The sequence below is a fragment of the Nodosilinea sp. P-1105 genome (assembly GCF_012911975.1).
Taxonomy (GTDB): Bacteria; Cyanobacteriota; Cyanobacteriia; order Phormidesmidales; family Phormidesmidaceae; genus Nodosilinea.
On record NZ_SMDQ01000018.1, the window covers coordinates 1 to 57,671 of the forward strand.

The window sequence follows — 57,671 nt, forward strand, 5'->3', positions numbered from 1 at the left end:
AGACAACCCTTTCATCCTTCATCCTTCTGCCTTCTGATTTTCCATTGTTTCCGTCCCCTTGCGGGGTAATGAGATTTGAACGGTCAGGTATGCTGTTCTACAGAAAAGGAGACCCCGTTTCCGTCCCCTTGCGGGGTAATGAGATTTAGAGAAAGAACGAAAAAGGAAGAACGAAAAAGGAAGAACGAAGAGCATTCTGTCACCACGATCAAATTAGACAGAGAGTTTTCTTTTTTCGTTTTTCTCTCTTCGTTCTTTCCCGTTGTTTCCGTCCCCTTGCGGGGTAATGAGATTTAGAGAAAGAACGAAAAAGGAAGAACGAAGAACGAAGAGCATTCTGTCACCACGATCAAATTAGGCAGAGAGTTTTCTTTTTTCGTTTTTCCCTCTTCGTTCTTTCCCGTTGTTTCCGTCCCCTTGCGGGGTAATGAGATTTGAACTCTAAGGAGCTTGCCATTTCGTGTAACGGGAAAAAGGTTTCCGTCCCCTTGCGGGGTAATGAGATTTGAACCGTATGGGTACTGATTCCTCAGTTATCAAATTAGACGGGTTTCCGTCCCCTTGCGGGGTAATGAGATTTGAACTCCAGCCCTATTGGGGTGTCAGTTAGTGCAGTTTCATGGTTTCCGTCCCCTTGCGGGGTAATGAGATTTGAACATGAACTTTTTTGTGGCTACTCTTTGGCCGCTATTCAATGTTTCCGTCCCCTTGCGGGGTAATGAGATTTGAACGAACAGCTTAACGCTGAATAGCCTGGATGGGTTCAGCTGTTTCCGTCCCCTTGCGGGGTAATGAGATTTGAACCGTTGCCCTTGGTAGGTTATAAATCGCTGGGTCTTCGTTTCCGTCCCCTTGCGGGGTAATGAGATTTGAACCCCCTCGATCTGGAGCCCTTGCGGGGCAAGGCTTTCAACACCCCAAATCTGAGGGGGTCAGCCAGGGGGGCAAATAATTGAGAATCGCTGTCAACAACCCACTCTCAGAAAGGGCTGAAACCCTTGCACGGAAAGGCATCTGGGGGGGTCAACGAGATAATGCGGTTTTCGAGGTTCGGCAGACCCCCTCAGGAAAGGGAGCTTTTAACCAAGAATAGTCAATTTGCAGAGATTTGCCCACAAAGCTGAAACATTCTGCAATATTTTAGTCAAAAAAGATTTTTTTGTATTTAGGGCTACCCTTTTGCAGGGGATATCGCCGCGAGGCGTTGGGATAAAACCTGGGTAAGTTGTTGATAGGTCAGTGCGCCCGGCATAGAGAGCTATGGTCCCATTCTGTTTCATGCAATAGTCGTCAACCGCCCCTGCGCCGGTCATAGGAGAAGCAGACCTGTTGTTTAGTCACGGCGTGCGGATGAGTGAGGATGACGTATCGCGAAGCGAGGTAAAAACGGTATCAAGTTTACTTGCGTCCGGTCGAGAGGTGGGTTACATTTTTGACTTAGAGCTGTGTGCGTGCAGCTTGGTTCCCAAAATTTGGTCGAGCGCCACTGGAAGGTGTGGGAGCACCAACCAGCGGCTGACCCCTTCGACAGATCATGGCTGTCTCGGAGGCTGAGTAGCATTTTACTCGTGGCCGCTCCGAACTGCATATTGTCTGGGAGCGGCCAAGTTTTGGGTTTCCTACCCATTCGTTTTTTGGAGGAAACCCTCATGTTGTGTTTTACCCGCCAAGATCTCCGAGGTCTTCAAGACCTCGGAGATCTGAATCCCTTGCACCTGACCACCCCCAACCCCCAGCCAGGGCGAGAGCGGTTGCGCCATCTGGTGATTGGCTCGCCGGAGGGGGTGCGATCGACGATTAACCTGCTGCATGTGTTGACCTATGCCGAGCAGGCGACCTGGAGCCAGTTGGTAACGATCCCGCCGTCTGGGATTTTGATTACGCCGGAGCAGGGGGAGGTATTTAGCTTGTTGAGGCGCGACAGACAGGTAGAGTGATGAAGATATAGGCTGAACGTACCCAGCCCTGTCAAGGTGAGGCAGATTTAGGGGTCGATCCCTCGGATTGGCCGCTGAGCCAAGGACTAGAAGTCCAAGGCTCAAAGCCGAAATCCGCTGAAGAGGATTGGGAGCCGAGTTCCCCAGTCTGCTTTAGCAGGCTTTTGCGGTGAGCCAGGGAGTTTACTCCCTGGTGGTTGTGGCCGCAGCCCTTGTCTGACGACCACAAGCCTAGCAGCATAGGCGTAGACCCAATGCCTATGCTGTGTTCCTTTCAGGACGCTTAAAATCCTTGCGTAGCAACAATTTTTCACCTTGAACTTTGCATTTTGAATTCCGCGTAGCGGTACTAGCTCATCACCGCATACTGCCGCCAGATATCGCCATAGACAATGTTGGGGGTGCGCCAGGGCTTGTGGTGGCCGCCGCTCCAGTGGATGACGGCCACCTGCTTCAGGTCTTTTTTCAACAGCCAGGCCAGGGGCCGCATGTTGCCATAGCCGCAGCGGTTCCAGCGGGCATCCAAGTGCAGATAGTGCTTGAACATTAGGTTCAGCAGGGTTTCATCCCCCAGGTTGAGCAGGCGATAGTCGTAGCTGGCGTCCCAGTCCATGTAGTGGCGCATGGTGGCATAGGTGGCCTCGCCCCAGTGGCTGACGTCGGTGACAATCAGGCCGCTGTTAAACGTTTTCTCAAAGGCTCTAATTTCTGACCAGGCTTTCAGCGGTTTGCCAAAGTAAAGGAAGGCCGGGAAAAAGTGGGGCACCGCTGCAAAATAAAGGTCCGAGGTCAACTGGGTGCTTTCAAACAACTGGGCCACATCCCCCAGCACAATCACATCGGCATCTAGGTAAATGACTTTAGTCAGGTCGGGAAACAGGCTACCCAAAAACAAGCGAGCATACTGCATGTAGCGCGAGTTCTGGCGATCGCGGTTTTGGGGCTTAAACCGCTGGTTCAGGTAGTCTGCCAGATACTGGGGCGGTGTAAACCCGGCCAACCGCCACTGAAACGGCGGATCTGGGAAGTACTGCCGCAGGGCTTGTTCAAACTCCCCCTGCTCTGCCGGGGGCACGGCAATGTTAAACCGCAGGGCTGTGGGATGGGCGGTATTGCGGGCCACCGAATTTAAGGCGGCCAGCATGCCGACCATCACCCCTTTATTCAGGGAAAACGCGATGTCAATGGTCATAGCCGGTCGAATCCTCCTGGAGGGGACACCAAAATTTACCCTGAGAGGTTGTTTGAAAAGTCAAAGAGCCTTTTAGGTTATACCTGTGGAGTTAGACCAATGTCCTCAAACTTCAGGGAGTTTATGGCCTCTTGGCGGCAAACTATACCTGGGATCACCTTTTTCAAACAACCTCTGAGCCCGGTACCCTAAGGAATAGGCATTGCAATCACATCGAGGACACAACCACTATGGCCAAAGTTACCTGGAACGGCGTTGTCTTGGCCGAAAGCGACCAGTGCGAAGTCGTAGAAGGCAATCAGTACTTTCCCCCGGAGTCCCTGAACCAGGACTACTTTCAACCGATCGATAAAACCACGGTCTGTGGCTGGAAAGGCACCGCCAACTACTACGACATCGTCGTCGATGGCCAGGTTAACCCCGGGGCCGCCTGGTACTACCCAGAACCCAAGTCAGCCGCCAGCAACATCAAAGGGTATGTGGCTTTTTACCGCAACAAGGTGACGATGGAATCGTAGGTTGGATTGGGGCTGGGCATACCCAGCCCCAGGACGACTAGACCTTCTTCAGCCAGCTAAACATGGCCCGCAGGTCCTTACCCACTTCTTCAATCGGGTGCTCCGCTTCCCGGCGGCGCATGGCCGTAAACCCGGCATTACCGGACTGGTTTTCCAGGACAAACTCGCGGGCAAATTGACCAGTCTGAATTTCGGTCAAAATTTTCTTCATTTCGGCCCGGGTTTCATCGGTGATGATCCGGGGACCCCGGGTGTAGTCGCCGTATTCAGCGGTGTTGGAGATGCTGTCGCGCATTTGGGCCAGGCCGCCTTCCACCACCAGGTCCACAATCAGCTTCACCTCGTGCAGGCATTCAAAATAGGCCAGCTCTGGTTGGTAGCCGGCATCCACCAGGGTTTGAAAGCCGGACTTGATCAGCTCGCTGAGGCCGCCACAGAGAACCACCTGTTCCCCAAACAGATCGGTTTCGGTTTCTTCTCTAAAGGTGGTTTCCAGGATGCCAGCCCGGGTGCCGCCAATGCCCTTGGCATAGGCCATGGCGCGATCGCGGGCCTGACCTGTGGCATTTTGATAGACCGCAAATAGACAGGGCACCCCTTGCCCTTCCTGGTAAGTGCGGCGCACCAGGTGACCGGGGCCTTTGGGGGCTACCATCACCACATCCACATCGCTGGGGGGGACAATTTGGCCAAAGTTAATGTTGAAGCCGTGGGCAAACAGCAACACGTTGCCTGCTTCCAGGTTGGGGGCAATGGCGTCTTTGTAGACCGCCTTTTGCACTTCGTCGGGCAGCAAAATCATCACCCAGTCGGCCAGCTTCACCGCATCAGCCACGGGCTTTACCGTCAGCCCTTCCGCTTCGGCCTTGGCGGCAGAGCGGCTGCCTTCGTATAGACCGACAATGACATTAACGCCGCTATCTTTGAGGTTGAGAGCGTGGGCATGGCCCTGGGAGCCATAGCCAATAATGGCAACGGTTTTGCCGTTGAGTAAATCTAAATTAGCGTCACTGTCGTAATACATGCGGGCCATGGGCGTTCTCCTTACTTAATCCACTGGCTGGGGTTTGCGGTGCAAGCTCTTGATCTTACCAAAACAAAGGGGGCCAAAACAAAGGGGGCCAAAACAAAGGGGGCCAAAACAAAGGGGGCTAAGGAAACGACGGTGTGAGGTAGCACTAATTCGGCTGCGGTTGTGGGCCGTCGCCGCGCCATAATAGGATCACGTACTAACCTTTTGCTAGAGCTAACACACCCATGCGGCCCAAGCGATCTGCCAAACCCAAGCTAGGACGGCTCGAAAAAATTGATCCGGTGGACTACTGGCAGAGCCCAGCCGACTTTCAACATTGGCTGATCGAGCCCGAAAATTTGGAACTCCTGAACGAGGCCCTGGGGTTGGAGCTGGCGATCGCCGATCCCGCCGCTTTAGTCGATGCCATTGACGAGGACCTCAACTATCTGACACTGGTGGATGCTGGCGATATTCCGGTGCTCATCACTGTGCAGATGGGGACCACTGACGCCACTCACCTAGGAGAGTTGATCGCCTGGGCTGCGGCCGAGTCTGCCACCTCGGTGATTTGGATTGCAGCCGATTTTGCGGCTGATCAACAGTTGGCCTTGGGCTGGCTGAACCAATTGGGTGCGGGGGCTGTTACCTTTACTGCTGTTGAGTTGGAGCTGTGGCAGATTGGTAAAAATGCCATGGCGGTTAACTTTACCCCTGTGGAAGAGGATGGGGCCACTGACCTGGCTGAGGGTATCGCCCCAAAGTCCGCTGACTCTGGCGCTGAACCAGACCCAGAGACAGAACCAGAACCCGAGCCCCTGACCGAGTTGCAACAAGAAAATCTGGACTTTTGGAGCGGCCTCTGCGATCGCCTGGATCGCCAGGGCAGTCTGGTGAAGCCCGGCTCCCCCACCCCTGAAGCCACCCTGGGCTTTGCCATTGCCCGAGCCGGGTTCCGCCTCAACGCCATCCTCGATCGCGACCACCACAGCCTTTACACCGAGCTGCTGCTATCTGGGATTGATGCCCATCCCCACTTTTACCTGCTGGCCCACGAAAAAGAACTGATCGCCGACGAAACCGACCTGCCCCTAATCTGGGATGACGCCGGGGAGCACACCTGTGTGGTGGCCACTGTGCTGGAAGGGGTGAATGTGGGCGATCGCGATCGTTGGCCCGACTACCAAGCCTGGTTCTGCCACTGCCTGGAACGGTTCTACGAAGCCTTCTTTGACCGGATTAAACAGCTCGATGCCGCCGCTTACCAACCTCTACCCCGGCGATCGGCCCCCCTCACGGATGCCCTGATTTTACCGGCCAGCCAGCGAGGTTAGGGATCTGCCCGCTTTTTCAATTCCTCAGCTTTCAGACTGTTCCCGCTCCTTGCGGGTAGCTTTGCAGGCCGAAACGATGACAGAGGCCGATCGCCGCAACCGCTCCGCCTGGCCGCCTGTAGTCGCGTCAGCCCCTCCTAAGGGCTGATCCAGGAGGGGCTGATTAGGTGATTGGCCCAAGCATTGATTGATCGAGCGGCGGGTTACATCGGCAGCTTTGCTGACCGTTAGGGCCTGCCCTTTAGCGACAGTTGCCTCGCGACCAACCCCACTCCTCTACCCCAATGGATACCTGAGAGCCTGAGCGGGGATTGCCACCACTGAGGTCAACCAGGGCCAACTCCGTAGCCGCTCGAAAGGATCCCCGGTAAATTGGCTGTCCCTGGGCATTATTTTGGGCAAACCGCAGAGTTGAGACCGTGGGTTCTGCGCCTGCTCGCTCCCATTGAATTTGTGTGAACCGCTGATTTGCAGCCTCAGCCCGATATTGCCAGCCATTTTGCATCTGTCCAGTGCAAATGACAGTTCCGGCAGCAGGGGGAGTAGCGGGGGGCTGGGTAGCGGCTTGTTGGCCACTGAATTGAATAAAGAAGGGCTGACCATCCAGGGTGCCATTCGACGAAATGCTGATGATCGAGTTATTCGGGCCATAGCGAATATTGGCCGGCCCCTGGGCATCTGCATTACCCGAAGAGGTGAGATTAAGGACAATGTCTTCCGCTGTTTTGCGGGTTTGCTGTCCTCCAAAAGTAATATTGTTGCCGTCCGCCAGGCGAATCGATAGCTCGGCCCTGTCATCTGGCTGTACAGTCACCGAGGCAAAGGTAATGTTCTGGTTTGAACGCCCTTGAAGACCGAACACCCCTTGTCCTTGCTGCGTCAGGGTCACCACCTCAGCCGTCGGGGGACGGCTGACACTGTCGTCGGCGATGGTGAAACGAATCGATAAGGGTTGGCCATCCAGGGTGCCACTGCCGCTCAGGGAGATTACAGTGTTGCCTTGGTAGCGGACGGTGAGTGTGCCCGAGGCATCAGCCCCGCCAGCGCTGATTAGCTGGATCTGGGCCTCATCCCCACTGCGACTGACCAGTTGCCCGTCCCAGCGCTGCAAGTTGCCATCGGCCAAACGCAGAGAAATCTCCACTAGCTGATTGGGGCGGCCGGTGACGGTAACGAAGGTCACCGTTTGGCTGGGGCGATTACCGATTGATAGGGTTCCTTCCCCTTCGCCTATCAGGTTCCAGTCGGCCTGTTGGGCGATAACCGGGGCGGCCGACATGGGCACGGCTGCCCTGGCAAGCTGGGGAGTGCTCATAACCGTGACGGCAGCGCCATAGGCCAAAGCTGCATATGTCAAAATCGAGCGGCTTTTCATATTGAAGACCTTTTGCTAATTAGGCTTAGCCCCTGTCCGAACAGACTCCCCAAACCTTGATGTCGCAATGGCTAATCAGGGTTTGGGGCAAGGGCTGAATACGTGAACCAGGCAACTGGCTAGGAATGGTTGTCATTCCATAAAATTCTCTAACAAGGCAGAGACAATGACTTTTTCCCCGAAGAGGACTCTAGCAGAAATGCCTCGGCAACTCAATCAGAGGACTGGGCATACGGGTGGCTGGTTTCAAGGCTTTTGAAACCTCCCTTCAGGGACCATAGCAGTTGGCGTGATGCTGTCGGGTAATGGTGGGTTGAGCACCCAGATCAACGCAGGGTGCATATCCCTAAGGTGAAGCTCTGCCACAATAGAGTTGGAGTGTTCAATATCAACCATGCTTGACCCACTTGCCCGGCTGATGGGGCGTCGCCCCTTACCCGTCAAAGCCAACGTCGAAATTTATACCTGGCAAACCTGCCCCTACTGCATTCGCGCCAAGTTGCTGTTGTGGTGGAAGGGAGTTGGCTTTACAGAATACAAAATTGACGGCGACGGCGGTGCTCGCCTGCGCATGGCCCAACGGGCTGAAGGTCGAAAAACTGTACCTCAGGTTTTTATTAACGATCGCCCCATTGGCGGCTGTGATGACCTCTATGCCCTCGATCGCCAGGGGCAGCTCGATGCGCTGTTGCTGACCCCGGCTGAGGCCGCTTAGGTCCACCAGGCCATGACTCGCCCTCTTAACCCACGCCACAACCGTTGTAGGCGCAGAACTAGGCCACGCCAACCGGTTCGCTGGGGCGATCGCGGTGTTGCAGGCGACTTGACGTTACAGCTTTGCAGCTGACCTAGCATCGCCTCTAGATGACTGTCTCGAGTCGCCAGCTGAGCGGGTAGACAGTGGGATTGGTTTTCGCAGGAACTGCACAACATAGGCATGATGGCTAACCGGCTTTACCTCCGGTAGATTGAACAAGGCCGTCCCTCGGTCGAGGCCCAAAGCGTGTTCCATCTAAACAACGTCTTAAACAACGTCCTCCTCCCAGACCTTAGACTCAGCCCACCATACTGACCTTGTCAAAACTCTAGATCAGGGTTTAGCTGGAACCCGCTACCTCTAGTTTGCGGTGAAAAATAAAAAAAATGGTTTATGGCGAACTAAAGACTTGTTTAAGAAGCACAGCTATGTGAGTACCCTGGGCTGAATACAGCCCCATGTGAGGATTCACGACAAATAATGACGTTCTTGTAATGCCCTCGGCAGCGGGTTGGCCATTCCCCAGACAATGGCGACAGGGGTTGCCCCCAAAAGGCGAACTATGGCGGCTTGCTAGTGGGGTCTTTCCCCTTGGGCACCCTGGCTAGGCCAATGCTGCAATCCCACGCTGAAATCATTGTTTAGGCTGGACCTCCAGCTGTTTTGTTATGGCTCCATCGATTTTGTCCGATGCTAACCGTCGTCTAGAAAAGGCCCTGAAGTACGTCACTATTTCCGAAGACGCTTCGGAACGGTTGCGCTATCCCAAAGCCAGTCTGACGGTATCGATTCCGGTGCGGATGGACAATGGCATTCTGCGGGTGTTTCAGGGGTACCGGGTGCGCTACGACGATACCCGTGGCCCTACCAAGGGCGGGATTCGCTTCCATCCCAGTGTCACCCTCGACGAAGTACAGTCCCTGGCCTTTTGGATGACGTTTAAGTGCGCCGCGTTGAATTTACCCCTGGGGGGGGCGAAGGGGGGGGTGACCGTGAACCCCAAAGAACTGTCGATGTTTGAGCTAGAACGGCTGAGCCGGGGCTATATCGACGCGATCGCCAACTTCATTGGCCCCGACGTAGACGTGCCCGCTCCCGATGTCTACACCAACCCGATGATCATGGGCTGGATGATGGATCAGTACAGCATCATTCGCCGTAAGCTAAGTCCGGCGGTGATTACCGGCAAACCTCTGAGCATGGGGGGCAGCCAGGGCCGCGACACCGCCACGGGCACGGGGGCCTTTTATGTGCTGCAAGCGCTGATGGCCCGATTTGGCAAAGCACCCGAGCTGACGACGGTGGCGGTGCAGGGGTTTGGCAATGCCGGCAGCGTCGTGGCCCGCCACCTGTTTGACGCTGGCTACAAGGTCGTAGCGGTCAGCGATTCCCAGGGGGGAGTGTACGCCCCCCAAGGGCTAGATATTCCGAGCATTCAGCAATTTAAGACATCAACCCGCAGCCTGAAGGCAGTGTACTGCGAAGGGACAGTGTGCAACATTGTGCAAGATCACAGCATCTTAACTAACGAGGAACTGCTGGCTCTAAATGTGGATATTCTGATTCCGGCAGCGCTGGAAAACCAGATCACCGCTGAAAACGCTGACGCTATTCAGGCTAAGTACATTTTTGAAGTAGCCAACGGCCCGATCACCTCCGAAGCCGACGATATTTTGGCGACGAAAGGCATTTATGTGTTTCCCGATATTCTGGTGAATGCGGGAGGGGTGACGGTCAGCTATTTTGAGTGGGTACAAAATCGCAGTGGTCTCTATTGGTCTTTGGAAGACGTCAATCACCGGCTGAAATCGATGATTGTCACCGAGGCAGAAAGCATCTGGGATATTGCCCAAGACCTGTCTATTTCTCCCCGCACCGCCGCCTATGTGCATGCCCTGGAACGCCTGGGGGATGCCCTGAACGCCAAAGGCACCCGCGATTATTACGTCAGTGGGATTTAGCCTTGATCCCCAGAATCAGAGAAGTTCATCATGCCGTCCGAACTTAAATTGGTGATTCTAAGCAAAGAGTCTGCCAGTTCAGCAAAATTTTCGCCTGGTAAATTAGATCTATTTATACAGGTTGAAAGAAGTCTGCTAACCCGATAATAGGTACGTAAGCGCTCAACCTGCTCTGAATTTAGTCCATGAAGAAAAGGCAAGCCAAGCGTCTTCAAAAAATTGGCTAAACTACTTTGCCAACGATACCTTCTTGCCTCCCACCAGTCCTCCATAGTATCAAACCTAGCTTTTTGCTCACCAATAAGATGAAGCCATCCCTCAACTACATCTTGCCGCTGGGAATCATTTCTAAAGAACTTCTGCAACCGTTGAATGCTTAATTCAAAGCTTGCTGCTTTATCTGCTTCACCACAATAGTGATATGCTCTGTAAAGTAACTTATGCCCTTGCAATATATTGTTGTCTACCATGCTTGTGGCTAAGTGAAAATCGGGCAAGTCAATTTTTTTCTGATATGCGTTAAAGTTTATATTTCCTCCTGAATCTTCAAGAGCCATGGCAAAATACCACGCTCGAATCAAGGTCTGAATATGAGGCTTACCACTACTCGTAGTAGCGTAAGACACAAATGTAGCAGCCCGGTCAACCTTTTTCAGAAAACCAACTATCTTTATGTCACCATTAACATAGCTATCGATTTTCATTTTGAAACCCAAGAAAAACTCCCAGGCACACTCTCTCGGCACCAATTCAGAAACGAGCTCAATCACGAAGTTCCATCGTCGATCAGCTAAATAGTGATAAACATTTTTATAGGTGTTTGTGCTGATAAGATGCTCGGCTGTGAAGTACTCTTGATAGGTCAAATGGGAAAAGGAACAGTAAATTTCTCCCCATCTTACTAGTAAGCCGTTGAACTGTTCTATATTTTTTATAATGCTTCTGCCATCAATTATTGCAGGATTGACGTGATAAGTCTCTTGGCAATACCTGGTTATGATTCTTTCAACGTCTCGTATAGCAAATAAAATCTGCTCATTGAGATTCACAAAAAAGTAGTTCGCTATCTGACCCAATATGTTTTTGATGTCTTTCTCTTTAAAATTAGGCACATTTTCAATAGCTAGGCTACTTGACTGCCCCTGCCTGGCCAACACAGAAATACCGCTAGAGAATACACCTGCTCTTTGGGTGGGAAAGTCTCCATTGCTGTCGTAGGTTACGCACAGCAGATTAAGCAAAACGGGGCGACGCGATATTTCGCGAATACTGGCATACCTGGGGGATCTCAGTTTCTCTAGCATCGAGTCTGCTACTTCTTCGTTGCTGCCATGGAAGACAAACCAACGACGTACGAATTGTGGAATCTGCTTATTGGAGTAAAAAGGAGAGATAATTACTTTCTGGACACCTTGAAAGGAAAATAAAGAGGCTAATCGTGAAGTAAATAAAAATTTGCAATTTTCATAATTGTCGAGCATTTCTTGCAACATAAATTGAATACTTGCTCGCTTGCCTTCCAATGCCTCGTCTAGTCCATCAAATAAAAACAGAACTCGACCTTCCCGCAATATAGACTCAAAATCTGCAGGCTTAATTCCCCAAGAGTCAAACATCTGTTCAACAAATGTCATGATTGTTGCGACACTGCTAGAAGCAGAATATCGCCTAATTTCAACAAACACTGGAATGTATTGGCTTAGAACAACACCGTCACGACACTTTAATGCTACAGACTGAAGATAACTACTTTTTCCAGAACCAGGATCTCCATAGACAAATAGCCGTCTATATTGGGTGAGAATTTTAGAACCACTTGTTCTTCGTCCTCGCAAGAGTTTGATACCAACTCGGTCAAATTCATCCTCTACACTTTCTTCAGAGTTAAGCAGCACTTCTCGATTTAGGGCAGGGTACTCTGAAGGTACCTGAGAAACTTCTAGCATATCGAGCTCAACAAAGTTTTCTCGAACCCATAAACTTTTGTCAAGCATTTGTGACTGCTCTGGAGCCTCAAACGAAAATCGAGCTTGCCTTCTAGCCTCATGGACGAGAAAATCAATATCTACTTTCGAAGGGATTCTTTGGTCTACTGTGCTTGAATAAGATCCAACTTCATAGGATTCACAAGCATCCAACCAGTCTTCAGACTCAACCAAGTATTCATAGTGCTCGCAAATGACTCTAACATTATCAAACTTTCCCCTGTTACCTGATAAAATTCGAGCGATGGTAGCTTTGCTGACTGAAACTCCTGAAGCATGAAAGATAGCAAGCCTTAAATCTGAGATATGACTATCTCCAAAGCATTTTTTTGACTCATCCAAAAACTTTTTGTAATACTCTGGCTTTAGTCTTAGATACTTAGGATTTTCGTTAGATGATGACATGGACCCTGATTGACTCGCGTTTTAAATGCCAGAACTTACTTGATTCTTGATTCGGCAATTACTTGCTTAATAGCCACTGGTAGAACCCAAATTCAGAATTGTTGAAAAAACTGAACTCATTTCCTAGCACTGGTTGCCAGCACTTATTGAGAAGATGCTCTGATTTCAAGCTAGTACTCTGAGGCGGAAATGGCACTGCTATTTCTGGGCGGCAAAACCCCTTTCACATAAGGGATTCCCCTTCTGCCTTGCTGTACTAGTGCTTGACTGAGAACCCAGATGATTCACCTCCACAGGTCTGGCAATTCCGTGAGGCTTCAAATCCTTTCTTACCAGTGATAAAAAACCTGCATCTTGTAAAAAGATTTCAGCAGACTTGATTCTTTGCTGAAATCCTTTCACAGTAAGGTTTCCAGAGCATCAGAGGGCTATCAAGTAAACCTAGTATTGCTTCTGATATAGCGGTTTTCACCCGATTGAGATAAGGTCTAAGTCCTGTAAGCTTTATGTAGCAAGGATTTCAATGTACTTTATCCAATCAAGAACCGCTATAGAGCCTTACCTTAGCTTCAGGTGCGCCTCTATCCATCCTAAATCTTGAATTGATTGCTGAGCTAGGTGCTGTGACAAGGCCAGCTGGGAATACGACTCACATTGCTTTCGATGCATTTATCCACCCTGAGATTAATACCTTTTAGTATCTAATACTAAGCAGAGTGAAGGCAATTGCAATCTAAGAATCCTTATATCTTTATACCGTGCATGAAAATTGGTGCCTGGACTTCAGACTTATCATTTTTTCTTTCTGAGGTTTTACCTGAGTACCTATCTTAACCTTCTCTGACCAGGGAAGACGTAGAAAACCCCGTGATATCAAGGGTTTCACGCCCCTCTATATACTTCAGCATGTTTAGAGCAATTACATGGGTGAGTAGGGGACAGTACTCCAAAAATGTGTTTTCTAATACATTCAAACAATATGCTTGACTGAATGCAACGGTTTGTTAAGAAAATCGCTGCAGCTCAATCATGAGTGCGCTCATGAGTTTGTGTTGCCTCTAGATGTAATGACATCGCAAGGCTAATTACATTTCAGAGGGAGTAAACTCATGGTTGTTACCCAATACCACGCCCATCACCCAGAAGGCATAGTATGTCCTCGTTGTGGCAAAAGTACAATTGTGTTGCACGGAGACAGTACTTATGTGTGTCTAGATCATCAGTGTGGCTTTCGTCACGATGTTTCAGACAATAAGAGTGGCCCTCTAGGGAGCTTTCTTGCGACAGTCTGTGGACTGCTCGTCTTGCTTGTCTTCATCTAGGGATCAGTGTCTTGCTCAAAAGAGAGCTCGGTCAAGCTTGGCCGAGTTTTTCGTTTAAGGGCTATTGCATTGCTTGTGGTTAAAGAATAAGTAGCGATCGCAAAGACGCCCGCTTTCCCTACTCTCCAGAGTTGCTGCAAGGCCACTGGAAGCTGCTCCATGATGCTTTGTTATTGTCATACCAAATCCTGCCTGGCTAACCCCGATACCCCAGCGGTGCATTGCGGCGAACCAAAGCGACTAGTACTTTGAGGCGGAAATGGCACTGCTATTTCTGGGCGGCAAAACCCCTTTCACATAAGGGATTCCCCTTCTGCCTTCTGCCTTCTTACTTCTGCCTTGCTGTACTAGGACTTTCCCGGATGACCTTGTAGCCGCAAATGCACCCTACGGCGGGCCTTTTGGGAATCGAGGTTGTGTGACTCGGACTTGGTATCACCCGGGATTCTGGCATTTAAGTTGTCCCCTTTTCGAGTACGTCCCGGATATACAGTTCTTGCACCAAAATCATCCCCACCACCGCTAGGGGAGTGGCTATTAACACACCGAGGGGACCAAACACCAATCCCATGGCTAGCACAGCGGTCAGGGTCAACACTGGCGGCAGCGAAGCCGTCTTAAGCTGCACAATTGGCGTCATGACATTCCCCTCTAGCTGCTGCACCACCAGATAAAACACGGCCACGTACAAGGCTCGCATCGGCCCCACTGTGAACCCCATTAAGATGGCAGGGACCGCCGACAGCAGCGGTCCCACCACCGGAATAAACTCCAGCAGCCCAGTAATCACCCCCAGGGCCAGGGCCAGAGGAATGCCCATCAAGTGCAACCCGACGCTGACTGTGATGGCAATCAGCACCATCGACAGCAGCCGACCCACGAGCCAAGACTTGAGGCCGCTAATGATCTGGCTAATGATCTGATTAGCCCGCTGCCGTCCCTGGGGAGGTACCAGTTGCACCAGGCCGAAACGGTAGCGATGGGGGTCTACCGCTAAAAACAGAGCCGTAAACACAATAAATAAAACATTTGCCAACACTCCAAATCCCTCGGCAAAGGTTGCCACCAGGCCATCCGCAATTCGCTCTACCCCAGGTAGACCAGGAGTCGTCTGGTCAATTTCGTCCAGCAGTTCATCGGGCAATCGCTCCCCCAAGGCTTGGTTGGTCAACAAATCTTGCAGTTGGTCGCTGGCCGCCTGCACCTGTTCTACCAGTTGTTCAATCTGAACAACCAAAGCTGGCACAAGCTGCACCGCACTCACCACCAGCACCGCCAAAGCAATAACCAAGACCACCCCTAAAGACCAGGGATGGGGAATAGGCGTAAAGCGCTGCACCTGGCTCGCCGCAAACCGTAGAACAATCGCCAGTAAAACCCCTAAAAACAGCATAAATAGGATGTCGGCGATGGCCCACAGCAGCAGCCCCGTCACTCCTAACAGGGCCAATAGCCCGGCCGTTATCAGCACGGGTTGTAGATCGAAACCGCTGTATTTGGCCATCGCGCCCACCCCGATGTCATGAGTCTCTTCATCCTACAGGCAAGCTCTCTGCCAGGGTTAAAAGTCGATTGCATCTAACCATCAGCCGTGTCCAAGACACTGAGTTCAGCCAGATGAATCAGTCTCGCCAACAGTCTGAACAGTCTGAACAGTCTGAATAGAGGATTACATGGAACATTTTAAGGCTGGGTAGGACAGTCGCCCGCTTCTTGGCCTAAGCACAACAGAGGTGTCAGGTTTAGACCCAGGCTTTATGATGAGGGACAACACGTATCCTAGGCCAGAGCAGGGCTTTGCCCGTGGGACCCTCTTTTTTATGATTCACCTTCTGCACCTCTCCGATATTCATATGGGTAGCGGCTTTGCCCATGGCCGACTCAATCCCGAAACTGGCCTGAATACCAGGCTAGAAGATTTTGTCGCCGCCCTCACCCATTGCATCGATCGCGCCCTAGCGGAATCGGTTGATTTGGTGCTATTTGGCGGCGATGCCTTTCCCGATGCCACACCACCGCCGTTGGTGCAACAGGCCCTGGCCCGGCAGTTCTGTCGCCTCTCGGCGGCGGGCATTCCCACGGTGCTGCTGGTAGGCAACCACGACCAGCATGCCCAGGGTCTGGGGGGAGCCAGTCTATCGATCTACCGCACTCTGGGGGTGCCCGGTGTAGTGGTGGGCGATCGCCTAGAAACCCACCGGATCGATACCCGCAGCGGCTTGGTGCAGGTGGTCACTTTGCCCTGGCTGACTCGCTCGGCCCTGCTCACCCGGCCCGAGACCGAGGGGCTGTCAATGGCCCAGGTGAATGAGCTGCTGTTGGATCGACTGCGGGTGGCTCTAGAGGGGGAAATTCGCCGTTTGGACGACCAACTACCCACCATCCTGCTGGCCCATGCCATGGTCGATACCGCTGCCTATGGGGCGGAGCGCTTTTTGGCAGCAGGGCGAGGCTTTACCATTCCGATGGCGATGCTGGCCCGCCCCTGCTTTGACTATGTGGCCCTAGGCCATGTGCACCGTCATCAGGTGCTCTGTGACCAGCCGCTGATGGTCTACCCCGGCAGTATCGAGCGGGTGGACTTTAGTGAAGAGCAAGAAGACAAGGGTTACATGCTGGTGCAGGTGGGTCGGGGACAGGCCACAGGTCAGTTTTACCCATTGCCGGTGCGTCCGTTCAAAACCATTCAGGTGGATTTGACCACTGCCACCGATCCCCAGGCTGATTTGTTGGCCGCGATCGCCGCCTCTGCTATTACCGACGCCGTGGTGCGCTGTTGCTACACCCTGCGGGCCGACCAGGTGAACCAACTGGACCAAGCCGCCCTAGAAGCTGCCTTAGCCGCCGCCCACACCTACACCCTACAGCCCGATATTCAAATTCAGGTCAGTCGCCGCCGCCTGCCAGAGTTGGGCACCGACAACAGCCTCGATCCCCTGGCGGCCCTAGAGGCTTACTTGGCCAATCGTCCCGATCTTGAGAATTTGTCTGCCCCGATGGTGGCCGCTGCGGCCGCCCTGGTGAATGAAGAGACGGCAATTGATCTGGCCGCCGATTTAGCTGATCTTGATCCCTTAGATCTCGATTTAGCCCTTGCCCTCGAGGACACAGAGCAACAACTGAGGCTGTTGTAAGTTGGGGTGATTCCCCGATGCGTCCTGGGCAGACTGTTGATCACACGTTCATGCGTCGCGTCCTATGTACGACCTCGTTTTGGCCGCCCTAGAGGCCCAGCAACTGACCCAGGCTGCTACGTTGATCAAACAGTGGCAGGGCAAAAGTCCCCAAGACCCTTGGCTCAGGCTGGCCATGGGACGCTATTGGGAGGCCAAAGGCGATCTGGAAAAGGCCCAAGTCACCTACACACGAGTGTTGCAAACAACCGCCAACCCCAAGGTGCTGAGCCAGGCCAGGGAAGGGGTGCAGCGGATGTGCGACCAATTGGCCCAGCAGCGGGAGCATGATCTCAACGCAGCTAAAAACCGCCCTGGGGCCACCCAGACGGCTGTATTAGCCCTGGCTCCGGTGGCTGGAGCCCAGCGTCAGGCGGCGGCTCAGGGGCTAGCCCAGGTGTTACAGCTAGATCTTTACACAGCCCGCATGCGCTTGCCCAGCCAGCACTGGCGGTTGCTGCGGGTGGGGCCAGCGGGGGAACTGCAATATTTTTGTGAGCAGCTGCAAGCTCAACAGATTCCGGCCCGATGGACGACGGTGGATCAAATTAAAGCACTCCCGGTGTTTCGGGTGGAGGCGATTCAATCGTTTGAACCCCACATCAGCTTGATTTGCCAAGACAATACGGGCCAGCGGGGCAGCTTACACCTGGGCTGGGGCGACATTAGTCGCTGGCTGGTGGGGGCGCTACCCCTGTACGAGTCGATAGTGGACCTGGGTCCCTGGGGAAAACTGAAGCGCAAACAGGCCACCCAGGACTATGCCGAAGTCATGGACTGGCACCTGCACCGTCGCGGCTGTATTTTACGATTCTGCGATCGCGCCTTTAGCTACCGGGACACCGCCGCGATTCCCTCCATGACCGACACCTCTCCCCAGACCAGCCTGATCGCCACCACCGTTTGGAAAGCCCTGAAAGCCCATTGTCAGGAGGGCATTCAGTCCGCCCCCTACACTGACTTCACTGGCTTTGGGGATGGGGCCTTAGACTTTATGACAGTCATGCCTCCGTTTGAGCCCCACGTCGACCTGATTCGTCCGCAGCCTTCGGCCTGGGATGGGGCCTTTCACTTGTACAGTAGTCTGCGATTTTTGAGCGATCGCTAACCTCGCCCCCGACCACAAAAAATCCCCAGGGGTCGCTACCCTTGGGGATGCATTCGAGGCAATAACGTCGCCAACTAGCGGCTCGGCATTTGCTTAGCCATATCTTTAAACGGGGACAGGCTAGGACCGGGACGACGACGGCGGGGCATGGATGGCCCACCCACATAATCTGCAGCGAAACTGGTGATTTCAGGCACCGGCGGTACCGGAACCATGGCCGGTTTAGGATCAGCCTTGGCTGCCGCTGGCTTGGCCTTAGCTGCTGAATCAGCCTTAGCCACCGCTGGCTTAGGATCAGCAGGCTGGGCCTCTGCCGCCGCTGACTGGGCCGCAGACTCAGCCTTGCCGCCGCCATCGGTCTCATCCAACTCCAGGAAAAATTCCGATTTCTTGCCCAGGCCCACTAGCCCGCCAAGGGTCTTAAAAATACCGCCAATTAGTCCAAAGATAGCGCCGAAAATAGACTTGATTAAACCCATAGGTATATCCCTTCTACCTGCTTTCCTGAGAATCTTCCAGCCGCGATCGCCCGCACTACAGCCGCTGCACTTAGCTCAATCAGCCATCTTTGCCATACTTGGGAAGCGGGGATGATCTGGAATCTCCCTTAATTGATTATCAAGTTCCGTTACGCATTCTTACCAGACTAGGGGACAACTAGATAAGAAAGTTAACATTCAACCCGGCCTTGGCACCGGTCAAGCTGGATGCGATCTGGTCTAAGGAAATAGCCCTGCGGCCCCTCAGCAGGTGTGATACCATAGAGCTTGCTTTGGCCGACGCGGGCCATTTGCGGGTGTAGTTTAGTGGTAAAACCTTAGCCTTCCAAGCTAATGATGGGGGTTCGATTCCCCCCACCCGCTTCTGTTGTTGTACAGTTCCCGATAATAGGTCATGGGGACTGGAGGCAAGTCTCCTGCATTAGTTACAGCAGCTGTGTTTGCTAGCTGCCGGGGGTACGTCGTTGGCCGGATTTTCGTCGAAGAAATTCAGCGGCTTGAGCATAAAGCCAACGTAGGCGGTGGGCATCACCGGCCAGTCTTCGGCGCGGGGAATGTGGGTGTGGGCAAAGGTGTACCACACCACCAGGTCGGTGTTCTCTACGGGGCGGTTCGCCTCAGTCCATTTCGGCAGCCCCTCGCCACCGGGGTGCTGATTGGGGTAGTTGCCCGTCGGGAATTTTTCGTCCGGGGCGTAGGGGGTGACCCACAGGTGCTTGGTCATATAAGTGGCCCGCTTCATCACGCTGGCGTGGGGGCGCGCCAGGGGTAGGGTATTTTCACCGGGCATCAGCTTGTAGGCGGTGGGGTAGCCCATGGCGTTGGTTTCGTTGGGGTTGACGATTTTCCAGTAGCGGGCCTTGATCGGGTCGATCAGCCGCTGGGCCTGTTGCTCGCTGGCCAGCAGGGTCGATTTGGCGTAAAAGGCGTTGCCGTAGGGGTTCAGGGTCTCGTCGGCTTCGGGTTCGACATCCACCTCATAGACAGAGTTTTGCATGCCGTCGATGCACATATCCATGCGCACATTGAAGATGTGCTGGTGGGCGGGAGCATAGAGCTGGGGGGCAATCAGGGTGCCGTACTTGGGCACTTCGCCGGGGGGGAAGGCTGCCGTGCTGAGCATGCCCGTGAGCTTGACCTCGTATTGAATGGTGCCGTCTTGGTAGAAGTACCAGAAAAAGCCGTACTCGTAGTTGCCCACAGTGGCGATGAAGGAAACCACCAGGCGGCGCGATCGCCTCACCTCAGTCTCTTCGGTGCGCCAGTCCACATGCTTCCAGAGAATGCCAAAGTCTTCTTCGTGGAGGCAAACGGCGTGCTCAATCTGGGCCACCTCGCCCCGGGAGTTGGTCATAAAGGCATCGAAGTAGTAGATCTCGCCCAGGCAGTCGCAGCCTAGCTTGAGGGAGTTGGCCAGGGTACCAACACCGTACTCGCCCACGTCAAAGGCGTTTTTACGGTAGTGGTGGGGCTGGGGGTCGCCATAGGGCACAGTCATCTCTGCCAAAGAGGCGCGGTAGAGAATGGGCCGCTCTTCGCCGTCGTCGGTGTAGCTGACGGTGTAGAGCACCAGCCCCTCGCGGGGGGTAAAGCCGATGCGCATTTTCCACTTTTGCCAGCGGATCTCGTGGCCGTTGACGGTGAAGCTGGGGCCTTCGGGCTGGATGATCTCCAGGGGTTTGAGGTCGGTGCGAAAGTTTTTGATGTATTCCTGGGAGTAGTTGGCGGAATTGGGCGGCAGGGGCACCACGCCGTGGTCTTCGACCCGGATCACCTCCATTTTGTTGAGGTCAACGACGGGGATGACGCCTTCGATCGGGCGGGCGTAGCCGTTGTCGGTGGGGTTGGCCCGCACCCAGCAGAGGGCGCGGGAGAGGCGGACGCCGTCTTCGTCAGCAATGCCATAGTTACCGGCAGACCAGGGGTCAACCATCACCAAGCTGGGGTCAGTGATGCCGCGTTTGGCGATCGCATCCAGAAATTCTGGACAGGCCTTGACCGCATTCTCACACTCAATGAACTCATCCAGCATGATCGGCGGCTGCACACCGGGAATGTGCTGCCAGGAGATTACAGTGCCCTCCGTCAGCGAGACGATCGCCTCATAGGTCTGGGCGGTGGCATTGTCGAGAATGATGGCGAAGGCTTCCCGGACAATGTCATCCCCCGGCTTGAAGCTGAGTACCGTTGCCTTGGATGGCTCGTTGAGGGTGATGGTGGCAAAGCGGGTAGTGGCCCCCAGGGATTTCTGGTTGCGCAGAATGGCGACGGCGGCGGCGATTTCGTTGGGAGTGAGGGGTTCGAGGGGGTGGGCAACGGCGACAGCAGTGGGGCGTGCTTGGGCAATGGTCATGGGTAGGCTCCTGGGGTAGTTGGGGGGATGGGTGGAAGATGGGGAGGTGGGGAGGTGGGGAAGGTGGGGAGATTTGGAAGATGGGGAGGTGGGGAAGGTGGGGAGATTTGGAAGATGGGGAGGTGGGGAGTGGGTAGGGTGGGTTAGGTTTCAGATAGCTGGGGGGCGATCGCCTGTGTTAGGGCCGTAACCTACTGTCGAGGTATTGTGCCAACAGTCCAAAATGCAAAATCGCCAATCCAAAATCGTCAGGCGATCGCCATCGCCTTCCCCAGCAGATCGTCGCAATAGTCCGCCAGGTGGGGGCTGCGGTAGCCGTCGTTGCGCCAGAGAATGGGGAAAAAGCTCTCGTCCATTTCGGTGCTGCCCACCCGCTTGTAGCGGCCATAGATGTACCCCTGGGGGTTGGTGGGGTGGAACTGGGCGCTGGCGGGGATGGTGTGCAGACCGATGCTGTGGAACATGCCCTCGGTGCGGGTGGTGGGGCCAAGACCGTGCCAGGTGCGCCCGTGGTGGAAGGCGCAGCCCCCGGCGGGCACATCGACGATGACCAGCTCTGGTTCAGGCACGCCCGCATTCTCGGCGGCCTGGAGCATAGCCCAGCGGTAGTCTTTGGTGGGGGCATGAAACTCGCCCTCGACCTGGGCAATCGGCCATTTGTGGGAGCCTTTGGCGTAGACCAGGGTGCCATCGGCGGCGGTGGCGCGATCGAGGGCGACCCAGCAGGTGATCATCTCGGCCGGGTCCAGGTAATCGATGTAGACGCCGTCCTGGTGCATGGCGATCGCCTGGGCACCGGGGGGCTTCATCCACAGGCTGTCTTGACCGATGCGGGCACCGTCCCAGCCGGACAGGGTGGCGCTAAGGCGACCAATTTCTGAGGAGAGCACTAGGCTGGCGATGGTGCGATCGCTCTTCCAGCCGTTGCAGATCTCCCGGGTAATGTCGGGCAGACTCATGCGCGGACGCCAGTGCCACTCGTCGGGGAAAATGCCAGTCTCAAACTCACCGTGGAACATGGGCTCCAGGCGGCTGGCCAGGCGTTGAGCAAAATCCGCTGGCAAAAAATTCTCCAGAATCAAAAAGCCATCGTTTTGGAATTGCTGAATCTGGGTTTGAGAAAGCTGAATCGGTTGGTAATCCATTGAGTTGACAAAATTGGACAAGCCGGATGTACTTGTCATAATAAGTTCTTCCCCAAAAGATTATGTGTCCACCGTTACCTGACGTCGACCCAGCTGTGCCACTGACCCTAGAGCCGGGTGTATTGCACATTGCCGCCAGCGATTTTGATGCCCGCCCCATGAGCTATCTCACCCGGGCAGGAGAGCGCACCGGTTTTGAGCCAGAACTGGCTCGGGTAGTCTGTCAACAGCTGGGCTTAATTCCCCTATGGCACAATTTGCCTATGGCTGAGTTCTATACTTGCTTCGCCACCGGGCGGTACGATGTGGTGTGGTTTAACCAGGCCATTACCCCCGAGCGGCAGCAGGTGGTCAACTTTACTCGCCCCTATGGTCTGTTTGATGAGGCGGTTCTGGTTAAAATCGGCAGCGGTATTACCTCAGTGGCCGATCTGGCGGGTAAACGGGTTGGTGGCCTAGCCGATAGCACCAATATTGCTCTGGTCGAGAGTTTCCCTGAGGCGATCGCCGTGCCGTTCCCCGGCAGCGACCAGGTGCTGCCCGAAATGCTGGCTGCCCTGAGAGCAGGGGAGATTGACGCGCTGATTGATGACGAACTGGTGCTGGCGATCGCCGCCCAGGAGGATGACCAGTTAGAGCTGGGTTTTACCTTGCCAACCCAGGTGCCGTTTGCGATCGCCACCCCAAAACATAACCCTGGCTTGCAGACCAAGCTGAATGCCGCCCTGGCCACTACCCTGGTCGATGGTACGCTGGCCGCCCTCTGGGCCACGTGGATTCCTTGGAAACCGTTTCCACAGCTGGGTATTTGATCGCTCGACGTCGACAAAACCTTGCTATCCCTAGGGCTGGCTGGCAGAAATGTACTTACCTTCGCTGAAGGTGCCAGGTTCTAGGGGTCAGGTATCAGGAAAGGTTGGCCGACTTATGCCGCAGAATACTCGTTATTTGTGACTCACTATGACCAGGCTGGAGTGCACACTCACTGATCACGGTGCAAAACAAAGAAAAAGGGTTGGGGCAGGTCTTTAAAGTCCATCACACCCAACACCGTATGGTCATCGATTTTTCTAAAGCTGTCGTTTATCGGCAGCCTGTCGTAGATCATGGTGGCGCTGACCTGATGGCGATAGTCCATCATCCGCAGGCGGGCTTGACTGGTGTCAGTTTTCGACAGAGCGATCAGCAGGCGTAGCAGAGGTCGCAATGCTTTGTGTTTAACGAAAGAGAGCTTCAGCCCCAGGCGCATGGCCATAAGGCTAGGGGCAACTTTAAAGACATGACCTTGTCCATTCTGAAACAACAACGGATGCACCGTTTCAGGGTCAACAAACGCCTTGCCATACCAGTTTGTAGCGGCCAACAGCCCGTCCATGGGGTGGTTCGTGGCGATTTCGACCCCTCGCCAACGACCGATCATAAAGTCCAAGTCGACTGGTTCTAAGGCATCAAAGCACTGGAGCGCCACCTCAGAAGTGGCCTCTCGGTCATGCAATATCGACGTTAGCGGATCTGTTTTTATGGCGTCCCCCTTATGCCTGCGATCGCAAGGCTTACCCATCGCTTTCATGCCATGGCCAACGCTGACCAAGCTAAGCCTATTCTGCACTACTCGGCCAGACCCTTGGTGGACTTACACCCAAGCAAAGCACTTGAGGGCAGCGTCAAGCTTGAACACTAGGGTAGTCACAGATTGGGTAATACATTATAGAAGCCTCGAAAAATACAAAGCTTATTAAGAATGGAGGCGAGGTCTCAATGCTTTTGAGCTTCCAGGTTTAGTAATAAAGCAATTAATCGAGGTGCCTTTATGGAGCCCAATAGCCGTAAGCCTTATTGGGTTCTGCTGGCCATGTAAGACACTAGATGTCCTGGCAAATCTTAGCCAACTCTTTCCTCCTTTCAGGCGTTGTTAAGGACTTTGTTCGCCATAGGCCGACATGTGCTTCGGCTGCAGCCAGATCAGAGAAACGCTCGATGTCAATCAATACTTGGGCGTCAATCAATACTTGGGCTACTCTGTCACAATCACGATACCGAATATTACCCATAGAACGTTGCAAGGCATTAGGTAGGATAACATTGCATAGTAGTGGAGGAGTATCTGTAGCGAGTTGTTCTTCAGACAAGTCGGTAACGCTGCTTAAATCTACTCCTAGCAAAACTGCATTGCTCAAGTTGCTATCTGCAAAGCTTGTTGATGTAAAACGACCTCCTTCTATTAAAGCCCCTTCAAGATTAGCTGACACGAGCTTTGCCCCTCTGAGATCTGTATTGATCAAGCGAACTTTAGATAGATTAGCTTGTCTAAAACTAGAGTTCATTAAACAAGCAGATGAAAGATTGGCTGAGTCAAGAGTTGCTCCTGTCAGGTTGGAACGCACCACTTTTGCCTTGAATAAATCTGCTTCTGTTAGGTTCACCTCTTTTAACTGGCAACGTCTCGCAGTTATTTGAATCAACTCTGCATCACTCAGGTTTGAACCGTTTAATGTGGCGTCACTAATATCAGCCTTCTTAAGGCTAGCATGGTGTAGTGTAGCTTCTACCAATGTACTTGCATTTAGACGGGCCGACTTTAAAGTCGCTTTGCTTAAATCTGCTTGAGAGAAATTAGCGCCAGTTGCTTTAGCACCAGTAAGGTTCGCTTCAATCAGCTTGGCATACCTTAGATCTGCATGGTTGAGCTGAACGCTTGAAAAGTCAACCCCGATCAAACTCGCCTTCATAAGTCTTGTGTGACTTAGATCGGGCACCTGGTCTTCATTAAAGTCGATTAGGTCAAGTTCAAGGTTCGTTAGGTCTTCTCTAAATGAGAAGGATTCGCAGTATCGTCCGAATGACCTCAAGATTGGTGAGAGCCATCTGTTATTAGAGTGAATGGTACAGCTATTTATTAGGTTTAGGAAGACGTCCCTTTTGGCTGATGAATCGCCAGTGCGAAGGGTTTCGTACTTCTTTTGTATGTCTCTTTCAGCAAGATAATAACTAACCCCAAATAAGGCGACTGATAAAGCTAATAGTGCTCCACTAATTAGAACTGGCTTAAGCAGCGCGCTTCTTAGAATATATCTAGCTGATGGTGCCATAACTTACCGTGAGATTAGTATCAATCGTCCATGGTGCAACATCTTTATACCCTGTTTTTAGCTCAGAATCAGTGCCTTGATGTCACAAAGTATAATGAGTGGGTGACAAAGGTATGTCGTCCTAACCAGAAGCTGAGAGTTAGGAGTTAGAAGATCTAAGAAATTGAAAGTGTTCAGAAAATCACGCTTGACAGGACTGAAACCCCTGATTTTTCGTTCTCGACACAGGGATTTACACAAAATTCTGATCGCTCTCAAGGAATTAGATTAGCAAGGTAATGGCGTACCAGGTGACTAGTTTTTTTCCTTCGTAAGACATTTTATGAACAACGTCGCTCAACCTTCAGTGATTGCGGGCTGAGCGACGTCGTATGTCTTTTGTGTTTTTCGGCAGTCTGCCGCCAATAGGCAGGCTAAGCTAACAGGTCATGTATCCCACAGAGCTACTGTGTACACATAAGTCTTGCTTGACTTTAGCTCCTCCGCTTTGGCCCCCTTTTCTGGTATGCCCGTAGGGCTATAAGCCCCCCTCGCGCAGCGTGCCCAGAAGGCATAATTCTGGGGGAATTTGAAGCCTGCCCCCCGAAAGCGGGGAACTAGGGAGGCAAAACTCGATTCCAGCAGACCGCCTACCCAGCATTACTCGTAGATGTTGGCGGCTTTCAGCATGTGGTAGGTGATCAGCAGCTGGGTCAGGGCCAAAGGGAAGCTGCGTAAGGTTTCGCCCGTAGTGCCGATCAAGGTGCCAATGTCGGTATTGCCCTCAATGCTGCAGAACTTGCCCAGGTAGGGAATTTCGCTACACAAGGTGCGCTCCAGTTCTTGCACTGGCTTTTCAGTGGCATGGCCATCAATTTCCAGCACATCTACGGGTTTGCCCATGTCGCGATCGAGCCCCATGCGCACCGCATCTCCCAAGCTCCCTCCTTCTTTAGTCTCTAATAGGTGAGAAAAGTCAGGGTGAGGAATGGTAGGTCGTAGCACCAGCCGCACGTTCAGCAGTAACTCATCGGCTTGGCTTTCACCCTCGGGCGGATAAAAACTGACCACCACATCCGCCCACTGTCGCTGGGGACGAATGTATGATTCTGAGTCAAATTCCCGAGCTTTGATTTGCTTAATCACTTCCTCAGGGGAGTATCCCCGCTTGCGTGTGTCTCGCTTGATCTTCCAGGTGGCCCGCAGGTCTTCAGGAGGGGCCAGGTAAACCTTGACATCGTAGGCGTCGCGGCAGGCACGGGTGGAATACCCCAGCAGCCCTTCCACAATCACAAAACGCTTTGGTTGGATATATTCAGGGGGATCAAATTCCCCGGAGGTATGATTATAGATGGGCTTGAGGATGGGTTGTCCGGTGCGTAGCAGGGTGAGATGCTGCTGAATAATATCGATGTAGTTGCAGTCGGGGTGGAGGGCCGAAATGCCCATTTCTTTCCGCTGCTTGCGATCGTAGCGGTGGTAGTCGTCGGTGCAGATCGTGGTGACTTGATCTTCACCCAAAATTTGGGCAATCCCTTTGGTCAGGGTGGTTTTCCCTGCAGCACTGTCTCCGACGATACCTAGAATAACCGGACGACTAACCATAGCAATCTCCAGGGGAAATAAAGAGCGAGTCATTCCATTGTAAGAACCAATGGATCAGGGGCCAAATATTTATTTAGCCCTAGAGCATCGGTACAGTGTGTCAAGATCCCAGGGTTCTTGGGCTGATTAGCCAGAAAAGTTGGGGTATCCGAGGGCAGAACCCTGGGATCTGTCCCGACGTCCTAAATGCCTAGCCGCCCTTTCAGCACCTCATAGAGGACCCGGGACAGCTCACGTCGTTGTAAATTTTGGCGATCGCGGGGGGTGCGCCCAAAGGCCTGATCATAGACCTCAGGCATCGCTTTTTTGACCAAAAAGGACAGCTGTTCGCGGGTGATGGGACCATCGGGAGCAAAGCGATGCCCCCCAACACCGGCAATCATGCCGTGGGCATATAGGGTTTCAATTGCCTCATAGGCCCAGTGTTGACCGGGCTGTACATCAATGAACGTGGGCTGGGGGGGCACTGTCCTAGGTAGTTTCAATACATTCACCAAAGCCGTTGCCACCACCGCTCGAGACACCGGCCCATGGGGCCGAAAATGTAGCGTTCTCAGGTTTTCGCTGCGAATTAGCCCTGCGGCAGCCATCACCTGAATGGGCTCGAAGTCGGAATCGTTATGGCTAATGTCATCAAACCAAAAAATAGGGATGCCGTTGCGGGCCATGAACCCCTGAATTTTGCGAACGTGCTGTTCTTCAGTAGCCAGTACCCGGGGCGCTAAGCCAGTCCACACCGCAAACACGGCCAGAAAACCGCTGGCTTCCCCAATCGCCCACTCCATCGGATGCATACGATAGGCGGCATTGGTAATGTGGGTGGTGCCCAGGCTTTTGGCCGATAACACCAGGCCGTCGGTGTTCACTGGCACCAGGGAACCTAGGGGCAGGCTAAAGGGCAGGGCCACCACGTCTTTGCCTTTGGGACTAACGTGGCCCTCGGCATCGTTGCCATGCAGATCCAGGTAATGGTACTGGCCGATGCCCACAGCGTCTTCAAAACAGCGAGCCCGAGCCTGGTGGGGGAAAAAGGTTTCAGCCACATCTTCATGGCGAATGGTGGTCAGCGCCTTGCCGCGACGGGCCTCGCGAATATAGGGTTCCAGAGCAATGCCGTCCGCCGTCCAGGTCAGATCACCACGGGGCTTTAGGTTGGGGGCGCCATGGGTTTGCAAGTAGTGCACATAGGCCTGGGAGCGGCGTCGAGCCCGTTGGATGTGCAATTGCCGCTCCTCGCGGCTGACCCCCACCAACCGCCCAGGGCGGTAGTCATTACCACAGCGAAAGAGATGGTCAGGATCGCTGGAGGTGCCCCAGTTAATCACACTGATATCCCCGGGATGTACCTTTTTATCGTCGAGCCTAACTCGCTGCAAGCGACGATAGCGAAAAATGCCATAGTCACTAAAGAAGTCCCATTTGTGCCACTGGTGGGCTTTCGTTTTGGTCCAAAAGAGCGCGGTAAAGTCTTGCAGGTTCAGCCAAGGGACAACCCCAAAACCGTCAGGCTTACCGATGGGTACCCCGCGACCGGGGGCGGTGCATTCCACCACTACATCGAAGGTGATGGACTGTTGGCACTGGGGCCGGGCTTCTTCGGGCAGAATCGCTTCCCCGGTGTCGGAGCGAGCTTCTTGCCCCACAAAGGCAGGAATGTCCCCCACTTCCAGCAGGTCCCCCAGGTCGGTGGCTTCGAGGGTAACTTGGGCGGTGACGGTAAATTCATGCCCAGTTTGGCTGTCGCCAAAAATCACCCCCTGCAGTTTGGGTCGCTGCCCCGTATGGTCCATGACCACCCGAATCGGCTCTGCAAATGGAATCAGGCTCAATTTGCCGTTGCGCAGATAGGGGATCAGCGGTTCATTCAAGGCACTGGCCGCTACCACTGGCGTGGTGGCCAGGGGGCTTACCCAGCCGCTACCCGGGTTGCTGACCACTCGACCAGCGACGGGTTGCAGTTGCCGCTGGCGATCGCGAAAGGCTTTCTGGCTTCTAGAAATCGCAAACGCCTCCCCATCCACCGTCAAGAGTCCTGCCTTTTTTCGCAACAGGTCGCCATCGTCAGAAGCGGGGAGAGCCTGGGCGGTAAACTGCCCACCCACCACGGCCTGGGGTTGCACCAGACAGACATCCAGGTTCAATTGCAGGGCGGTGAGGGTGGCTGAATAGGCCGCAGTAGACCCCCCTACCACTAAAATCGAACTGGTCAGGGTGGCCCCATGGGCCGGGCGGGTGAAGGCCGCGTCAGACAATACCCCGAGGCGTTGGGTAATGGTGGTGGACATAGGGGCACAGGTCCCACAGAGCAAAGGATTGTCCCGATTTTAGGCGATGCCCCAGGGGCAATATGGCAAACGTATCGGAAACGTTATGGAGACTGGCCCGCCATCCAGCCAGCTGCCGACGCAACTGGTGCTCAGTCCATCTGACTGATAATGGCAGGTTCTGCTAATGGCAGGTTCTGCGAACTGGGGTCCAAGGTCTACGGCCAGCCATAGACCTTCAACCTTGAACCGTAAACCCTTTCAGCCCGCTCCCTTTAACTTGATAGACCCCTAAGTCAGAGAGGATGTCTTGTTTTCTCTCTTCCCTCTTCCTAAAACACTGTGCCATCACTAAGCAGGGTGATGGGCGGGGGGCCGCCGGGGCGTTTTTGGGCGGCGATTTGGCGACCAGCGGTCCAGGTGCCGCCTTGCAGCAGTTGGGCCAGGGGCAGTTGGTCGGGGGACAGGTGACGGGTTTGGCGCAGGTGGTTAGCGAGCTGGTCGAGCAGGCAGAGGGTGAGGGCGCGCCATTCGACAATCAGCGGGGAGTGGGGCGGATGGGCGATCGCGCTAGCGGCCGCATCTTTCAGGGTCAGTACGCCGCAGTCTACAAACAGGCCGCCGTTGCGGTATTCGGCTAAGCCAGTGAGCTGGTCCAGATCGGTAATGATCAGGCCCAGGTCTTGCAAGGGTTCCACCAGGGAGTAGGTGAGCCATTGGGACAGTTTGTGGAAGGGGACTAACTGACTGCCGAGGCCAGTATCGGGCAATTGGGGATGGGGCCAGACATCCCCCAGGTTCACCCCAGCCAGGGTGACTCGTCCGGGCCAAATGGTGCCCAGCCCTTGCAGAATCGTTTGCAGCAGGGTGATGGCCGACAACTGCCCCTCTGGGGCCTGCTGTAACCAATAGTCCACGAGGTGGCCTGGTCTGGGATGATCTGTGCCAAACAGATGGGTCTGCTGGCGCAGGGTGTGGCCCAGCTTTTGCAGCAGGGTGACTCGCCCCTCTAGGCCCAGTAGGGGATTGCGATCGCTGACTTGAAAGGCAACGGCCAACTGATCTACGGTCAGTTGCATCAGGCCATCGGCATCCGCCTGCCAGGGACAGTCGGGCTGGCTCGAGAACAGCCCCTGAACAAAGCTATGAAAGCTGGCGATCGCCAGTCCTTCCGATCGCTGAAACACTTGTCCAGTTTGGGTTTCACGATATTTCCAGACGGTCCCAGCGCCTGCGTCCAGCAACACACTCGTGATCACCAGATCCAGTTTCAGTCGGGCCTGTTCCAGGGCGTCCAATTGGGCCAGTTGGGATGCTAGCCACTCTAGCCGCGACCTTCCCTGGGGTTCAAAATGCCGCCAGCGAGAATGAACCGGGATATGTCCCTCTGGGTACTGCTGATCGATGACGGCTTGGACATAGTCAGCGGTGGCGGGTAGGGCATCGAGGTGGAGGCGGAGGTGGTATAGCTGATCGTCAAGGGCCAGATTGTATAGGGTGCGGCTGCGATCGCGAATCGCCTGGGGACTTTGCAGATAGGCGATGACCGCTAAGGGGTCTGGGGAAGCTGGGGACATAGGCCAATAGCAACAGGACTGGCTGGATTAATCGGTGAGGTTGCGTCCTTTAATCTGAATTAAATCCTCCTCTGATGGCACCCCCTGGTCGGTGTAATAGCCAGCGGCCTTTTTCGCCTCGATTTCCACCCGAGCGTCTGGAGGCACCAAATCATCGGGGATGGGCACCCGTTCGACAATCTCAATGCCCGATCGCACAATGGCGTTGTACTTCATGTCACTCATTGAAACAAACCGATCGATCCGGGTGATGCCTAGCCAGTGCAGCACATCCGGCATCAGCTCTTGAAAGCGCACATCCTGCACCCCGGCTACACATTCGGTGCGGGCAAAGTAGGCATCGGCGCGATCGCCCCCCTGCTGGCGCTTGCGGGCATTATAGACCAGAAACTTGGTCACCTCTCCCAGGGCACGTCCCTCTTTGCGGAAGTAGACAATCACCCCGGCGCCCCCTTGTTGGGCGGTGCGAATACATTCCTCTAGACCGTGCACCAGGTAGGGGCGACAGGTACAAATATCTGAGCCAAATACATCGGACCCATTGCATTCGTCGTGGACCCGCACCGTCACCGGGCGACCTGGGTCGGTAATCGCCGCCACATCCCCCACTAAGTACACCGTGATGCCGCCAATCGGCGGTAAAAACACCTTCAGATCGGGGCGTGTCACCAGTTCTGGAAACATACCGCCCGTTTGCTCAAACAAGGCATAGCGCAGGTCATCTTCACTCACCCCCAGCCGCTGGGCCACCCCCGGCAAGTACCACACTGGCTCCACGGCGGCCTTAGTCACCACCAGGTCGCCGCTAGGCTTGACGATCGCCCCATCTGCGGCCAACCGCCCCTGGCGCAGCGCATCTAAGAGCTCCGGCATTTGGATGTGGGCATTAGTCACGGCGATCGTCGGTCGGATATCAATACCCTGGGCCAACAGGGGCTGATAGACCTCCCCTACCCCAGCACCAAAGGGATCTAAGGAAACAATTTTTTGCGGATCGGCCCAGCTGGGGTGGGGACCAATGGCGATCGCTGGGGCCGTATTGGTTAAATCGGGTCGATGATCAGGGCAGAGCCCTCCGTTGGCCACCGCCAAGGCCCGATACACCGCATAGGACCCGGAATGGGTGCCGATGGCATTGCGATGGCTGGGGTCGCTGACAGTCGCGACGATGGCTCCCCGCTGCACGGGGTCGGCCTGTCCCCAGTCAATCGGCTGGCCCCTCAGCCCCGACCGACTGGGGTGGGAGGTGAGAACAATGTGTCGGCGCTGTTTGCGGTTGGGGGGCCCTGGAGCCGATAAGGACGGCTTAGAGGCGGCGATCGCCCCCTGGGATGAACTGTCCAAAGTCCCCGCCCCCGATCCTTGACCTTGGACACCACTGGAATTAATACCGCTGGAATCGGTCATAACGGCCTCATCGAAACGACAGATAGACATTGACCAACCCCTGAGTCGCCAAAGTAGCAAGGCTGGAGATCCCTCAAATTGCCATGTTCTCTCCCTGGAAACAGCTCATTTTTGACAAAACGTTATCCATTTACTCCATCCACCTTGGTCTGCTTACCCCTGTGGAAAAGTCACGAGAGCTCCGTCAAGCTTGATATTCATCATTCCGCTATTTCGCGCAAGTACAGGGTTATCTCCAGAGTTACACCGAGAAAATCAACCTTAACCCAGCTTGGGGCGACAGCAACCGAGCAGCGCGGACAGGGTTTCTACTGATGCTTTTGCCAAATTCACAAAGGAAGTATCACTGATTTCAGTAAATTTCCTGAGGTATTTTTTTAAGAAAAAAACGTGTCTGGAAAAGATTTTGTCTTAGGGGTTTCACCCCCCTTAGGGGATTTCATGGACTTGGCTAGAGTGAGCGTATCAAAGTGTATAAGTCGGCCTAAGTAAATACGGGTCATGCAGTGTTTGACTGCGTCATACCTGATTAATCGGGTGTGATTTGAGACCTGTCGCTGGAACTATACCCAGTGCAGCTCGAGATCTGGAGTTTTCCCACAGGTCGAACTCCCAGTCTGGACTTGAACTTGATTGAACTTAGGCAAGCTACCTGAATGCACTCAGGTAGCGCTGTAAAAGGGTGCTATTAACCATGTCACGGGATGCTCTTGTTGTCGGCATTAATCACTATCAACACTTGCCAGGACTCAATGCTCCAGCCAGAGACGCAGAGTCGGTGGCTCAATGTTTTGAGCGCTTTGGTGAATGCCGTGTATTACGCTTACCTGAAGTCATTTGCGACCATAAACCTGCCATTAACCACCAGGGCTTGATTACCACCCAAATGCTAGAAACAGCTCTAATTCGGCTGTTTAAACCCGCTGGTAAAACTGTCCCCCAAATGGCCGTATTTTACTATTCAGGTCATGGTTTGCAGCGCCATGCCGGTATTCAAGAAGGGTATCTCGCCACCAGTGATGCTAACCCAGCCGCAGGGCACTATGGTCTATCTCTCCAATGGCTGAGGCGACTCTTGCAGGACAGTCCAGTACACCAGCGGGTAATTATTTTAGACTGCTGTAACAGCGGCGAATTGTTCAACGTTTTAGAGGCCGACCCCGGCGCTAAAGCAGGTACAGATCGACTGTTCATGGCCGCCTCCCGGGAATACGAAGAGGCTTATGAATCCCTAGCAGGAAGCCACAGCGTGTTTACCGAAGCCTTGTTATCAGGGCTTAATCCTCATAAGGCCAAAGGCGGTGTGGTCAATGGTCATTCCCTAACTGATCAGGTCAACCATCAGATGAAGGGGGAATTACAACAACCGCTGTTTGAAAACTCGGGCGGAGAAATTATCCTGACGCGAGCCTCGGGAATTGCCCAGGCTATGCAGCCTGCCACTGCCACCACCCTCGACCGCCTGCAAAGCTTGCGCTACCGATTTTGCCCGTTTCCGGGCTTAGCCCCCTTTGAACCCAGCCATGCCGATTTATTTTTTGGCCGTGAAGCCATCACCCAATCTCTGGTAGAACGGGTCCAAATCACCCCTTTTTGCGCCCTAGTTGGGGCCTCTGGCATTGGCAAAACCTCCATTTTACAGGCAGGGCTGATAGCCCATCTCGCTGCCCCTCGTCCTGCCCCAGATCTCCAGTGGGATGTCCGTTACCTGAGTCTAGGTACCGCCCCACTGCAAAACCTGGCCACAGCGTTTGTCGATCCCCAGGCTACTGGACTGCAAAGGGCCGAACAATTACGTCAAGCCGAGTCCTTTTTACGACGAGGGGGCGAAGGATTGCTCCAACTGGTACAAGCCACGGCCGGAGTGTCCCACGGATCGCCTACCCGCACCGTACTCGTGATTGATCAGTTTGAAGCGTTATTTGCCTGCACCCCCGCCGCAGAGCGCGATCGCCAGATCGTGATCGACAGCCTGGTGACGGCGGCCCAGCAACACCATGTCCCGTTACATGTGGTGATTAGTCTGCGCAGCAGTGCCCTAGACCAACTGGACTTGTTTCCCAGCTTGCGGGAGTTGGTCAAGGCCCATGGTCTGGTGGTCCCAGCGATGACCTACGACCAGCTTAAGTCCACTATTTTGGGCCCGCTCGATCAGGTGGGACTGGGCTATGACACTAATTTGATCTACACGTTGCTGCTGGATTTGATGGAGAGCCCCGGTAATCTGGCGCTGCTGCAAATGACCCTCAAGGCCCTGTGGCAAAGTCGAGAGGCCGTCTCCGACCAAACAGCGCCCCGGCTCACCCTCGACACCTATGCTGCCATGGGGGGAATTCGTCGTCTATTGGAGCAGCACGCTAACCAAGTGGTCGAGACCCTGACCCAGACGGAACAGGCCATTGCCCGCCGCATCTTTTTGAGTCTGTGTGAACTGGGGGATGGCACAGCCCTTACCCGCCGCCAGGTGCAGCTGCCAGAGTTGATTACCGCCACCATGCCCCAGGACCACGTTAATGCGGTGATCGACAAGCTGGTGGACCAGCGACTGCTGGTCACCCACTGTCCCCTAGCCCAAACCACCAGCAATCCACTGGATCCAGACGCCACAGTCCTTATCCCTGGGCCGGGGGGCAATGGTCCTGAGCCCAGCTCTGCCATAGTGGCAAACATGATGCGCGCCATTGGCGGAGCCGCACCCCGGCCAGGGTCGCCGATCATCCCGTCCATTGACATCGCCCACGAAGCCCTGGTGCGCACTTGGCCCTTACTGCAAACCTGGTTGCAGGAGGCGCAGCCCCTGCTCAAACGCCAGCGCACCATTGAGGCCATGGCCCAAGAATGGCGCCAAAACCAGTGCCCCAGCCACCCTGACTACTTTTTCACCAAGTCCCGTTTGCTAGAGGCCAAGATCTTTCAAACCAACCACGGTGATTGGCTGTCTCTACAGGCAACGGATTATCTAGCAGCCTGTCAAGATTACGCCCGACGGAGCAATCGCAAACTATATTTGATGCGGCTGTTAATTCCCTTGAGTATGGTCACAGGCATGGCAACCGCCTATGGTCACAGCCTGTTGACCCAACCCCAGGCCCAGATCACGACAGCGGTAGCTCCACTTCAGACCGACATGGGACCCGCCTTTCACCTGGTAGCGCCAGAGTCCCCCATCCCCCCAGGGCTATCCACAGGAGGCATTGGGTCACCCCAGGCGGGCATGGCAGGCACAGAGATGCTGCATCGGGCCTCGACGCGGTTGTCGACCAGCCCCAATGGCCTCCAACCGATCAACTTTCAGGGCACCGGGGGGCAGATGCCAGAGTTGGTAACCGTACTAAGGCAGAGCCAGCAGGCTACCCAGGCTTGGCAACCCAAACCCCAGCAGATGTCTATGCCATCGGCAACAACCCCTTTATCTGGGCAAACTAACCAAGCCACCTATCCCCCAGTGAACCAGGTGGTAGAGCCAGTCGCCCAGTGGATTTCCCCCGAAGACCCTGATCTAGTGATTCAAATCTGGTGCACCCGCAGTGGAGCTGAGTCCACCTGTTTTACATCCACGGCCAAGAAGGACTAGGACGATCCCACCTCATCCACTCATCCACTCATCCACTCATCCACTCATCCACTCCCCACCTCCCCACCTCCCCATCACCCCACCTCCCCCCCCGCAGGTTATCCTAAGGAGCAGGCCAGCGCAGTAGGGGTTTCCATGCAGATTTTGTCCGTCACCCTGCAAAATTTCAAAACCCACCGCGATCGCTATTTTGAATTCCAGCCTGGCACTAATGCCATCTGTGGGGAAAATGGAGCGGGTAAGACCAGTATTTTAGAGGCGATCGCCTGGGTGCTGTTCAACTACCAGGGGGACTACGCCAAGGATGATTTGATTCGCAATGGCAGCGGTAGCGCCCAGGTAACCGTAGCCTTTACCTCCAACTATGATGGCCGCACCTATGAGGTGCAGCGCTGCACCCAGCGGGGCTATGTGCTGTTTGATCCCCAACTGAATGAGCGGCTGCCCTATAGCCGGATTAAGGACGAAATTTTACCCTGGCTGCGTCAGCATCTGGGGGTGGGGGCAGCCACGAATTTACCCCAGCTGTTTGCCCGCACTCTGGGGGTGCCCCAGGGCACCTTTACCGCTGACTTTTTGCAGCCTGCCGAGCAGCGCAAAGCGGTGTTTGACGCCATTCTCAAAGTGGATGATTACAAAATCGCCTTTAAACAAATGAATACGCTGCGCCGCTACGCCGAAGATCAGGTGGCGGCGGTCAAGGGGCAGATCGCCCAGTACGACGATGCCCTGACCACCTGGGAGGATATACAACAGCGGCGGCAGACCTTACACGCCGAAATTCAGATTAATCAGCAGCAGCTTCAGCAACAGCAGCAGACCCTGGCCAGGTTACAAACCCAGCGAGATCAGCTCAAGGCCCAGGCCCAGCAGCTGCAAACCCTGGCCACCCAGCGCCAGGGTCTGACCCACCAGCTAGAGGCCAAACAGCACGGTTTAGGCCGATTACAGCAGTCGATAGAGCAAGCAGAACAGGCGATCGCCGTGTGCCAGGCCAACCGAGAGGCCTACCAGGGCTATCAGGCGGCGGAGCAGGCGTTACAAGGGTTAGCCGAGCAGCAGAAGCAGCGCCAGACCCTGCAAGCAGAACTACAAACTCTGCAAAAACGCCATGGTCAACAGCAGGCAGACCTGGCCCGTTGCCAGGCTCAAATGGACACCTTTGCCACCACCGAGGACGAGTTAGCCCAGCTGCAACCCTTGATCGCTGAACAAGCCGCGCTAGAGGCCCAGCAGCAGACCCTAAAAGCCCAGCTAGAGCAGCTGAGTCAGCAGCGGGTACAGTTGGCAGGATGGCAGCAACAGGGACAGCAGCTGAGCCAACAGCACCAGGCGGCGGTGCGGAGGCGCGATCGCTTGCAGGCCCTACAGCCAGCGGTAGCCGAGATTGCCGGGTTGGAGCAACAGCGCGATCGCCTACAGCAGCAGCTCAGTCGGCTGGCCGCCGCCCGCCAGTTTGAAGCCGACATCAAAGCGCTGGTGGAGGACAGTCAGCGTCAGCGTCAGACCCAGGATGCCGATATTCAGGCCACCCTGGCCGAACTGACCAGCCTGGTGGAGAGCATTCCCCTGGTGTCTGGGGAGACGATTCGTAAGCTGGAGCAAGCCTTGCAGGGGGCATCGGATCTGCATGGATCGCTGATTGCGGGCTTGGAAGCGATTCTGCAAGACTTGGCTGACCAAACTGACGAGGCCACCCTCAAGAAAACCCTTAAAACCCTGGAAAAGGACCTGAAGCAACGCTATGGCTGGCGGGGGGAGTGGGAGCAGCTTGACGCTGTCGAGGCCCAGTTAAACCAGCTTCAGCAACAGCAGGCCGACCTAGAGCAGCAAAGTCAGGCCATCGCCCAGCAGCTGACCCAGCAGCCTGACCTGGAAGCGGCCCTGAAAGGGTTAGACCAGCAGCTCGACGCCCTGGGACGCCCCCGGGAAAAAAGCCAGATTTTGCAACGCACGCTGCAAGCGAAGCCGAAAGCGGAGCAGCAATACCAAGCCATTGTCCAGACCCAGACCCAACTCAACCAGCAACTAGCGGCTCTGACCACCCAGCTAGAAGCCTTTCAGGAAGTGGACCAGGCGGTAGCTGAACAACAGCAGCAGCGTCGTCAATACCAACCCGGCCACGAACTGTACCTGCGCCACCGGCAGATGGCCAATCAGCATCGTCAACTGAAGGCCGAATTAGATGCGGTCCATACCGAGATGGAGCAACTCCAGCAGCAGTTGATCGCCATAGAGCAGGCCCACACCGCTGCCCTAGCTGAGTTTGACCCAGCCCAGGCCGAGGCCCTGGAAACGGAGTACAGCACCATTAAGTCGGCAGCGGACCAATTGGCGGGCCGCTTGCCTCAGCAGCAAACGTTACTGGCCGAATATGACCAGCAACTCAACCGCTTGCAGGCCCTGGCCCAAAAGCGCGATCAGGCTAAACAGCAACTGCAAGCCAAGGAGAAAATTAAGCGGTTCGTTACCTTTGCCCGCAAGGCCTACAACGAAGCTGGTCCCAGAATTACTGAACAGTATGTGCGCCATATCTCCTATCAGGCGGATCGGCTGTTTCGAGATTTGCTCAACCGCCCCAATGTGGCGTTACAGTGGACCCGAGACTACGAGATTGTGGTGCAGGATGGTCCTAACCAGCGACGTTTCGTCAACCTTTCCGGAGGGGAGCAAATGTGTGCTGCCTTGGCGGTGCGTTTGGCTCTTCTTAAGGTGCTGGCCGATGTGGACATTGCCTTTTTTGACGAACCCACCACCAACCTGGATCGTCCTCGCCGCCAGGGCCTAGCAGAGGCCATTGGCCGTATCAAGACGTTTCAACAACTGTTTGTGATTAGCCACGACGACACCTTTGAGCAGGTGACCGAAAACGTGATTTTGGTTGAGCGGGATCCAGGATAAGCGGGCTAACCCTATAGCGATTTCCGATTGAGTCAGGTACGCCTTGGCTGAGTTCTGGATCCCCACAGCTTGTAGCTGTCTAAGTTATGCGCTTGTTTCCTACTTATTAAGGGGGCAGAAGGGATCCCCATGATCTCCTTCACCCGAGTGGAATCCGCTATATCAGATAGTGGTAGCCCCGGTCTTGGGCAACAGGATAAGATAAAGATACGGTTAACCAGAGGATTCCATCTAAAACCTAAACAAGCATCTGTGGTATTGCCCCTGAACTCAGGCGAATGCATGGGTTTGGCCCATAGTTTGGCTCTAGTCCATGTCTGGATGAGGGCCTAGCTGGAATACTCCCATCAGGTCACTAACATCAGGTCACTAAACTGACGGATCGTTAACAATAAGCCGTCCCTGGTGATCTAAAAATCAAGCTGAGGTTACGCAACACTGACGGCTTTGCTTTCCGCACAGTCATTCTTGCTTTAAGCCCTATGCCCCCCTATGTGCGCTGTTCTTCAGAACGCTTAATCGAGACCTACAGCCAAGGTCAGCTTCAGTTCGAGGGGTTGAACTTGCGATCGCAGTCTCTCAAAGGTCTAAAGCTACCCTTCATTGAACTGGTGGACTGCAACTTGCAGCAGATTAATTTGATCGATGCCTTTCTGCCAGGGGCCGTTTTCACCCGCAGCAATCTACGGCGGGGGCGGTTAGGCCGAGCCAACCTGATTGGGGCAGACTTCTTTCGAGCTGACCTGTCCGCCGCCAATCTCTGTCGAGCCATGGTGGCTGGGGCTAAGCTGACTGGGGCTAATCTCAGTACAGCCAACCTCTGTGATGCGTCCCTCAGCGGCAGTGACCTGCGGGGGGTCAACCTGCGGCGGGCCAAGTTGCGGGGGGTCAATTTCAAATATGCTGATTTATCTGGCGCTGACATGACCGGGGCGGATCTAGCCGGGGCCGATTTAGGGGGTGCCAACTTGATGGGCACCTTGATGCCGGATGCCTCCTATCTGGACTACAGTTTGGAGTTGCTGATGGCCGGAGGCGAGTGAGGGTTAGTGCAGGGCTACCCCAGGGCCGTCAAACAAGACCAGAGACAACACAAAATCCACCATAAATAGCCCCACCCAGGTCATCACCACCGCTGAAGTGGCCGATTGCCCCACTGAGCGACTACAGGTGGTGGTTAGTCCCCAGGTACAGCCAGCCAGAGCCACCATGGCGCCAAACAGCACCGACTTAATCAGCACCGCAACTAGGTCGTTGAGCATCATCAGCGATCGCACTGACTCTAGAAACTGGTTGGGAGATACTTGGTAAAAATGCAAGGCCACTGCGGCCCCGGCCCCGAGACCTAACACCATGCCCAGCACCGTTAGGGCCGGCAGCATGAGGCAGCAGGCTACCACCCGTGGCACAACCAAATAATCGATCGGGTCAGTACGCAACACCTTCAGGGCATCGATCTGATCAGTCACCTTCATACAGCCAATTTCGGCGGCAAAGGCAGTTCCCACCTGCCCCGCCAGCACAGCGGCTGACAAAATCGGTGCGAGTTCGCGGCAAAAAGCCATGGCAAAGGCACCCCCCAGAGCATGAATTGCCCCAAACCGCTCTAGTTCGCGAGCTGTTTGAATCGTAAAAATCATACCCGCAAAAATATTGATCATCAGGACAGGCACCAGGGCACCAGGGCCAGCACTCACCATTTGATCTAGCACCCGCTGGCGATGGACCCGGCCCCGCAGCAGCCGCATTAACACCTGCCCCCCCAGTAAACAGGCCATAACAACATGAAAGGCTGAGGACCGCTGCCGTAACGCTTTCGACTCTGGCAAATCGACAGGAAACCCAGGGCTTAGGCAGTCTTTTGGATCCATCACAGCAGGCTTTGGGGCTAACCAGGGAGAATTATATTTGGCCTCTGTCATTAGGAAGGGTTCTCAACGCTTAGTTCATAGAGTACCCGGAGAATACTCGATTCATTAATAAGCTAAAACATACCCCTTGGCTTCAAGTGTGGCCGAGATCACTCCCGACCTCCTAGGACAGGGGCCAGATCGTGCTCTGGTCTACCCTTCAAGCGACTGCCTGGCCATCGGGAGGACCCACGCAACACAGGACGTTTTCCCAGGATGGAAGTCAGAATCCAGGAACCAGTGTCCCCCTAAATTCTGACTTCTGGCGCTTGGATTCCTGCCTAACCAGGCTTTTCCAGCTCAAGAGGATACCTGCCGTCAGCCCTCGGCTGGTAACTATACGAAGTTTTTCTAAAGATTTAGCGGCTACCCCTTACGTCGGCAACCGACACCCGGCAACCGATGCTCACCACCAACAGGTCTTTTGGCTCGATCAACCCACAACCAGCACACATGTGGTATAAATGTACTAGTCTCTCTTTATCGTCTTGCTGCCATGGATCTCAACACCATTCAAGACAAGCTAACCCGTCAGGTTGATGCCCTGTCCCATAGCCACCCAGTCATCCAGACTGATTGGCCCCAGCCCCAGTTGCCCAATGTGCCGGGTCGAGGCTCTAGTTCCCTGGCGGAGTTGTCCGCCACCGTTGAAACCCTAAAACGACGATCGGTCCAGTCCTATCAGGCCGTCTCGCAGGTTCCCAGGTCCCAGCAGGAGCAAAACAGTGGAGGACATCCGTCTCTAAGTCCGCAGGTTACCCTGCGGCGGATGGTGGCCATGGTGGACAAAATCAATCACCTGTCCCTAGAGCAAGAACGAGCCATGGCAGAAATTCATGGCCTGCGATCGCAGTTGTTAAAGTCCTCCACCCAATGGGCCGATGCTGGTGAAGCCGAGGCTCAGATTCCCACTCTCCACACCAACAATGCCTTGACCGCCTGCGCCGAACTGGACCCCCAGGGCAATATTCTGCTGTCTTACCGCACGGTATCCCTAGCCCAGGCCGAAGCTGAGGCGCAATATTTAGCCGCTCACCTACGGGGCACCTATGGCCCCCCAACTCCCCGCCGGGGGGCTGCGGCGATGGGTCTAGGGTTTAGCATGCTGTGGCAAGAGCCCCTGGCGTTGCTCAGTCAGGGGTGGAGGATGGTGCGTAGCTGGCTCTACAGTTACCATTCTGCCCCTGCTCCCCAGGCGACTCGCCCCCCGCGACGGGCCACATTTACAGGCCTATCGGCGATAGACGCGCTCCTGTGGGTGGGGGGCGGGGTGATCGGGCGGTTAGCCCTTAATCTAGCTGTCGCCGCCGTACCGGCTTTATGGTCCTTAGCGGTAGTCGCCATTACCGCTGTGACGGCCTATGCGGTTTATCGAGCGACCCTGGCCCGCCATTTAGAATTTGGCCTAGCGTTGAGAGTATTTTTAGCGATCGTCGGTCTGATGATTGGCGGCCAACTGATTTGAACAGGTTTTAGTGTGTCCCAACTCAAAAAACATCCATTTCCAGGACTCGAACCCGGCTCGTTGGGCCGGTCGCGATCAGACTTCGGATCAGGATTTCGGATCAGGATTTAGTTGGCACACTCTTAGCTGATACCTCAGCCAGCTTAATGGCTAGGCAAGCCCACTGACTAGAATTTAGGGTCAATCACCACAGCTAGTTTCTGGCGGCATTCTCAGGGCCTTTGGCCCCAGACCTCCCTTACCACAGATTGTTTTGCCACTGATGTTTATTGACGTTTGAATCAAGGAGCAGGTTCATGGTTTCTACCCCCCATTCGGCAGCCCTCTCCCCAGAGGTGATTAAGCCTTTTCTGGCCGGTGGTCTGCTACTGGCTTTGATTGGTCTGGTGTTCGACTTTCAGGGAGCCCGGCAATGGTGGTCTGCGCCTGGCGTAGCGGCTACACCGTCTTGCGAGGCGATCGTGCGCAGTGATGCACAGCTTAGCCGTGAACAACTGGCGAAGCTACTGACGGTGCCCGAACGAGGCAGCAAAGAAACCATTCGCGAGATTGTGGCAGAACCCTACTGCCGTATGGCCTCTCTACCGGTGCGCTCTGGGGTCACCGCTGAGCGAGAAGCCTATCCCCTGGCGTTTGATCCCAGTACCCAACTGATTATTTTGTATGAAAACGATGAGTATGCTGGCTACCGGTTCCGATTTCAATAAGCGTGTTCCAGCTCCAATTTCCCCAGCCCCCGTCCCCTTCAGCCTGTGTTGCTAACGAATGTTGTCGACGATTAATTATCCCTCCCCCTGGCCCCACTGGATGGGCTTCCTGGGCTGGGTCTGGCCTCTAGTTGTAGGCCTGCTGGTAAGCCTAGGGGGGTGTCGTCATCCGGAGCCGCCGCCTGCCCGGCAAATTGTCCTAGAGCAATCCTGGGAGTTGGAGTCTGGAGACAGGGTGGCTGGGCTGTGGGTCACTGGCAGCCTGGGAGATGTTTCGATTGCCCTGAATGGCGGTCGCCTCAGAGCCCCGTTCTCAGGACGGGTGGAGTTAGCCGCTAAAGGCTATCGCTGTATTTATTTCTCCACCCCAGATGTACCCGCTTACCTATTCCGGTTCTGTGGCGTGACCCAGCCTCAGGCGGGGAGTGTACAAGCCGGACAAGTGATCGGGCGAGGCAGACACATTCACTTTGCCACCCTGAGGCGACAACCCGATGGTGTCTGGGCCATTGTTGAGCCGTCGGATCACGTCTTAAAACAATCTCTCAATCAACCCCTGCCTTGATCGCTGCTTTCCCCCTTGTTGGGTGATATTTATCGTACGTGGACTGCCCCCATGAAATTCTCCCCGACTCTTTTGGCTGTCAGTTGTTTACTCACCATCCTTGGCCCAGCCGTGGCCCGGGCGGACGACGTGGTCCTGAGCTTTGATACCTTCGAGCCGCAGCCGGTAGAAGCGCCGGAGCCCGTTGCGGCGGCCCCACCGCCAATGGTTCTCGATCACCACGGTGAGGCGATTCAACCGCTGCCAATTCCACCTGGTGGGGGCAACCCACCCATGCGCTATCACTCGCCGCAACAATTACCAGCCGGGGTTTACCGACGAGGCGTGGCTGCGGCCCTCAACCAGGAGACCACAGCCGCCGCCCTGCTGCCCCCCGCCCCGCCAGTGCCCAATCACCATCCCTTGGCGGTGGCTACCGCTGCTGTGGAACCAGAACCGGAACCAGAGCAGCAGACGCCAGAGGAACCGGTGGACCAAATTATTCTGAGCTTTGATGTGGCCGATCCTGCCCCAGTCCACATCGCCCAGGCGGAGCCAGAACCAGAGGTTCCCCCAGCCCCAGAAATAGACCCAATCCTCAGCTTATTTGAGCAGGATAGTGATTCGCTAGTGGCGATCGCGGTGGGCAGCGCCGAGGGCACCCGCACCCCGATGGGAACCATCAACCCCGCTTACTATGGCCATACCGATCCGGGCAATCGGGCCTGGAACATGGGTACCTTTTCCTACCAGCATGGGGCCAATTCCCCCGCTGAGGCCGATCGCAAGCAGTTGAATCGGCTCAAGTCCCAGACGGAGGTGCTGAAGCGACGAGCCCTAAGCCATGGCATGAATCTCACCCTAGAAGAAACCCTGAACGGCATTGACCTGGCCAATCAGTCGCCGTTGGCGGCCATTGGCCGGGTCGGCTATATCGAACGATTAGCCGAAGCTAAGGCAAATGGATATGACGGGGCCAAAGCGATTGTGGTGGCCCGCACCCGCTCTTACATTAACCCCAACACCAACCGCTGGAATGCCCCTGGTCTGGGGAACACCGAAGCTAGCATTACCCGTGACCAGCAACGACGGGCAGATGCGGTGGCGGCGGCGATCGCGGCTTACCGACAGCGGCATGGCTACCCCGATCCCCATCGCTGGACCATGGTGCCCGATCCCGATGCCCCGACCATCACCGTAGCTGAGGATCCGGTCGATACCCCAGAGGCTAGCGATATTGTCTTTCAAGTCTGGACAGATGAGGGACAGGCCGACGAGTCTCAGGTGGCCCAGGTGGACGAGTCCCAGACCCTGGAAGACCCGGGCGAGGATATGGGCACTTCCCAGGCACAAACCGACGACCTGACGCCTTTGGCTCAGGAGAGGCCCCCCATGGTCGAGCCAACCAATCGGCCAGTCGCATTTGCCCGGGCTTTGGCCACCGCCATTGTCGGGGATCCCCCCGCCCCTCGGGACCCGGCCCAGGACACCGAACCTGATGCGCCCCTGGTGACAACCGATCCAGTGGAGACTGAAGCAGCGGAGCGTCGGGTAGATGAGGCGACTGTGCCAGAGGAAGCTGCTCAGGTAGCTCCTGAAACCAATCCGGCGATCGCTGACACCAATGCTGACACCAAGACCCAAGATCCCCCCGAAGCCAACAGTGGTCAGGCCGTTGTCGGTAGCCAGCCTCCTGGTGATGCTGCTGCGTCTACCGCCAAGACCGACGCCACACCCGGGGCTCAGCCCGACACGGCGATCTATTTGCCAGGGGTCCAACCGGTCGAAGACAACGCTGAGGCGCTCTCCGCTGAGGCAGAACCTGTGGACGACAATTTGGTTACGGTGCCTGGGTTAACGCTTGAGGACTCCGAGGAAGATGACAGGGTTGAAACTGCGCCTCCGGACCCTAGGGAACTGGCGTCAGCAGATCTAGCCAACTTGGAAGATTCGGAGGAAACCGAGGATTCGGAAGAAGCCGAGTATAACCCCCAACAGGATCCCAGCCGCGATCGCGATACCGACGACGAGCCTGATCCCGAGATAGAGCAACCCACAGAAGACGAACGGTGAGGTTTCGCAGATCAAGCAACCTACAACGCTTAACAGACGACTTTCGTCCGTTCGCTACCGCCCAGTAGTAGCTGGCTTTCCTCACCGACTCCTCTTGGCTATGCTATGGCTTATCCTCTATTTTCCAGCAATTCCTTAATGATGCGGCGGGATATTCGGAAATTTGTCTGTTGCAGTCGAGTGATCACGTCCGCCAGGTCGACAAGCCCTTGACTTGCAGCATCATCTAAAACTCCGAGAGTACCGATGACGGGAATTTCTCGATCGCTAGCTATCCGTCTTCCTAATCGTTCGTCAATAATCAGTAAGTCTGCGGGTAGGGTTTGAGACAGGGTAATAGCAGCTTGCTCTCCTGGATCAAGGGCATTGAGGGTCGCATCAACCTTGGATACGGTTTGAACTGTGAGCCAGGGAGGAGGATTTGCAATCCATTGCTGAAGCACAGCTGGTGCAGAGGGATCAATCATTTCATCTCGAACCGCATCAGGAATGATGATTTGCTGAAACAAGAGAGGAAACAGATCAATCTGGTTAATCAGCAGTAAATAGTTGATCGGTGAAGTATCAGAAACAACGAGCATGAAGCACTACCGTCTCAGTTTGTGCGAAGTTGGCGGAGGGTTTCACGATCGCTCTCTAGATCTGTATCATCATAATGTAAGTCAGCATGGTATTGCTTCAAAAACGCATCTACCGCCCAGCGAGAGGGTAAACCCAGGATTCGACCTACTTCAGCACTGGTTATTTTTTCTGCCTGGTAAGCTTGTACAGCTAGCGCCTCTAAAATCTCACGAGAAAGGTGATCCATATCGAAGTATTGAAGCAACTCTTCAGGCAGATCAAGGGTAACTTGCATATTGCCAACTCCGGTTAAAGACACTGTAAAATAGGGATAATGTTAACCTCATCTATCTATAATTAGACTGATACCAAGTGTAGAACTTCTCTTGTCCTGTAATCTCTGCGTCTTATCGATTAAATTATTATATAGCTAACTTTTGATCCAGCATTCATCATATATTGTATGGCTGCCTATCCCTTAGTTCCCTCTGGCTTCACAAGTGCTTAGGCGTCATGAAAAGCTTTCGAGGATAGTCATCAGGATTGTGCGCCGCTAGCTAACACTAGGATAACCCTCAAATCAATCAACCCCAGAGCGATAAATAAACCAGATTCAAGTCCAGAGCTGGAGTTCTGCCTGTGGGAAAACTCCAGATCCCGAGCTGGACTTGGTATAGTCATCTTCTCCCTTGGTTGAGTTTTAGATTTCACATCCGGTCTTGGCATCTGTGGAGTGTCCATCTAACTGCGCATTGGCTCAAGGCGCTATCCTGCGCCTACCACTTCAGTAGACAGGTTTCTTTTCCACAAGCTAAAGTGGTACTGAGTATGAACTACTGTCCGACCTATGGATTATCAAGCCAACCCCCCAAAATCGATCACCTCTCTAGAAGCAGCCTTTGAGCGCTGTCAGGATTTGGGGATGCGCTTGAGTCGTCAGCGGCGATACATCCTGGAGTTGCTCTGGCAGCACGAAGGCCACCTCTCCGCTCGGGAAATTTACGATCGTCTTAACCAGCAGGGGCGAGACATTGGTCATACTTCGGTTTATCAAAACCTAGATGCCCTCTCCGATAAAGGCATTATTGAGTGTTTGGACCGGGCGGATGGACGCCTCTATGGCCACCTGAGTGATTCCCATAGTCACGTCAATTGCCTTGATACCAACGACATTATTGACATCAACGTGGAGCTACCCGCTGAGTTAATTCGTCAGGTGGAGGCTCGCACCGGGGTAACGATTACCGACTACCGCATTGACTTCTTTGGTACAGCCCGGTCCCGGTCTCAGTCATCAGAGTAGCCTCCACCATCAGCGGCGTGTCGGATCACATTACCCGTCGGCTCACATTAAATGGGTAGAGTAGGGCCGCTGGGGCTGGGCGACCGGTGGAGCCGCCAACCGCACTAGCCGGTCCACCAGGCTTGGGGCCAGCCGTTGGGCCCATAGGGCAGCATGGCCCTGCCAACCGACGACAATTTCGATTTGATTCCGCTGTAACCCCAAGATCAGGGCTTGAGCCACCTGGTTAGGGCTGGCCGGCTTCACCCAGCGGAACCAATCAAACTGGCTCACCATGTCCGTATTGGTTAAGGATGGCAGCAGGGCCACCACCCGCACGTTATAGGGGGCAAGCTCACTGCGTAGAGCTTGGGTGAACCCCACGATCGCGAATTTAGTGGCGGAGTAGGTGGCCATGGTTGGGGCCGCTACTTTGCCCATCAGGCTAGATACATTGACAATACAGCCCTCCCGCCGCACGGCCATGCGCCGCGCCACCAGACGGGTAACCGTGTACAGCCCCACCAGATTAGTAGAAATTTCTGACTGCACCTGGGGTAACTTGGCCTGCAAAAAGGGCGTTTGGTGGGCCACTCCAGCACAGTTGACCAACAGGTGAACAGGCCCATGGCGCTGCCAGGCTTTGGCGATCGCCACATTGACTTGAATCGGATCCGCCAGATCCACTGGCAGCACAATTGCTTCGGCCCCCAACTGTTGCACCTCTGCAGCTACTTCAGCCAACCGCTGGGCATTACGGGCTACCAGCACAATCCGGCGCACCCCCTGGAGAGCCAACCTATGGGCAATAGAACGACCAATGCCCCTTGAAGCACCTGTGACCAAAGCCGTTTTTCCTTGAAAATTAAAACTCATCGTAACTACCTCCTGCTGAAGTGAAACGCAATCGGGTCAGCGTCATTTAGGGGCCATTGCCCAGCAGGTGACTCAACCGCCAGGGCTTGCCTTGGCCGTGAGTTACCTACTGCAGCACCCTGTAGGGCAGGGCGATCGGCAATGGCTCTGTTCTCAGTTGATTGATTTTCAGTTGATTCAGAGTGTTGAGGCCATGGAACCCTGTGGGCTACTGATCAACGATCCATCGACTCAACGGATACTCATTTATCGACAAATATTGACAAACAGTTTCACCAGTTCTACAACCAGACCTGCGACGCTTGGGTGTGCTCTGTCCAGGGGCTTTGGTGTGTCAACGATGATGTAACCCCTGGCTTGGACTGGCATCGGTGAATGCTGCAAAAGATGCCAATACGCTCCACTACTCAATGGAATCGGTCACTGGGTGCGCTTGGATCATGGGTACAGTTCTCCTAGGAAACGACTATTCGAACCAATTGATTACCAAACTTAACACTGGGATCTGGCATCGACAACGATTCTGAACTAAGTCAATGGATTGTAATAATTTCTAACAAATCTCTCAGATGGGTGGGTTCCCAGCCGGTTCATTTCCGAAAGTGAGCCTTGGCCGCTGGCAGAGGCTTCAACCGGTTTGACAGCCCAAACGGGAACATCAGCCGATGAAAACCAACTCTCAGGGATGGTTGATCCTGAGAGCTGGATCTCGACATCGCATCAAGCTTGATTGTGAAGCGAATCATGCCTAGGGAATTAGTAGGGCCAGGCGGTGACCATAAACACAATCAGCGTGATCAAGGCCAGTAGCCCTTGCAGCAGGTTACCTACCAGAGTACCTACCACGATGGCCAGGCCAACCTTGGCAGACTGCTGTGCACGCGGCCATAATGCCAGTTCTCTCCGATGTAAAAATTCGCCAATAAAGGCCCCGACTACGGTACCTACTAATAGTCCCAACAGGGGAATGCCGGTGGGTAGCAACGGCAACAGGCCAAACAAGCCCAGCACCATGCCAATAATCGCCCCAATTTGGCCCCATTTACTGGCGCCCACTCGCTGGGCCCCTAAAATGCCTGCCAGGTAGTCGATCACGAAACCCAAGATCCAGGCCGCGATCGCCACCCCCAGGGCCAGCTTTAAACCGGCAAAGCCGACCGCAAATCCCCAGACCAACACCGCCCCTAACACCAGGGTGATGCCAGGCAGGGCCGGTACCATCGACCCAATCACCCCTAGCACCATCACCAAAACCAAAATCCAGAACAGCAGAGGATGCCATAGGGCGGGCGACTCTAACGCTGGCGTCACTTGGGCAGACAAGCTGCCTAAAGCTGTACCCACCTGATTGGTATAAGTATTGATGGCCGCCATGAACTGGGCGACCCAGTGGCTGATCAGCTGGACGATCGACTGCCATCCTTGGGGTTCCGTCGAGGAGGCCTGCGCCAATTGCAAGACAATTGCCATGATTCCAACTTCTCAGAGGGTAGCGGCAGCCCCATCAGCCTGACTAAACTGGCTTACAGGGTGAGGGACTGAGGCTTATTTTCAATCACATCCGCCAGGTCCTTCAGGAAGGCAGCGGCATCGGCTCCATAGATAATGCGGTGATCGCAGGTAATATTCACCTGCATTTGGCGCTTTACCCCCATCAGACCATCGGCAGTGGCCACCACCGTGGGACGCGAAGCACCAATCGCCAAAATTGACCCTTGCCCTGGCGGCAAAATGGCATCAAAGCGATCGACCCCAAACATACCCAGGTTCGACAGGGTAAAGGTCCCCGAATTGTACTCATCGGGCTGGAGCTGCTTTAGGCGGGAGCGTTCAACCAGGTCCCGCCAGGTGCGAGACAGGGAGTAAATATCTTGTTGATCGGCATTTTTCAGCACTGGGGTAATCAAGCCACCCCCTTCCATGGCCACCGCCACCGCCACATTGATCCCCGAGCGGTATTGAATCCCTTGATCGGTGTAGCCGGCATTGACCAGGGGATGCTTTTGTAGGGTGACAGCCACAGCTTTGGCCAGCAGCCCAGTCATAGTCACCCCTTTGGATTTAATTTGCTTGTACAGGGCATCCAAATTGTCGGTGGTGATGGTGTAGCCCACATGGAAGGTGGGGGTCGCCAGGCTGGCGCTCATGTTGCGGACCACCGACTGCTGCAACGTGTTGAACGGCACCAGCTGCCCCAGGGGAGCGGCACTGGGGGCCGTTGGAGCTGCCGCCGGGGGAGCGGCTGGGGCCACTGGAGCCGCCGCTGGGGTTGGAGCCGCCATCGGACCACTGGGGGTTGGGGTCTTGCCAGCAGCCAACTCCACATCCTGGGCCACGATGCGGCCATGGGGGCCACTGCCCTGTAAGGCGTCCAGGTCCACTTTCAACTCTTTGGCCAGCTTCCGAGCCCGGGGAGAGACAATCATCCGACCACTGCGGTTACCAGACCCATTTTGCGAAGGCGCCCCGGCTGGGGCGCTGGTCGGGGCTGGGGCCGCCGCTGTCGCAGTAGCGGCCGGGGCCGTCGGGGTGGCGTCTGACCCACCCGTTGAACCCGCTTTAGCGGCAGCCTGTTGTTTGGCGGTTTCAATGTCAGCTTCAGTTTCTGCCAGCAGGGCGATCGCCTCGCCCACCGGAGCACTGTCCCCTGCTTCTACCACGATCGCCGCCAGAATCCCCTCATGAAATGACTCCACGTCCATATCAGCCTTATCTGACTCGACAATCACCACGGTTTCACCCTTTTCAACCTTGTCGCCAGGCGCTTTGACCCAGGAGACAATTTTGCCTTCGGTCATGGTTGAACTGAGGGCGGGCATGAAGACTTCGCGAATCATGGGGGAGACTTTCCGAGACGGCGCAATAGGAAGACAGAGCGGCAGAGATGCCAAGGATTTATTCTAGCCCTAAGCGGATGTCATCCCAAACAATATCCTGAACGGGACTCTTACCCAGCGATCGCGATCCAGTAAATTCCCACCAGATTTCTGCCTGTATCGGCCTGACAGGGGGCGATCGCTTTAGTGCTCAGTCAAGCTGACAATGGTGGGCTCTGGCAACTGGAGTTCACGGTTCACGGTAAGCGGTTTAAGGCGAGCCGTAGACCGTGAACCGTAGACCTTGCATCGCAGGCCCCGTTGACCCATCACGTCTGGATTAACAGACCACTAGAGCTCGCCGCGAATTTCCTGGATCACGCCGTCTTTGATCAGAATTTCCACTTGCAGCTTTTTCACCAAATTGTCGCCCACGGCTACGTTAAAGAAGCTTTCCACTTTGCCCTGGTCAACCTCGGCCTCTAAATCTAGCGTCTGCACCTGCTGTAGCTGCTGCAAGTTCTGGTTTTTCTGCTGCAAGAGCTTGCTTTTATCTTGGTTCAGCCGGTTTTGGACATCGCCAATTTGCTGCTGAATGGCCGTGTTCGATGGTTGGGCTTCCCCCTGCTTTTGCAGTTCCACCACCATCCGCTGACCTTGCATTTCCAGCTGCTGCAGGCGACTATCAATCTCGTTGATTTGCGCCTGTAGCTGTTTCTGAGCCTCTTCTTTCCATAGAGGGGTGACGATCGCCTTGATATTGACGACCCGCTTTAGCAGCATAGAGTTATTACTATCCATAAACCTAGGTGTAATCAAAATGGTTACAACAGCCTCTACGACAGGGGCTGAGCCACTGCCGGATACTTAGGAAAAACTTGCTAAAACCTAGGCCATGATTTAGCCCAAGCTTTACACAAACATCGCGTCAATCATATCGCGATACCGTTCCATCACCACAGGACGACGTACTTTTAAGGTTTGGGTCAGTAGGCCGTTTTCCATCGAAAAGGGCTCAACCACAAACCGGAAGGGGCCGATGCGGTCATCGGGGCGGAAGCCAGGCCGGTCTTTCACCTCCCGGGTGAGTTCACTACGAAACAGTTTCTGCACCCGTTCATCTTCTAAGGTGATTGGGGTACAGTCGGCTGGGGCCGGACTATCATCACCTGGCACATCTAGGTACAGACCCTGATTGTTGGCCCACCCTTGTAATGCCTCTAGGTTTGGCACAATTAATGCTCCTAAGGACCGTTGGTCTTGGCCCACCAGCATAATCTGATCGATGTAGGGGCTGCGAATACAGGCATCTTCGATGGGCTGGGGCTCGATATTCTCGCCGTTGGTTAGCACAATCGTGTCTTTGGCCCGCCCCGTCAGCACCAGGTTGCCATCCTGGCTAATCCAGCCTAAGTCGCCAGTGTCAAACCAGCTATCGGCATCAATCGCCTTGGCTGTGGCCTCGGGGTTACGATAGTAGCCCTCCATCACTTGTGGTCCCCGAGCTAGTACTAACCCTTGAGCCCCTTGGGGAAGTTCTTGCCGGGTTTCAGGATCGACGACTTTGATTTCGGTGAAAGGAATGGGCTGCCCGGCCGCACCGCGCAAATTATGCCAGGGCCGACGAGCGGTCAGCACGGGGGCAGTTTCCGTCAGCCCATAGCCCACCAGCAGGGGCACCCCAATAATTTCAAAGAAAATATCAATGTGGCGCGCCAAGGAACCACCGCCGCTGATCAGTTGCTTGACTTGACCACCGGTGGCTTCGCGAACTTTGCCGTAGACCAGCTTTTTGCCCAACTGATGCAAGGGCCACAGCACCAGCGCGACTATCCCAGATCCCAACCGTTGCAGCGGCGAAAGTTGGGGTTCGTCAATTTTCATATTTTGGTAACGCCACAGATGGTTGACGTAGCGCTGGCTAAGGCCAAAGAAGGTGAAAATTAGCTTTTGCTTACCCGGGGACTGCTCCCGAAATTGCCTTTGGGCTCCTTCATAAATCGATTCCCACAGGCGGGGTACCCCAACCATAAACTGGGGCTTGTGGGCTTTGAGATCGGCCTTGATGTGGCGAATACTGGTGTAGATTTGAGTGCAGCCCCGAGAAAATAGGAAATACTCGGCCGTACGCTCGAAACTGTGCCAGGACGGCAAAATACTGACGGCTTTATCCCCTGGTTTAGGCTGCACCACCGCTTCTAGGGTGTTGACCTGGTGCAGCAAGTTGCGGTGGCTGAGCATTACCCCTTTGGGCTTGCCCGTGGTCCCCGAGGTGTAAATCAAGGTGGCCAGGTCCTCGGGCTTGACGTCGACTGGGGTGTAGGGATGACTTTCGCCCAAAGCCATCAACTGGTTAAAGTTGAGCACTTTCAAGTGAGCATCCTCAGGGGGCGTTTCGTCAGACAGTACAATCACCTGTTGGATAGGTAAGGCACCCAGGCGATCGCGGAGCTGCTTGAATAGATCAACTGATTCCACCACCAATAGGGTGCTCTCACTGTGCTCAGCAATGTATAGCAACTCATCCACGTCAGCGGTGCCGCTGCGCACCGCATTCATCCCCCCAGCGGTCATAATCCCCTGGTCTGCAATGAACCAGCGATGGCTGTTGTCGGCAAACAAGGCCACATGGGCCCGATTTTGCACCCCCAGGGCCTGCAACCCACTGGCAAAAGTGCGGATGGCTATCTCCAAGTCTCGATAGGTCAAGGTGGCGGCAGGCTGCCCATGGGCATCTTCCTGGGCCACAATATGGCCGTACTTCTGAGCCACGATCGGCCAGATTTCGTGAATTGTCTGTAAATGCTCGTAGGGACTGTTGGCTTCTAAAAAGGCGCGATCGCGTTGGCGCACCTCTTGCATAGCCTGGCTTAGTTCAGTCATGGCGGCCACCGAGAAGTAAAGAATCGTCCTGCGGCCATGGTACCGCAGCCTAAGTTCAGGCTAGCGCTTATGGTTGTGGTGCTTAACATTGAGCGGGACAGATGTTGGATTGGTTGAGTTGACAAGCCAGAGAAAACCTTGAAAGCTTACATCTAGCACCGTGCTCTGTTTAGATGTCAGTCCATGCAACTCACCCCCCAAGAAAAAGATAAGTTGTTGATTTTTACAGCCGCTCTGCTGGCTGAACGGCGCAAACAGCGAGGTCTAAAGCTAAACCATCCCGAGGCCGTCGCCTACATTTCAGCGGCGATTTTAGAAGGAGCGCGGGATGGTCGCACCGTCGCTGACCTGATGAGTTATGGCACCACCCTACTGAGCCGTGACGAGGTGATGGACGGAGTGGCCGAGATGATCCACGATGTGCAGGTGGAAGCGACCTTCCCCGATGGCACTAAACTGGTAACGGTGCACGAGCCCATTCGTTAGGGTCAATTTGCTAGGGCTAATTGGTTATTAAAGGTGATCATGGCGGCTGACCAACCTGTGGAAGACTTTCCCCTGCAAGGGGCTGATATTGAGGCAGTGCTGGCCGCCTTGGCGGCCCAGTTGGATTTCTATGTCTTTCCGGAGGTGGCGGAAACCATTCAGGCGGATATCCAACAGCGGCTGGATGCCGGGGGCTATGGCGAGATCAAGGGGGGGCAACAGCTGGCCGATACCCTGACGGCCCAATTACAAGAGTTGAGTGGCGATCGCACCCTGCGACTACACTTTAGCCCGATGGTGTTGCCTGACATTGAAGCTGACGCGCCCCCGACCCCGGACGAGATAGCGCGTCAGTGCCAAGCCAGTCGTCGCCGCAACTTTGACGTGAATAAGGTGGAGCGGCTGCCCGGCAACGTTGGCTATATTCAATTGTTTAGCTTTGAACCTTTAGACTTCGCAGCGGATACCCTGGTCGCCGCCATGGCTTTGGTAGCCCACACCGACGGGCTGATCCTGGATCTGCGCTACAACCAGGGAGGCACCCCCGCCACCGTCGCCTTCCTGTGCAGCTACTTGTTTCCGCCCCATCCGCCCATCCATCTCAACGACCTGTACTGGAGCGCCACCGACGAAACCCACCAATGGTGGACCTTGCCCCATGTGCCAGGGCTGCGCTACCTGGATCGCTCCGTATTTGTGCTCACCAGCCCTAACACCGCCTCCGCAGCCGAGGAGTTTGCCTATAACCTGCAAGCCCTGAAACGGGCTACGGTGGTAGGGGAAACCACCCGAGGGGCAGCCAACCCAGGGCGTGGGTTCCGCCTACATGATCATTTCTGGGTGTTTATGCCCACCGGTCAGGCGATTAACCCGGTGACCGGCCGCAATTGGGACGGCACCGGGGTGATGCCCGATGTCAAGGTGCCAACAGAGGTAGCTCTGGATACGGCCCATTTAATCGCATTGACTCAATTATTAGAAGCTGGGGCGACGGGATCAGCCCGGCGGGAGCTGGAGGAAACCCTGCCGCGAGTCGAGCGATCGCTGCAACAAAAGCGTCAAGATTTAATGGCCAATTTAGGAGGTAACGGATGATTCCGGGAGAACTGCTACCCGCTGAGGGCGAGATCGAACTGAATGCTGGGAAAGCGACGGTAACCTTGTCGGTGGCCAATACGGGCGATCGCCCCATCCAGGTGGGCTCCCACTTTCATTTTTTTGAGGTCAACCCCGCCCTGAGTTTTGAGCGCGACCAGGCCAGGGGCCTGCGGCTGGATATTCCGGCGGGTACCGCCGTGCGGTTTGAACCCGGAGACGAACGAGACGTCACCCTGGTAGCCCTGGCGGGGGAACGAAAAGTCTATGGGTTTAATGCTCTGGTCGAGGGTTCCTTGTAGGATTAGGACATTGGTACGATGCTAACTTTCTGCCTGTTGCCGATAAGCAAAGTCAGTGCTTCCGCTGATCTTGGCTAGTACAGGAAGTCAGAAATATAATCACCGTAGCTAAGGGTGTCAGGTGTCGGGTATCAGGTGTCAGGAATGGTGGGCCGACTTATGCCTCAGAGTACTAGGTTCAATCTTAGGAGCCTATGAAACTTGGTGACATTGCCCAACGCCTCTCGATCGACAGCAATAAGCTCACGCGCTATGCGTTAAATTTAGAAGCAGAGCAGGGGCGCGATAAAGCAATTCATTTTCACGAAACCTTAGGTTTTACCAAAGACAATTACCAGTCTCTACTGGCGCAAATTCAAGCTAAGGCTCTGGAGGCTGAGGCCATCCCTAGGCAGTCTGATCAATATGGCCAACGCTATCGCGTCGATATTCCGATAGCAGGCGTAGAACCTCATCAACAAGAAGTCGTTCGGACAGGATGGATTATCAGGCCAGGAGAAGATGTTGCGCGCTTGACCACACTTTATGTACCGAAACGAAAATGATTCACCCTGAATTATTCGATATTGTTGAACTGTTGGTTGACTTGCCAGAATTTAGTCTGCAGGTCGGTGATCGGGGTGCCATCGTCGAGAAACACACTGATACTGCTTACGAAGTTGAGTTCACCAATGCCTATGGTGAAACGCTGGAATGCCTCGCCTTGGACATAAATCAATTTATGGTGGTTTGGCAAAGCAAGACGAAGTCCTGGGTGCCCCTGGCTCAACAAATTGCCACCATGCTGGAAGCGCTTCCTCAGAGCAGACAAGAGCAAGTCCTGAATTTTGCTCGTTCGCTTTACAGGACCCCTGCTTAGTGATCGTTGACTGATAACCCTGAGGTTCACGATTGACGGCCTGGGGCTCACGATCAACCGTAGGCCTTAACCCCTGCACCGTAAACCCTTTGAGCCTGTCGTGCTTAATTTGATAGGCCACTAATTTGAGGGGGCAAGCCTTGTCGGTTTAAGTCAATTCCCTGCCAGGACACCAATGGGATAGGATCGACTACGGTTTGTATCGGTTGTTGCGATCGCCGACGCCTGCGTCCATCAGCATCCCCAGTTATCCTTCTGCCTTTTGCCCTATGACAGCCCCGATTCACCTGACTGAACCGAACCCGCACCAGACGCTGACGCTGGCATTACCCAAGGATGGGGTCACCCTGCAGGGGCGCATTCAGGTCCCCGGAGACAAGTCTATTTCCCACCGATCGCTGATGCTAGGGGCGATCGCCCAGGGGGAAACCCGGATCAAGGGCTTACTGCTGGGGGAAGATCCCCGCAGTACGGCGGCCTGTTTTCGGGCGATGGGGGTGGGGCTGTCCCCCCTGGATGACGACTGGGTGACTGTGCAGGGGGTGGGGCTCGGCCACCTGCAAGAACCGATCGATGTGTTGAATGCTGGCAACTCGGGCACCACCCTGCGGCTGATGCTGGGGCTGTTGGCGGCCCACCCGGGCCAGTTCTTCACCGTCACTGGGGATAGTTCCCTGCGATCGCGCCCCATGGATCGGGTGATTACCCCCCTGACCCAGATGGGGGCCGAAATCTGGGGTCGTCAGGGCAATCGGCTGGCTCCCCTGGCGGTGCGGGGCCGATCCCTGAAACCTATCCATTACCAATCCCCTGTGGCCTCAGCCCAGGTCAAATCCTGCATTTTACTGGCCGGGCTAATGACCGACGGTGCCACCACCGTCACCGAGCCCAGCCGATCCCGGGATCACAGTGAGCGCATGTTGCGGGCCTTTGGGGCGGACCTGACCGTGGACCCTGACAGCTGTAGTGTGACCGTCCATGGCCCGGCCAGTTTGACTGGCCAAACCGTTGTTGTACCGGGGGATATTAGCTCCGCTGCTTTTTGGTTGGTGGCCGGGGCTATTACCCCAGGGGCCGACCTGGTGGTTGAAAATGTTGGGATTAACCCAACCCGCACTGGCATCCTCGAGGCTCTGCAAGCGATGGAAGCCGATATCACCCTGGAAAATCCTCGGCAGGTGACGGGGGAACCCGTGGCTGACTTGCGAGTGCGCCACAGCACCCTCAAAGCAACTCAGATTAGCGGCGATTTAGTTCCCCGCATGATCGACGAGATTCCAGTGCTGGCCATAGCTGCCTTGTTTGCCAAGGGGACCACGGTGATTGCCGATGCCGCCGA

At 54.8% G+C, this 57,671-nt stretch carries 45 protein-coding genes, 1 tRNA gene and 1 CRISPR repeat array (1 of these 47 running past the window's edge); of the genes, 23 read left to right on the forward strand and 23 right to left on the reverse strand.

From position 1 onward, the window contains the following. Positions 1-405 precede the first annotated feature (405 nt). A CRISPR array of direct repeats spans positions 406-875; the repeat unit is 35 nt; unit sequence GTTTCCGTCCCCTTGCGGGGTAATGAGATTTGAAC. Between the two features lie 774 nt (positions 876-1,649). After that, positions 1,650-1,937, forward strand: a complete 288-nt coding sequence (locus tag E1H13_RS10180) for a hypothetical protein (RefSeq protein WP_240966575.1) — start codon at positions 1,650-1,652, stop codon at positions 1,935-1,937. 349 nt (positions 1,938-2,286) lie between these two features. Here the strand turns inward: E1H13_RS10180 and E1H13_RS10185 are convergent, their stop codons facing one another. Further along, positions 2,287-3,129 (reverse strand): glycosyltransferase, encoded by an 843-nt coding sequence (locus E1H13_RS10185; protein WP_169613307.1) that lies wholly within the window; start codon positions 3,127-3,129, stop codon positions 2,287-2,289. 230 nt (positions 3,130-3,359) lie between these two features. On the opposite strand from E1H13_RS10185, the gene E1H13_RS10190 reads away from it, so the two are divergent. Further along, complete coding sequence (locus E1H13_RS10190; protein ID WP_169613308.1) at positions 3,360-3,647, forward strand: DUF427 domain-containing protein; 288 nt, start codon at positions 3,360-3,362, stop codon at positions 3,645-3,647. A gap of 37 nt (positions 3,648-3,684) precedes the next feature. Here the strand turns inward: E1H13_RS10190 and ilvC are convergent, their stop codons facing one another. Further along, positions 3,685-4,680, reverse strand: coding sequence for a ketol-acid reductoisomerase (gene ilvC, locus E1H13_RS10195; RefSeq protein ID WP_169613309.1), 996 nt, complete (start codon positions 4,678-4,680; stop codon positions 3,685-3,687). 224 nt (positions 4,681-4,904) lie between these two features. Between ilvC and E1H13_RS10200 the strand changes: the two genes are divergently transcribed. Beyond that, the gene (locus tag E1H13_RS10200; RefSeq protein WP_169613310.1) at positions 4,905-5,993 is read left to right on the forward strand and encodes a DUF4268 domain-containing protein; all 1,089 of its coding nucleotides are present in this window, start codon (positions 4,905-4,907) and stop codon (positions 5,991-5,993) included. A gap of 241 nt (positions 5,994-6,234) precedes the next feature. Here the strand turns inward: E1H13_RS10200 and E1H13_RS10205 are convergent, their stop codons facing one another. Further along, the gene (locus tag E1H13_RS10205) at positions 6,235-7,368 is read right to left on the reverse strand and encodes a hypothetical protein (protein ID WP_169613311.1); all 1,134 of its coding nucleotides are present in this window, start codon (positions 7,366-7,368) and stop codon (positions 6,235-6,237) included. Between the two features lie 394 nt (positions 7,369-7,762). On the opposite strand from E1H13_RS10205, the gene grxC reads away from it, so the two are divergent. Next, positions 7,763-8,083: a glutaredoxin 3 gene (gene grxC, locus E1H13_RS10210; RefSeq protein ID WP_169613312.1), complete on the forward strand. Its 321-nt coding sequence runs from the start codon at positions 7,763-7,765 to the stop codon at positions 8,081-8,083. Here the strand turns inward: grxC and E1H13_RS10215 are convergent. Continuing rightward, on the reverse strand, positions 8,080-8,301 hold the full coding sequence (locus E1H13_RS10215; protein WP_169613313.1) for a hypothetical protein: 222 nt from the start codon (positions 8,299-8,301) through the stop codon (positions 8,080-8,082). The two genes, grxC and E1H13_RS10215, sit on opposite strands and share 4 nt — an antisense overlap. A 492-nt stretch (positions 8,302-8,793) precedes the next feature. Between E1H13_RS10215 and E1H13_RS10220 the strand changes: the two genes are divergently transcribed. Then, on the forward strand, positions 8,794-10,086 hold the full coding sequence (locus E1H13_RS10220) for a Glu/Leu/Phe/Val dehydrogenase (protein ID WP_169613314.1): 1,293 nt from the start codon (positions 8,794-8,796) through the stop codon (positions 10,084-10,086). On the opposite strand, the gene E1H13_RS10225 is transcribed toward E1H13_RS10220, so the two are convergent. Together E1H13_RS10225 and E1H13_RS10230 are read right to left on the reverse strand one after the other, a co-directional pair. After that, the gene (locus E1H13_RS10225) at positions 10,083-12,476 is read right to left on the reverse strand and encodes an NACHT domain-containing protein (RefSeq protein WP_169613315.1); all 2,394 of its coding nucleotides are present in this window, start codon (positions 12,474-12,476) and stop codon (positions 10,083-10,085) included. The two genes, E1H13_RS10220 and E1H13_RS10225, sit on opposite strands and share 4 nt — an antisense overlap. Positions 12,477-14,252: 1,776 nt before the next feature. Beyond that, positions 14,253-15,269: an AI-2E family transporter gene (locus E1H13_RS10230; protein WP_169613316.1), complete on the reverse strand. Its 1,017-nt coding sequence runs from the start codon at positions 15,267-15,269 to the stop codon at positions 14,253-14,255. Positions 15,270-15,618: 349 nt separating this feature from the next. Here E1H13_RS10230 and sbcD point away from each other — a divergent pair, with 349 nt between their 5' ends. Together sbcD and E1H13_RS10240 are read left to right on the forward strand one after the other, a co-directional pair. After that, positions 15,619-16,932 (forward strand): exonuclease subunit SbcD, encoded by a 1,314-nt coding sequence (gene sbcD, locus E1H13_RS10235; RefSeq protein WP_169613317.1) that lies wholly within the window; start codon positions 15,619-15,621, stop codon positions 16,930-16,932. A 64-nt stretch (positions 16,933-16,996) separates the two neighbouring features. Then, positions 16,997-18,079, forward strand: coding sequence for a tetratricopeptide repeat protein (locus E1H13_RS10240; protein WP_169613318.1), 1,083 nt, complete (start codon positions 16,997-16,999; stop codon positions 18,077-18,079). A 74-nt stretch (positions 18,080-18,153) separates the two neighbouring features. On the opposite strand, the gene E1H13_RS10245 is transcribed toward E1H13_RS10240, so the two are convergent. Then, positions 18,154-18,558 carry a hypothetical protein gene (locus E1H13_RS10245; protein WP_206070309.1) on the reverse strand — a complete coding sequence of 135 codons (405 nt, stop codon included), beginning with the start codon at positions 18,556-18,558 and terminating at the stop codon, positions 18,154-18,156. 313 nt (positions 18,559-18,871) lie between these two features. Between E1H13_RS10245 and E1H13_RS10250 the strand changes: the two genes are divergently transcribed. Then, positions 18,872-18,942 (forward strand) — tRNA-Gly (locus E1H13_RS10250). 58 nt (positions 18,943-19,000) lie between these two features. Here the strand turns inward: E1H13_RS10250 and E1H13_RS10255 are convergent. Both E1H13_RS10255 and E1H13_RS10260 read right to left on the reverse strand, forming a co-directional pair. Further along, on the reverse strand, positions 19,001-20,932 hold the full coding sequence (locus tag E1H13_RS10255; RefSeq protein ID WP_169613319.1) for a primary-amine oxidase: 1,932 nt from the start codon (positions 20,930-20,932) through the stop codon (positions 19,001-19,003). A gap of 248 nt (positions 20,933-21,180) precedes the next feature. Next, a complete protein-coding gene (locus E1H13_RS10260) occupies positions 21,181-22,077 on the reverse strand; it encodes a phytanoyl-CoA dioxygenase family protein (RefSeq protein WP_169613320.1) in 897 nt (298 codons plus the stop codon). A gap of 62 nt (positions 22,078-22,139) precedes the next feature. Between E1H13_RS10260 and E1H13_RS10265 the strand changes: the two genes are divergently transcribed. Then, positions 22,140-22,889: an ABC transporter substrate-binding protein gene (locus E1H13_RS10265; protein ID WP_169613321.1), complete on the forward strand. Its 750-nt coding sequence runs from the start codon at positions 22,140-22,142 to the stop codon at positions 22,887-22,889. Positions 22,890-23,059: 170 nt separating this feature from the next. Here E1H13_RS10265 and E1H13_RS10270 read toward each other — a convergent pair whose 3' ends face one another. From E1H13_RS10270 to E1H13_RS10295, 6 genes are all read right to left on the reverse strand, one after another. Continuing rightward, positions 23,060-23,638, reverse strand: a complete 579-nt coding sequence (locus E1H13_RS10270) for a DUF4334 domain-containing protein (protein ID WP_169613371.1) — start codon at positions 23,636-23,638, stop codon at positions 23,060-23,062. A 301-nt stretch (positions 23,639-23,939) separates the two neighbouring features. Further along, positions 23,940-25,166 (reverse strand): pentapeptide repeat-containing protein, encoded by a 1,227-nt coding sequence (locus tag E1H13_RS10275; protein WP_206070311.1) that lies wholly within the window; start codon positions 25,164-25,166, stop codon positions 23,940-23,942. A 639-nt stretch (positions 25,167-25,805) separates the two neighbouring features. Continuing rightward, a complete protein-coding gene (locus tag E1H13_RS10280; RefSeq protein ID WP_169613323.1) occupies positions 25,806-26,750 on the reverse strand; it encodes a phosphoribulokinase in 945 nt (314 codons plus the stop codon). A 182-nt stretch (positions 26,751-26,932) separates the two neighbouring features. After that, complete coding sequence (locus E1H13_RS10285) at positions 26,933-29,035, reverse strand: FAD-dependent oxidoreductase (RefSeq protein WP_169613324.1); 2,103 nt, start codon at positions 29,033-29,035, stop codon at positions 26,933-26,935. Between the two features lie 311 nt (positions 29,036-29,346). Beyond that, complete coding sequence (locus E1H13_RS10290; RefSeq protein ID WP_169613325.1) at positions 29,347-30,591, reverse strand: URC4/urg3 family protein; 1,245 nt, start codon at positions 30,589-30,591, stop codon at positions 29,347-29,349. 27 nt (positions 30,592-30,618) lie between these two features. Continuing rightward, positions 30,619-31,998, reverse strand: a complete 1,380-nt coding sequence (locus E1H13_RS10295; protein ID WP_169613326.1) for a GTP cyclohydrolase II — start codon at positions 31,996-31,998, stop codon at positions 30,619-30,621. 694 nt (positions 31,999-32,692) lie between these two features. Between E1H13_RS10295 and E1H13_RS10300 the strand changes: the two genes are divergently transcribed. The 3 genes from E1H13_RS10300 to E1H13_RS10310 all read left to right on the forward strand — a co-directional run bounded on the left by E1H13_RS10300 (position 32,693) and on the right by E1H13_RS10310 (position 39,516). Continuing rightward, positions 32,693-35,572, forward strand: coding sequence for a caspase family protein (locus tag E1H13_RS10300; RefSeq protein ID WP_169613327.1), 2,880 nt, complete (start codon positions 32,693-32,695; stop codon positions 35,570-35,572). Between the two features lie 135 nt (positions 35,573-35,707). Beyond that, entirely contained in the window at positions 35,708-38,473 is a 2,766-nt protein-coding gene (locus E1H13_RS10305) for an SMC family ATPase (protein WP_169613328.1), read from the forward strand. Between the two features lie 482 nt (positions 38,474-38,955). After that, positions 38,956-39,516 (forward strand): pentapeptide repeat-containing protein, encoded by a 561-nt coding sequence (locus E1H13_RS10310; protein ID WP_169613329.1) that lies wholly within the window; start codon positions 38,956-38,958, stop codon positions 39,514-39,516. A 3-nt stretch (positions 39,517-39,519) separates the two neighbouring features. Here E1H13_RS10310 and E1H13_RS10315 read toward each other — a convergent pair whose 3' ends face one another. Continuing rightward, positions 39,520-40,344: an MlaE family lipid ABC transporter permease subunit gene (locus E1H13_RS10315; RefSeq protein ID WP_240966577.1), complete on the reverse strand. Its 825-nt coding sequence runs from the start codon at positions 40,342-40,344 to the stop codon at positions 39,520-39,522. 535 nt (positions 40,345-40,879) lie between these two features. Here E1H13_RS10315 and E1H13_RS10320 point away from each other — a divergent pair. From E1H13_RS10320 to E1H13_RS10335, 4 genes are all read left to right on the forward strand, one after another. Next, complete coding sequence (locus E1H13_RS10320) at positions 40,880-41,848, forward strand: sulfite exporter TauE/SafE family protein (RefSeq protein ID WP_169613330.1); 969 nt, start codon at positions 40,880-40,882, stop codon at positions 41,846-41,848. Between the two features lie 296 nt (positions 41,849-42,144). Continuing rightward, positions 42,145-42,555: a hypothetical protein gene (locus E1H13_RS10325; protein WP_169613331.1), complete on the forward strand. Its 411-nt coding sequence runs from the start codon at positions 42,145-42,147 to the stop codon at positions 42,553-42,555. Between the two features lie 58 nt (positions 42,556-42,613). Continuing rightward, complete coding sequence (locus tag E1H13_RS10330; protein ID WP_240966578.1) at positions 42,614-43,120, forward strand: hypothetical protein; 507 nt, start codon at positions 42,614-42,616, stop codon at positions 43,118-43,120. A gap of 51 nt (positions 43,121-43,171) precedes the next feature. Continuing rightward, positions 43,172-45,172, forward strand: coding sequence for a hypothetical protein (locus E1H13_RS10335; protein WP_169613332.1), 2,001 nt, complete (start codon positions 43,172-43,174; stop codon positions 45,170-45,172). 110 nt (positions 45,173-45,282) lie between these two features. Here E1H13_RS10335 and E1H13_RS10340 read toward each other — a convergent pair whose 3' ends face one another. Together E1H13_RS10340 and E1H13_RS10345 are read right to left on the reverse strand one after the other, a co-directional pair. Then, positions 45,283-45,753, reverse strand: coding sequence for a DUF3368 domain-containing protein (locus tag E1H13_RS10340; protein WP_169613333.1), 471 nt, complete (start codon positions 45,751-45,753; stop codon positions 45,283-45,285). A gap of 14 nt (positions 45,754-45,767) precedes the next feature. Further along, positions 45,768-46,028 carry a UPF0175 family protein gene (locus E1H13_RS10345; RefSeq protein ID WP_169613334.1) on the reverse strand — a complete coding sequence of 87 codons (261 nt, stop codon included), beginning with the start codon at positions 46,026-46,028 and terminating at the stop codon, positions 45,768-45,770. Positions 46,029-46,580: 552 nt separating this feature from the next. Here E1H13_RS10345 and E1H13_RS10350 point away from each other — a divergent pair. Next, positions 46,581-47,036: a Fur family transcriptional regulator gene (locus E1H13_RS10350; protein ID WP_169613335.1), complete on the forward strand. Its 456-nt coding sequence runs from the start codon at positions 46,581-46,583 to the stop codon at positions 47,034-47,036. A 42-nt stretch (positions 47,037-47,078) separates the two neighbouring features. Here the strand turns inward: E1H13_RS10350 and E1H13_RS10355 are convergent, their stop codons facing one another. The 5 genes from E1H13_RS10355 to E1H13_RS10375 form a co-directional block, all read right to left on the reverse strand. Continuing rightward, positions 47,079-47,891 (reverse strand): SDR family NAD(P)-dependent oxidoreductase, encoded by an 813-nt coding sequence (locus E1H13_RS10355; RefSeq protein WP_169613336.1) that lies wholly within the window; start codon positions 47,889-47,891, stop codon positions 47,079-47,081. Between the two features lie 756 nt (positions 47,892-48,647). After that, complete coding sequence (locus E1H13_RS10360; protein WP_240966579.1) at positions 48,648-49,361, reverse strand: DUF456 family protein; 714 nt, start codon at positions 49,359-49,361, stop codon at positions 48,648-48,650. A 53-nt stretch (positions 49,362-49,414) separates the two neighbouring features. Then, positions 49,415-50,728: a dihydrolipoamide acetyltransferase family protein gene (locus E1H13_RS10365; protein WP_169613337.1), complete on the reverse strand. Its 1,314-nt coding sequence runs from the start codon at positions 50,726-50,728 to the stop codon at positions 49,415-49,417. A 330-nt stretch (positions 50,729-51,058) separates the two neighbouring features. After that, positions 51,059-51,508 (reverse strand): YlqD family protein, encoded by a 450-nt coding sequence (locus E1H13_RS10370; protein WP_169613338.1) that lies wholly within the window; start codon positions 51,506-51,508, stop codon positions 51,059-51,061. 111 nt (positions 51,509-51,619) lie between these two features. After that, entirely contained in the window at positions 51,620-53,590 is a 1,971-nt protein-coding gene (locus tag E1H13_RS10375) for an AMP-binding protein (RefSeq protein WP_240966580.1), read from the reverse strand. Positions 53,591-53,773: 183 nt separating this feature from the next. Between E1H13_RS10375 and ureA the strand changes: the two genes are divergently transcribed. The 6 genes from ureA to aroA form a co-directional block, all read left to right on the forward strand. Beyond that, positions 53,774-54,076: an urease subunit gamma gene (gene ureA, locus E1H13_RS10380; protein ID WP_169613339.1), complete on the forward strand. Its 303-nt coding sequence runs from the start codon at positions 53,774-53,776 to the stop codon at positions 54,074-54,076. A gap of 39 nt (positions 54,077-54,115) precedes the next feature. Further along, positions 54,116-55,171 carry a S41 family peptidase gene (locus E1H13_RS10385; protein ID WP_169613340.1) on the forward strand — a complete coding sequence of 352 codons (1,056 nt, stop codon included), beginning with the start codon at positions 54,116-54,118 and terminating at the stop codon, positions 55,169-55,171. Then, entirely contained in the window at positions 55,168-55,473 is a 306-nt protein-coding gene (locus tag E1H13_RS10390; RefSeq protein WP_169613341.1) for an urease subunit beta, read from the forward strand. Before E1H13_RS10385 ends, E1H13_RS10390 begins: the two co-directional genes overlap by 4 nt. Positions 55,474-55,667: 194 nt before the next feature. After that, a complete protein-coding gene (locus E1H13_RS10395) occupies positions 55,668-56,018 on the forward strand; it encodes a DUF6883 domain-containing protein (RefSeq protein ID WP_169613342.1) in 351 nt (116 codons plus the stop codon). Beyond that, complete coding sequence (locus tag E1H13_RS10400) at positions 56,015-56,332, forward strand: DUF4926 domain-containing protein (RefSeq protein WP_169613343.1); 318 nt, start codon at positions 56,015-56,017, stop codon at positions 56,330-56,332. Before E1H13_RS10395 ends, E1H13_RS10400 begins: the two co-directional genes overlap by 4 nt. A 269-nt stretch (positions 56,333-56,601) precedes the next feature. Further along, positions 56,602-57,671: the 5' portion of a 3-phosphoshikimate 1-carboxyvinyltransferase gene (aroA, locus tag E1H13_RS10405; protein ID WP_169613344.1), read on the forward strand. It continues 289 nt past the right edge of the window; the window shows 1,070 of its 1,359 coding nt (coding positions 1-1,070); it begins with the start codon at positions 56,602-56,604; its stop codon lies beyond the right edge, outside the window.

Coding starts and splice junctions, on each gene's coding strand:
- E1H13_RS10280 (WP_169613323.1), bottom strand. CDS start 26,750: ATGGTTAGTCGTCCGGTTATTCTAGGTATCGTCGGAGACAGTGCTGCA.
- E1H13_RS10275 (WP_206070311.1), bottom strand. CDS start 25,166: ATGGCACCATCAGCTAGATATATTCTAAGAAGCGCGCTGCTTAAGCCA.
- E1H13_RS10350 (WP_169613335.1), top strand. CDS start 46,581: ATGGATTATCAAGCCAACCCCCCAAAATCGATCACCTCTCTAGAAGCA.
- E1H13_RS10385 (WP_169613340.1), top strand. CDS start 54,116: ATGGCGGCTGACCAACCTGTGGAAGACTTTCCCCTGCAAGGGGCTGAT.
- E1H13_RS10325 (WP_169613331.1), top strand. CDS start 42,145: ATGGTTTCTACCCCCCATTCGGCAGCCCTCTCCCCAGAGGTGATTAAG.
- ilvC (WP_169613309.1), bottom strand. CDS start 4,680: ATGGCCCGCATGTATTACGACAGTGACGCTAATTTAGATTTACTCAAC.
- E1H13_RS10240 (WP_169613318.1), top strand. CDS start 16,997: ATGTACGACCTCGTTTTGGCCGCCCTAGAGGCCCAGCAACTGACCCAG.
- E1H13_RS10215 (WP_169613313.1), bottom strand. CDS start 8,301: ATGTTGTGCAGTTCCTGCGAAAACCAATCCCACTGTCTACCCGCTCAG.
- E1H13_RS10360 (WP_240966579.1), bottom strand. CDS start 49,361: ATGGCAATTGTCTTGCAATTGGCGCAGGCCTCCTCGACGGAACCCCAA.
- E1H13_RS10340 (WP_169613333.1), bottom strand. CDS start 45,753: ATGCTCGTTGTTTCTGATACTTCACCGATCAACTATTTACTGCTGATT.
- E1H13_RS10225 (WP_169613315.1), bottom strand. CDS start 12,476: ATGTCATCATCTAACGAAAATCCTAAGTATCTAAGACTAAAGCCAGAG.
- E1H13_RS10345 (WP_169613334.1), bottom strand. CDS start 46,028: ATGCAAGTTACCCTTGATCTGCCTGAAGAGTTGCTTCAATACTTCGAT.
- E1H13_RS10335 (WP_169613332.1), top strand. CDS start 43,172: ATGAAATTCTCCCCGACTCTTTTGGCTGTCAGTTGTTTACTCACCATC.
- E1H13_RS10180 (WP_240966575.1), top strand. CDS start 1,650: ATGTTGTGTTTTACCCGCCAAGATCTCCGAGGTCTTCAAGACCTCGGA.
- E1H13_RS10290 (WP_169613325.1), bottom strand. CDS start 30,591: ATGTCCCCAGCTTCCCCAGACCCCTTAGCGGTCATCGCCTATCTGCAA.
- E1H13_RS10185 (WP_169613307.1), bottom strand. CDS start 3,129: ATGACCATTGACATCGCGTTTTCCCTGAATAAAGGGGTGATGGTCGGC.
- E1H13_RS10260 (WP_169613320.1), bottom strand. CDS start 22,077: ATGGATTACCAACCGATTCAGCTTTCTCAAACCCAGATTCAGCAATTC.
- E1H13_RS10245 (WP_206070309.1), bottom strand. CDS start 18,558: ATGGGTTTAATCAAGTCTATTTTCGGCGCTATCTTTGGACTAATTGGC.
- sbcD (WP_169613317.1), top strand. CDS start 15,619: ATGATTCACCTTCTGCACCTCTCCGATATTCATATGGGTAGCGGCTTT.
- E1H13_RS10205 (WP_169613311.1), bottom strand. CDS start 7,368: ATGAAAAGCCGCTCGATTTTGACATATGCAGCTTTGGCCTATGGCGCT.
- E1H13_RS10320 (WP_169613330.1), top strand. CDS start 40,880: ATGGATCTCAACACCATTCAAGACAAGCTAACCCGTCAGGTTGATGCC.
- E1H13_RS10200 (WP_169613310.1), top strand. CDS start 4,905: ATGCGGCCCAAGCGATCTGCCAAACCCAAGCTAGGACGGCTCGAAAAA.
- grxC (WP_169613312.1), top strand. CDS start 7,763: ATGCTTGACCCACTTGCCCGGCTGATGGGGCGTCGCCCCTTACCCGTC.
- E1H13_RS10315 (WP_240966577.1), bottom strand. CDS start 40,344: ATGGATCCAAAAGACTGCCTAAGCCCTGGGTTTCCTGTCGATTTGCCA.
- E1H13_RS10255 (WP_169613319.1), bottom strand. CDS start 20,932: ATGACCATTGCCCAAGCACGCCCCACTGCTGTCGCCGTTGCCCACCCC.
- E1H13_RS10395 (WP_169613342.1), top strand. CDS start 55,668: ATGAAACTTGGTGACATTGCCCAACGCCTCTCGATCGACAGCAATAAG.
- E1H13_RS10285 (WP_169613324.1), bottom strand. CDS start 29,035: ATGTCCACCACCATTACCCAACGCCTCGGGGTATTGTCTGACGCGGCC.
- E1H13_RS10400 (WP_169613343.1), top strand. CDS start 56,015: ATGATTCACCCTGAATTATTCGATATTGTTGAACTGTTGGTTGACTTG.
- E1H13_RS10270 (WP_169613371.1), bottom strand. CDS start 23,638: ATGGGTAAGCCTTGCGATCGCAGGCATAAGGGGGACGCCATAAAAACA.
- E1H13_RS10220 (WP_169613314.1), top strand. CDS start 8,794: ATGGCTCCATCGATTTTGTCCGATGCTAACCGTCGTCTAGAAAAGGCC.
- E1H13_RS10265 (WP_169613321.1), top strand. CDS start 22,140: ATGTGTCCACCGTTACCTGACGTCGACCCAGCTGTGCCACTGACCCTA.
- E1H13_RS10295 (WP_169613326.1), bottom strand. CDS start 31,998: ATGACCGATTCCAGCGGTATTAATTCCAGTGGTGTCCAAGGTCAAGGA.
- E1H13_RS10310 (WP_169613329.1), top strand. CDS start 38,956: ATGCCCCCCTATGTGCGCTGTTCTTCAGAACGCTTAATCGAGACCTAC.
- ureA (WP_169613339.1), top strand. CDS start 53,774: ATGCAACTCACCCCCCAAGAAAAAGATAAGTTGTTGATTTTTACAGCC.
- E1H13_RS10375 (WP_240966580.1), bottom strand. CDS start 53,590: ATGACTGAACTAAGCCAGGCTATGCAAGAGGTGCGCCAACGCGATCGC.
- E1H13_RS10370 (WP_169613338.1), bottom strand. CDS start 51,508: ATGGATAGTAATAACTCTATGCTGCTAAAGCGGGTCGTCAATATCAAG.
- E1H13_RS10190 (WP_169613308.1), top strand. CDS start 3,360: ATGGCCAAAGTTACCTGGAACGGCGTTGTCTTGGCCGAAAGCGACCAG.
- E1H13_RS10300 (WP_169613327.1), top strand. CDS start 32,693: ATGTCACGGGATGCTCTTGTTGTCGGCATTAATCACTATCAACACTTG.
- E1H13_RS10355 (WP_169613336.1), bottom strand. CDS start 47,891: ATGAGTTTTAATTTTCAAGGAAAAACGGCTTTGGTCACAGGTGCTTCA.
- E1H13_RS10305 (WP_169613328.1), top strand. CDS start 35,708: ATGCAGATTTTGTCCGTCACCCTGCAAAATTTCAAAACCCACCGCGAT.
- E1H13_RS10365 (WP_169613337.1), bottom strand. CDS start 50,728: ATGATTCGCGAAGTCTTCATGCCCGCCCTCAGTTCAACCATGACCGAA.
- E1H13_RS10330 (WP_240966578.1), top strand. CDS start 42,614: ATGTTGTCGACGATTAATTATCCCTCCCCCTGGCCCCACTGGATGGGC.
- E1H13_RS10390 (WP_169613341.1), top strand. CDS start 55,168: ATGATTCCGGGAGAACTGCTACCCGCTGAGGGCGAGATCGAACTGAAT.